We start from the raw sequence: 44,184 nt of genomic DNA, 5'->3' as shown, positions 1-44,184 counted from the left end.
AACAGCGGGCCAGAACTTGGCCCACTGTGCTACCCCGTCCCCTATGCTGACTTTTCAAACACGCTCTGAGGGTCTAAGGAAAAAGGGGCTTAGACTCTCCGACCCTTGGACCCTTAGACCTCCAGACATCTCCTCAGCAAAAGGCCTTCGATTCCCCTGCGCTCATCTATTTACCAAGTGTCCCCGCCCCCGGCAGGTGGCCAAGCGCCGATGCTTTGGCGCACGCTGATCATCTGGCCAAAGTGGTGGGCCGTGTGCAGCGCGAAGTCAGCCAGCAGTTCGCCCACAGTCTCATCGTGGTTGACCGGGCTGGACAGGTCGGGCCGCGCCGCATGGGCGTCAATGCGGGACAGCAGGTCGTAGAACTCGGTCTTGGTGGCGGACCACTCGCTCGCTGGAACCTCGCGCCAGGTGTCTGCCGCATGTTCGGGGTAGGGAACGCTCTGGCCGCTTTCGAGAATGTCCAGCATCCAGCGGTTCCACCAGTTGACGTGGGCCAGCAGCGACGCCACCGAGTGTGGCAGGCGCTCAGGCTGCTGCGTGGCCTGCTCCGCACTCAGGTCGGAAATAATCTCTTCCACACTAAGAAAAGCCTGCCCTCCCCGGAACAGCTTGGGCAGCAGGCGGGCGAAGGCCAGGGTAGAGGCCTGGGCGCGGGGGTCAGCGGTAGCGTCGGCTCCGGTCATGAGGTCCAGTGTACTGCGGGTATAAGGCCCGGCCTGATGCAGCAAAACCGCCCACCAGCAGGGGTGGGCGGCACAGGGAAGATAGGACAGACGGCGGCTTTATTTGCCTTTGAGGGCGTCGCTGATCTGGTCCTTGGCTTCCTCGAAGGAAGAGCGGGCCTGGGTGTTGTTTACCTCAGCGCTCACGCGGTCTGCACCCTCATGCAGTTTGTCGCTGGCATTGTCCAGCAGGCTGCCTTCCTTGCTGGCAACGTTGTGCCCAGCGGCGCTGGCGCGGTCCACACCCTCGTTGATTTTGGCAGCTGCGGCGTCGGCCAGGTTTTCCAGAATGTTCTTGTCACTCATGTTAAGACCTCCTGTCTTGAGATAGGTCCAGTCTGCACGCAGCCGATACCCGGCACCTAAGAAATCGCCCAAATGTCCTTATGAGTTGACCAACTTGGGGAGTTGACCCAGAGGACTCGTGGTTGGTCCGCAGCTGCGCGGCGACAGGACCCGTCACCGCTACGCCTGTATGTGGCATGGCCCGCCACGCTGAAACTGCTCTTACCGCCGTGGTGACAGACTTCTGGCTGAGACACACGCTAAACTGAGCATCATGGAAAGCAAAATTCAGGTTCCGGCGCAGGGCGAAAAAATCACCATGCAGGGTGATGTCCTCAACGTTCCCAACCACCCTATCGTTCCCTTTATTGAGGGTGACGGCACTGGCCGCGACATCTGGCGCGCCAGCGTGCGCGTGATTGACGCCGCAGTGGAAAAAGCCTACGGCAGCGACAAGAAGATTGAGTGGATGGAAGTCTACGCCGGTGAAAAAGCCAACGAAGTCTACGGCGAAGCCATCTGGCTGCCCGAAGAAACCGTGCAGGCATTCAAAGACTACCTGGTGGGCATCAAAGGCCCGCTGACCACTCCTGTTGGCGGCGGCATCCGCTCGATCAACGTGGCGCTGCGTCAGGAGCTGGACCTGTACGCCTGCGTGCGTCCGGTGCAGTACTTCAGTGGCGTACCCAGCCCTGTGAGAAAGCCCGAAGACGTGAACATGGTGATCTTCCGCGAGAACACCGAAGATATCTACGCCGGGATCGAGTTCAAGGACGGCACGCCCGAGCGTGACCAGCTGCGCGACTTCCTGATCAACACCCTGGGCGTGCAAAATATCCGCTTCCCCGACACCACCGGCCTGGGCGTCAAGACCGTGTCCCGCGAAGGCACCGAACGCCTGGTACGTGCCGCCATCCAGTACGCCATTGACAATGGCCGCAAGAGCGTGGCGCTGGTTCACAAGGGCAACATCATGAAGTTCACCGAGGGCTCCTTCCGCGACTGGGGCTACGAGCTGGCCAAAAAGGAATTCGGCGGCAAGGAACTGGACGGCGGCCCCTGGTTGGAACTGCCGAACGGTATCGTGATCAAGGACGTGATCGCCGACAACTTCCTCCAGCAAATCCTGCTGCGCCCTACCGACTACGACGTGGTCGCCACCCTGAACCTGAACGGCGACTACCTGTCCGACGCCCTGGCCGCGCAGGTGGGCGGTATCGGCATCGCGCCTGGGGCCAACATCAACTACTTGACCGGCCACGCCGTCTTTGAAGCGACCCACGGCACCGCGCCCAAGTACGCTGACAAGGACGTCATCAACCCCTCCAGCGTGATTCTGAGCGCCGAGATGATGCTGCGTCACATGGGCTGGAACGAAGCCGCTGACCTGATTATCAAGGCGCTGGACAAGACCATCCAGGACAAGACCGTCACCTACGACTTTGCCCGCGACATGCCAGAAGCGACCCAGGTAAAGACCAGCGAGTTTGCCGACAACATCATCAAGAACATGGACGCCGTGAAGTAAGCTTCACCCGCCAGAAGAAGTCTCTGAAGGAGTCAAAGGGCCTATGCGCTTTTTGACTCCTTCTTTTGGGTCCTCAGCTCCCTCATGCCCCCCCGGCCCCTACGCAACGCCTGTGCAGCGGTATCCTGATGTATGCCCCATGCCAACTTTACGGAAACGGTGCAGGCCGCTTTTCAGGAACGCTTCGGCGCTGGCTTTAGCCTGGCGGAAGCCGTGCGTGAGCAACATGGCCGCGACGAAAGCCGCGAAACGCCCGTGTTGCCCGACGCGGTTCTGTTTGCACAGAGCGAGCAAGATGTAATCGACGCTCTACAGATGGCCGCCGAGTACCGCTTGCCAGTGGTGCCGTGGGCCGCTGGCAGCAGCATCGAAGGGCAGCTGATTCCGGTACAGGGCGGCCTTTCGCTGGACGTGTCGGGGCTGAATCAAGTCCTTGAGGTGCTGCCGGGCAGCTTTCAGGCCACCGTGCAGGCGGGCGTCACCTACGCGGAGCTGAACCGGCAACTGCGGCGCGAGGGGCTGTTTTTCCCGGTGGACCCCGGTGCCGAAGCCAGTCTGGGCGGTATGGCGAGCACCAACGCTTCAGGCACCGCCGCCGTGCGCTACGGCACCACCCGCGACAACGTGCTGGCACTGCGGGCCGTACTGCCGGGCGGCGAGGTGGTGAACCTGGGCAGCAAAGCCCGCAAGACAGCCGCTGGCTACGACCTGCGGGGGCTGTTCATCGGAGCGGAAGGCACGCTGGGCGTGATGACCGAGCTGACTGTGCGGCTGTACCCCTTGCCCGCCCACGTCGCGGTGCTGCGGGCCAGCTTTGACAGCATCGAGCAGGGCGCAGCCTGCGCGGCGCTGCTGATGGGCGCCGCCCTGCAACCTGAGCGCCTGGAACTGATTGACGCGGGCGAAGTGGCCGCCGTGAACAACTATCTGGGCCGTGACTATGCAGTAGCCCCAACGCTCTGGATGGAGTTCGCAGCGGCCACAGAAGAAGCGCTCAGCGGCACCCTCGCCCTGGCCCGCGAACTGTGCGCCGAAAGCGGCGGCGGCAACCTGACCGAAGCCCACACCGAAGCCGAGCGGGCAGCGCTGTGGGAGGCGCGGCACAAAGCCTACTACGCCATCACCGCGCAGCATCCCGGCCACGCCTTTCTGACCACCGACATCTGTGTCCCCCTAGAGCGCCTGCCGGACATGGTGGCCTACACCGCCTCGCTGTGCCGCGCGGCGAGTGTGGAGGGCAGCTTGGTGGGGCATGTGGGCGACGGCAACTTTCACATGACTTTCCACGCCGACCCAGACGATGCAGCCCGCTGGCAGACCATCCACGGCATTTATGACCAGATGATTGCGCGGGCGCTGGAATACGGCGGCACCTGCACGGGCGAGCATGGCGTGGGTCTGCACAAAAAAGGCCACCTCGCCCGCCAGCACGGCGACAGCCTGGAGCTGATGCGCCGGGTCAAGGCGGCCTTTGACCCCCTGGGCATCATGAATCCGGGCAAAATCTTCTGACGGACTGAAGCAGGGCTGGGGCGTGGGTCAGGCCGGGGGCCTACGGTCTACCCAGCGCGACAGCGGACCATCAAAGCGGGCCAGCACTGGACCGAGGATGGCGGTCATCAGCACGTAGGCGGCGGTCAGTGGTCCCAGCACGGGCGTCAGCGCTGCGCCCAGGCCAGCAATCAGGATAGAAAACTCGCCGCGTGGAATCAGGGTCACGCCAGCGCGGATGCGGCCCCGGGTCTGCACCCCAGCCTGCGCCGCGCCGTGCCAGCCCACGATGAACTTGGTGACCGACGTGACCAGGGTCAGCAACAGCGCGGGCACCAGCACGTCTGGCAGTGAGGCCACATCCATCTCCAGGCCAAAGAACACGAAAAAGACTGCCGCGAACAGGTCACGGAGCGGCTCCACCAGCACCCGCACGCGCTCGGCCACTTCGCCGCTCAGGGCAATGCCCACCAGAAACGCCCCGATGGCCGCCGACACGTTGATGATGTCGGCCAGACCCGCCACCGCCAGCACCAGCCCGAAGGTGGACAGCAGCAGCACTTCGGCGCTCAGCGCGTTCATCAGGCGGCTCAGTACCTCCCCGTAGCGCAGCGCCATGAAGAAAGACAGCCCGAAAGCCCCCAGCGCTACCAATAGGTTGCCGCCCATTTGCCAGGCGGTGCCGCCAATCAGCAGCGCGGCCATCACCGGCAGATAAAACGCCATCGCCACGTCTTCGAGCACACAGACGGCCAGGACGACTGGCGTTTCGCGGTTGCCGAAGCGGCCCAGGTCGGCCAACACCTTTGAGACGATGCCGGAGCTGGTCAGGTAGGTCACGCCGCCCAGCAGCACGCAGGCCAGCGGTGCAAACCCCAGCAGCAGGCCTGCCAGGACGCCCGGCGTAAAATTCAGCGCCAGGTCCAGCAGGCCAATGCGGCGGTTGGCGCGGAGATTGTCTTCCAGCTCACGGCTGGTGTACTCCAACCCCAGCATAAACAGCAGCAAAATGGCTCCGATTTCGGCCCCCACGCTCACGAAGCTGGCCGCGTCGCCTTCGAGGTGCATCACTTGCCCCATCAGGATTCCGGCGATCAGGTACAGCGGAATAGGCGTCAGCCCGATGCGTCCAGCAAAGCGCCCCATGAGAGCAAGCGCCAGAATGACCGTGCCAATCTGCAAGAACAGCTGGCCCAGGGAGATGGTGACGCCCTCCATCAGAGCGCGGGCTTGCCGTTGAGGAAGTTGCCCGCCCGCAGCACGCCAGACGGAGTCCCAACCACCACCAGCACGTCACCTTGCAGGAGTGTCTCCTCGGGACCAGGGGCGGGAATGGCCTTTTCCTGCCTCACAATCGCCACGATGCTGGCTCCGGTGTGGGTCCGCAGCATCGTCGCGCCCAGTGGCCGGCCCTGGAACGGGGAGCCGTCTTCCAGCGTGATCCAGTCCAGGGCCAGCCCTTTGACCTCTTTGGTGAGCGTGGTGACTTGGCGGGTGACGGTGCTGCCGCCCAGCATGTCGGCCACCGCCTTGGCTTCCTCAGAAGTCAGGACGATGGCCTGACCACAGGCGTCTGGGTCTTCGCGGCTGGCAACAAACACTTCGCGCTTGCCGTCCCGGTGCGTGATCACACCGACGCGCTTGCCATATTCGGCATCAAAATCAAAGCGGCGACCTACACCGGGCAGAGCAGTTTCTTCGATACGGGGCATGGTTCCAGCGTACCCCTCCCGCCGAGGTTTGACCGAGCCTTGGACCTAAATCGCTACGGGACCGGCCAGGGGATGAGGCGCTCGCCCACCCTGGAATGGCTGCGTTAGGCTCAGAGGAGATGCCTTCTCCATTTCTTCTGTTCCCGGACGGGCCAGGTCGCCTGTCCCCAGTCGAGACAGACACCCTGCCACCCACCGCCCTGAACGGCACCTGGTTTGTGACCCGTACCAGCCTGCCGCTGTGGCGGGCGCTGGACAACCCGTCCATCACGTACGCACCGCTGCCGGGCGGCCAGGTGAGCGATACGGTGCGGGCCACCCGGCGCGGACGCGAGCGGCTCATCTGCGGGCTGGATACACCGCTCTCCACACCGGGCGCGTTCGAGTGGCGCGGCGTGACCCCGCTGACCCGCCTGGCCCCCAGCCGCTGGGAAGTGCTGGCCTGTGACCCCGCTGGCGCGCGCTGGCTGGTCACGTTGTTCGCCGCCACCCCATTCACGCCGGCTGGCCTGGACTTCTGCACGCGTGAGCCCTGGCTGCTGCCAGACGACGAACTGGCCCTGCACCGGGCGCTGGCCGGAGTGGAGCGGGCTGCGCCGTATCTGCCCCGGCTGTTTGCGCCCAGGCATGACGCAGCGCGCTGAAAGCCACTTGCTCCCACGCCGTGCTGGAGGGGGCTGGGCCGGGGCCGGATCAATCCTCAAATTGCAGATAAATCGCTTTGAGGTACTCGGCCTCGGCAAAGGTGGCGTGGTGGTCGGGTGCGTGCTGCGTGCGGGCCACTTCGCGCCAGGGCCTGCCGCTGCGGTTGGCTGCGCTGCGTACCGCATCCCAGAATTCATCCGCGCTGACGTGGGCCGAGCAGCTGGCGCTCAGCAGCAGGCCACCGCGCTCCAGTCGCCGGATGCCGTCACGCGCCAACTTGCCATAAGCGCGGATGGCTCCCTCACGCTCGGCCTCACGGCGGGCCAGCGAGGGCGGGTCCAGAATCACCAGCCCGAACTGCTCGTTGCCCTGTGTCAGCCACTCGAAGACGTCAGCCTGCACCGTACGGTGAGGCGTAGTCAGCTGAGGATTCAGGGCAAAGTTGCGCTCGCTGCTGTCCAGCGCGTGCTGGCTGATGTCCAGACTGACCACCTCGCTGGCCCCACCCTGCGCCGCGTAGAGGCTAAACCCCCCGCTGAAGCTAAAGGCATTCAGCACCCTTTTGCCCGCCGAGAGGTCACGCACCCGGCGGCGATTTTCACGCTGATCAAGAAAAAAGCCGGTCTTCTGGCCGCGCACCACATCTGCTTCAAACCGCAGGCCCGACTCACGGAAAATGACTGGCCCGGCAGGTGGCTCCCCAGCCAGCGTCTGCCCATCGCGGAGGCCCACCTCCTCTGCCAGCGCCCCGATATTGCGGCTGAGACGCAGCACGACGCGCAGGCCCGGAAAAGCCCCGCTCAGCAGGTCCAGCACCAGCGGCAGGTGCGGGAACCAGGCCACCGAGTACAGCTTGAGCACCAGCGTGTCTGCGTAGCGGTCCACCACCAGCGCCGGAAAACCGTCCGACTCGCCGCCAATGACCCGGTAGCCGTCGGTATCGGAGCCGAACAGAGCGGCGCGGCGCACCCACGCGGCGTCGAAGCGGGCCTGCCACCAGGCGCGGTCCACCTTGGCCGGGCTGCCCGCGTGCAGCACCCGCAGCCGCAGCGGTGAGTGCGGGTCAAACAGGCCCACTGCCAAGAAGCGGTCACGCTTGTCGTACACCACCGCCAACTCTCCCGCCTCGCCGGGGCGGTTCTGGCCGCGTACGCTCGACTCATACACCCAGGGATGCCCGGCGCGCAGGTGCTTCTCGGCGGCGGGCGAGACGGTCAGTTTCAGGCGGGGGGCAGCGGGAGGCGCAGGCATGGACACAGCTACAGGCTAGAGCACCTGTCTAGCTTTTTGCTGGCAGCCACCCAGCCGGGGCCTACCCACACTCGCTGTGTCTACTCGCCCAGCACACGGCGCAGATACGGGCTGCCAAAGCGCCGCTGCGGGTCAAGCGCGTCGCGGGCCGCGCGGAAATCGGCCCAACCGGGGTACAGGGCCGCCAGTTCGGTTTCGCCCAAGCCGTGCAGCCGTCCCCAGGCGGGCAGCCCACCATAGGCCCGCAATACGCCTTCGGCTCCCCTGAAATGGGGGGCAGTCACTTCCGGGGGCAAAGCCAGCGGAGCACCCAGCGTGATGACGGCCATGCCCTCGCCTGCTGGCGTGCCCAGCAGCAGGTCATCGGCGGCCACAAAACGCACACCCACAGGCAGCTGAAGCGGCGTGCCCTGGGTGCCTGCGCGGGTCAGCACCGCCCGCAGGTCGCGCAGGGCCGGGGTCAGGGCGGCCAGCGGCACGGCGTATTCCAGTTCCCGCAGTGGGTCACCGCCCGTGAGCAGGGCGTGCTGCGGAGCCAGCACCACCTCAGCCTGGGCGCGGCTTTCCAGCAGCTGACGCATCGGCGCTGGCAGCGGCGAGAACAGCGCCCCCGCGTCGGCCAGGGCCTGCGCTGGGCCGCCCAGCAGACTGGCTCCCGTACCCGCGCCCGAACTGGGGGCAGCGGCACCGCTCGCCTCCGCCACCGGCCAGGCACGGCGCAGCAGCACCGCCTCATGGTCCTCGCGGGCTGGACGCCAGGTGAGTGACACATGGGGCGCGGCCTGGGCATACTCCGGCCCCAGGGCCATCAGCTCGCCCCAGCCGACCGAGCGGGTGCTGAGGCGCAGACGGTAGGCGGGCTGGGTCCGCAGCGTGGCGCGGGTGACCGCGCCCAGTGCCCCCAGCGAAAGGGCCGCCGCGCTGAAGTGCATGTCCTCTGGGCGCAGCTGCCGCACTTGCCCCTGCCCGTCCACCAGTTCCAACGCGGTCACGGCGGCCCCCAGGCGGCGGCTGGTCAGGCCGGTGGCGTGGGTGCCCGTTGCCAGCGCACCGCCCACGGTCTGCTCCGCATGGCCGCCCAGTCCGGGCACGCTCAACCCGCGCGAGTCCAGCGCCGCGGCCAGCTCGCCCAGTGGCGTCCCGGCCCACACCGTCACGGTGCCGTCCGCTTCACTCAGTTCTGCCACACCGCGCAGGCCCGCCAGACTCAGCATCATTTCTTGCCCCGCCGCCAGCGGACTGAGGGCCGTGCCGCTGCCCACCGGGCGAACCTGCAAGCCTGCCTGCGCAGCGTGGGCCACAGCTGCCGCCACCTCCTGCGGCGTGCGGGGCGCAGCCCAAACCTGCGGGTTGGCCTGGGCAGTGCGGGCGCGGTTGTGCCAAGCGGGTGGAGCGGCAGCAAAAAGGTCAGTCACGTCAGCTCACACCATACCGCCGCAGCGGCGCAGCGCTGTGAGGCCCAGGGGAACCAAACCGTTAAAATGACGCATGAACCGCGAACAAGCCTACGCGCTGATGGTGCAGCACACCCCCAGCGAATCCTTGCAGCGCCACATGCTGAATGTGGAAGCCGCCATGCGCTGGTATGCACGCCACTGGAACGAAGATGAAGACCTATACGCCGTGGCCGGACTGCTGCACGACTTCGACTATGAAGCGCACCCGGACGAGCATCCCACCTGGGGCGTCACCTACCTGCGCGGGCAAACCGACACGCCTGAAGCCGTTCTGGACGCCATCATGGGCCACGCAGCCTACACCGGCACGCCGCGCGAAAGCCGGCTTTCCAAGACCCTCTTTGCGGTGGACGAACTGACCGGGCTGATTCAGGCCGCCGCGCTGGTCCGCCCCGATAAGGACATCCAGCAACTGGAACTCAAGAGCGTCAAAAAGCGCTTCAAGACGCCTGCTTTTGCCGCTGGGGTGAACCGTGAGGAAGTGACGCAGGGCGCAGAAGAACTCGGAGTGCCGCTGGACGACCACATGGCCAATGTGCTGACCGCCATGCAGGAGCTGGCCGCGCAGGAGGCGGGGCAGTGAGGCGCCTGTTGGCCCTGCTGGCGGCCCTCTCTATGACCCTGGCCTCGGCCCAGGGCCAGGAGTCAGCCCAGGAAGTCACCGAACCCGCCGGAGCCGCGCAGCACATCCCCCTCCCCCGCTGGATGCTGGCGACCCCCTGGCAGTGGCAGCGTCCTGGCCGGGTGGGTGAGCCAGTAGACGTACAACTGCGCTTCAGCACCCCCCCGGAAGTGACGGTGACGTTCCCCTGCACCCTCAGCGAGCCACCCAGCGTCAAGGTCATCCCCTTACGCGAAGGCGGCGAAGACGAACCGCTGTGGCTTACACTCAAGCCCGTGTGGAACGCCCCCACGTGCAAAGGAGGCGTGCTGGTGATGCCGGGCGGCACACAGGGCCAGTACCGCGCCGAGCTGTACGGCCTCCCGGCGGGCGACTACCGACTGGACGGCTTCTGGTTCGGCAGCCGGGTGGGCGACACGCTGGGCACGCCAGGGCAAGTGCTACGGCTGGAGTAGCGCTGCCGGACAAGCTGGCTGGAGTACGCTACTCCCGCCCCTTCGCCTTTACGCCTTTGGTGGCAGGCTGCTTGCGGACCCACTTCACGAATTTCTGTACCTGCTCGTCGGCCTGGAGCGCTTCTAGCGTGTTCAGGCTTGTCGCCAGCTCATTGATAGAAAACGTGCTGTGCAGATACTGCTGGCAAGCCGGGCACAGCCCCACGGTGGGCAGGTCCTGCGGTTTGATGCCCTTACGCTTGCCGGCCAGGATAGGAATCAGGTGGTGCTGCACCAGTTCGGGCACTTCGCGCTCACAGAGGGCGCAGGTCAGCGGCTGAGTCTGAGTGGAAGTATCGGGCCAGGTGGACTGAGAATTGCGGCGAGCCATGCAGGAAGGGTAGTGCATGGAGCCGGGGGCCGCTAAAAAGCAGCTCCTTTCACGCAGCTCTGACGCTTGAAGTAGTGGTAGGACAACCAGGAACCTGCGTAGGTCCAGCCGGCCTGCTCCAGCTCCTTACGACCACCAGAAGACGGCAGCCCCACAGTTCGGCAGTATTCCCAGTGGGCACGGGCACTTACCGTTTCAGGTCTACGGAAATTCAGGACCAGTGGTCCGAAGCTGACCAACTCCCAGCCTTCGCGGCCCATTTGCTCCAGCACCGAGATTTCATTAAAAGCCGTAGCCAGTCGGTCCTGGTATTCCCAGGCCGCGCCCGTCAGCGCGACGCGCTCTTCAGTAGTCACCATAAATAATTCCTCTAGTGGAAGTTCAAAAAGCCAGGAGAGCCGGAACGCCAGCAACAGGCTTGGGTCATTCCGGCCCGTTTCCAAGTTGTTGACGGTCTGCCGCGAGATGCCCAGCTGCTCAGCCAGTGTCGTCTGTGACCAGCCGCGTGCGGCACGCAGTTCCTTGATTCTATTTCGGATGGTAGACCCTCCTTTCGACCTTCCCAAGGGTAAACCAGATTCCCGGCTTTTGTCAAATACTTTTTACATAACGTATATTTTTGTCACTTCAGGGTCCGATACGAAAAAGGCGCTTCCAGGTGATGGAAGCGCCCTCTGGCTGTGAGTTCAGGGCCGTTGCCAATGGCTGTATTGGCCTTAGTCTGCGGCCTGCTCGCCCGCTTCAGCGGCAAACACTTCAATCACCCCGGCTGCACCCATGCCACCGCCGATGCACATGGTAATCAGGGCCTTGCCGCCGCCGCGCCGGCGCAGCTCGTAAATGGCGCTGGTGGTCAGCTTGGCTCCCGAGCAGCCGAGCGGGTGTCCCAGCGCAATCGCGCCGCCGTTCACGTTCAACTTGCTTTCGTCAATGCCCAGTTCGCGGACCACAGCCAGAGACTGAGCCGCAAACGCTTCGTTCAGCTCGATCAGGTCAATGTCGTCCAGACTCAGGCCAGTCTGCTTCAGCACCTTGGGCACTGCCGCCACCGGGCCAATGCCCATGATCTCGGGGTCCACGCCCGCCACTGCAAAGCCCAGGAACTTGGCCAGAGGCTTCACGCCCAGCTCCTCGGCCTTTTCGCCACTCATCAGCAGGACGGCAGCGGCGCCGTCGGAAAAGGGGCTGGAGTTGGCCGGGGTCACGCTGCCGCCCACCTTGAAGGCCGACTTCAGCTTGCCCATCGCTTCCAAGCTGGCGTCGTCACGAATCAGCTCGTCGGTGTCAAATTGCACCGTTTCGGACTTGAGCTTGGTGCCTTTCAGGGTATCCACCTGCACCGGCACCGGCACGATTTCTTCCTTGAACCGGCCCGCATCCCGCGCGGCGGCGGCTTTCTGGTGGCTGGCCAGGGCAAATTTGTCCTGGTCTTCGCGGCTCACACCGTACTTCTCGGCCACGTTCTCGGCGGTCATGCCCATGCCGATATACGCGCCGGGGCGAGTGTCCACCAGGTCGGGGTTGGGGCTGGGGTTGTGGCCGCTCATGGGCACCATGCTCATGCTTTCCACGCCGCCGGCCAACATCACGTCGGCCTGCCCAGTCTGAATGGCCGCCGCCGCCATGGCGATGGTTTGCAGGCCGCTGGAGCAAAAGCGGTTCACGGTCACGCCGCCCACGCTGTCGGGCATTCCGGCCCGCAGCGCGGCCAGGCGGGCCACATTCAGGCCCTGCTCGGCTTCGGGAATGGCGCAGCCCAGGTACACGTCTTCTACTTCGCTGGCTTCAATTCCTGCGCGGCTGACGGCTTCCCCCAGCACCAGCGCGGCCAGGTCGTCGGGTCGGGTGTTGCGGAGGGTGCCTTTCACGCCACGTCCTACGGGGGTACGAACGGCAGATACGATATATGCGTCTTTCATGTTGGTTCTCCTTTGGAGGTCTAAGGGTCGGAAGGTCTAGAGGTCTAAAAGTCTAAGGGTTTAAGAGAAGTCGCTTGTATCGCGTAAGCCAACCATACCCATAAAATCTTTAGTTGACATTCCAGAAGGCATTGCAGGAAGGCAAATATCACTTCCACCAATCACAATATCCTCAGAAGATATGAGAGTATATATTGATTCAGGTGGCGCAAATACCAGCAAGACGCCTTCGCCCTCCTCAATTTCAGGCATATCTTGTGATGTTCCTTCAAATCTCACTGTGAACTCGCCAGATTTATCAAGAATATACTCATTAGCCCAAGGTTCAATAATGAGCCGAATGGGTTTTTCAATAGTAATGAAAACATCTTGATGAACAACGGCGACTTTCATATTTATTCTCTCACCCGCGCAATAAATGCTTCCAGCGCGGCTTCATACCGCTCTGGGTCAATATTCCAGCAGCGAATGTGGCGGGCACCCTCGACCACGTGGAATTCCACCAGGTCGGGGCGGGCCTCGGCCAGGGCTTTGGCTTGCCAGAAAGGCACGGTTTTGTCGCTGGGGCTATGGAACAGCAGCATCGGCACGCTGAAGCGCGGGGCAGCGGCCAGCTGGTCCACCGTGCCAAAATTCTGCCCGCTGCGGCGCGTGACCAATTTCTCCACCACGCGGCCCACCGGCTTGGCGATGAACTGCGGCAGCCCTCCCCGGCGGGCCTGACGGCGGATGATGTCCCGCCACTCCAGCGCTGGAGAATCGAGCACCACACCGCGCACGGGCAGCGGCAATGGCTCGAAGCCAGGCCGCAGGGCACTCAGGGCAATGTTGCCGCCCATCGAGTAACCCATCAGCACCGCTTGGCGGTAGCCCGCATCTCGCGCCCATTCCAGGGCAGAAAGCACGTCCTCAGCTTCCACTTCGCCCAGGGTCATGTGGCCTTTGCCCACACGCGGCGCACCAAAAGCGTTGCGGAAAGTGACATACAGCTGCGCGGCCCCGGTCCGCTCAATGGACCTCAGAACACGCAGCCCCTGCGAACGCTGCCCACCATGTCCGTGAATCTGAATCACGATCAGGTCGCGCTCGCCGCTGACACTGGGGACGTGCCAGGCGGGCATGTCACCTACGTCGGTGCGCACCACCACATTCTCATAGGCCGCTTCCAGCTGGGCCGGGGTGCCGTTATACACAAAGCTGGATACCCAGGCGATCCAGCCAGGCTGAATCACGCCGCGCTCCTCAAGCACCCCGCGCTCCACATAAGGACTGCGCCGTTCCACATGCCCCAAGACGGCATGCCCCTTGACGGGATTCAACGGCACCACGCCCAGCACGTCGCGGCTCAGCGCTTCGGGCACGGGCGGCAGCAGCAGCTTGTCACCGCTGCGGCCCACCACCAGAAAGTTGCCCTTGACCCAGCGCGACTTGGAACGCAGCAGCACTTCTGCGCCCACCAGCGCTCCGGCGGCGATGGCGGCGACATAAGCGGCGGCAGCCACCGCCAGGGTGCGGGGCAGATGTTTGGGAGTGAAGTGCTGTCGAATATTCATTGGATGAGTGTAAAAGGCTCAGTTGCGTAGTGGCTTGCCGGTCTTGAGCATGTGGGCAATGCGCTGCTGGGTGCCCTTCTTGCCTGCCAGGGTCAGGAAAGCTTCGCGCTCCAGGTCCAGCAGGTGCTGCTCGGACACCTTCTGACCACGGGTGCGGCCCACACCACCGCTCAGCACGCGGGCCAAAGCTTCGCTGACCACCATGTCGTAGTCGGTGATGTAGCCCGCCTGACGCATACCGTACACCGCGCTCTTGACCGCGGCCACGGCGTCTTCGCCCATCACGGGGATGTCCTGACGCATCTGCGGCTGCACATAACCGGGGGCCAGAGCCAGAACATGGCGCTTGGCTTCCTCAATGCGGAGATTGGGGTTCATGACCACCGTGTCGCTGTCCCGCAGCAGGCCCAGGTCCTTGGCTTCCAGGGCGCTGGTGCTCACCTTGGCGGTGCCGATCAGTTCAAAAGCACGCTGCACGGCGGGCAGCAGGGGCTGGCCCGGTTGCAGCCGGTCGGTAAAGCGCAGCAGCATTTCCTTGGTACCGCCGCCGCCGGGAATCAGACCCACGCCCACTTCCACCAGGCCCATGTACAGCTCAGCGCTGGCGGTGACGTGGTCGCCGTGCAGGGTGAATTCGCAGCCACCGCCCAGCGCCAGGTTGTGCGGGGCCACCACGCAGGGGTGCGGGCTAAAGCGCAGGCTGGTAGTGGTCTTCTGGAATTCCTTGATGGTGGCGTCCATCTCGTCCCAGTCGTCGTCCTGCGCCATGCTCAGGATGGCGGGCAGGTTGGCCCCGGCGCTAAAGTTCTCGCCCTGGTTGGCCACGACCAGGCCCGCGTAGCCCAGCGCCTGCACCTGCTTGTGGGCTTCCTGAATCATCCGCAGTTGGTCTTCGCCCAGCGCGTTCATCTTGGCGTGCCACTCTACCAGCAGCACCCCGTCACCGATGTCCACGATGCTGGCACCGGCTTTTTTCTTGACCACCTTGGTCGCGTCTTTTTTCAGGTCGGTCAGAATCAGGTACGGAGCCTCGTAGGGGGCCTTCTCACCGGCAGGAGTGGTGATTTCGCCTTCGCCGTAGAAGCGCTCGGCCCCGCTGTCCTTCATCTGTTGCAGCAGCGGAGGCAGGCTCAGGCCCGCCGCTTCGATGTTGCCAATCACGCGCTGCACGCCCAGGAGCTCCATCGTTTCAAAGGGGCCGACCTCCCAGCCAAAGCCCCACTTCATCGCGTTGTCAATGTCGGCCAGGCTGCCCGACACGTAGCCCGCCATCTTCGCGGCGTACCAGAACGAGTCGTTCAGGCTGGCGCGCACAAAGTCGCCCTCGGGGCCTTCGGCGGTGTACAGGCCTTCCAGGCGCTCGGCCAGCGGCTTGCCCTTCAGGGCTTCAGCCAGTTTGCTCTTGGCCTTGCCTTCGCCGGTGTACTCGCCGGTAGTGATGTCCAGCGCAGTGATAACGGTCTTGCCGTTTTCATCCTTGCCCTTCTTGAAAAAGCCCGAACCGGACTTGTCGCCCAGAGTGCCCCGGCCCACCATGTCGTGGAAAAAGTCCGGCAGCGTAAAGTCCTCGTCGTCGCCGCTGTACTTTTGCAGGTCGGCAGCCACGTGGCTGATGATGTCCAGGCCCGAGAGGTCGGCAGTGCGGAAAGTGGCCGACTTGGCGCGCCCGGCGACTGGCCCGGTGATGGCGTCTACCTGCGCGGGGCTCAGGCCTGCGTCCTGCATATGCCGCATGGCCCGGACAATGCCGTACACACCGATGCGGTTGGCCACAAAGCCCGGCACGTCGTTGGCCACCACGATGCCTTTGCCCAGCACGCTGCGGCCAAATTCGCTCAGTGCAGCGGTCACTTCGGAGCGGGTCTTGTCCGTGGGAATCAGCTCCAGCAGGTGCAGGTAGCGCGGCGGGTTGAAGAAGTGCGCTCCAATAAAGCGGCTCTGGAAGTCCTCGCCGCGTCCTTCGATTTGCATCTTCATCGGAATGCCGCTGGAGTTGCTGGAAATGATGGCCGTCTTTTTGGCCGCCTGCTCCACTTTGGCCCACAGCTCCTGCTTGACCTCCAGCTTTTCCAGCACCGCTTCAATCACCCAGTCGCAGTCCGCGATGTCCTTCAGGTGGTCTTCGAGGTTGCCGGGGGTAATCAGCGCGGCGCGGCTGCGCGACATAAAAGCGGCAGGGCGGGCCCCCAACGCCTTTTCAATCCCGGCGTTGGCGAGGAAGTTGCGGTCATCTTTGTCCGGCAGCACGATGTCCAGCAGGCGCACGGGAATCCCGGCGTTGGCGAGGTGAGCGGCGATGGCGGCTCCCATCACGCCCGCCCCAATCACGGCAACTTTGCGAATAGGTAAATAAGGATTGGCCTGCATGGAACCTCCTGGCGACAACAGCGCCTGAATGAAACGATGAATTTTGTACTCGGTCTAAAGACTAGTGGATGAGTGGGATAAATGTCCATGTCCAGGCTACCTTCTGCAGCACCCGCAGCAGGCGAACTCACCTTATGGCTCTGCTCAGGGCAATGGCTCTGCTCAGGGCGGCGCAGGAGCAGTGCGGTCAGCCGTGCAGTCAGTGGCTCACTTCGGCCAGCCAGCTCCGCACCGCGTCCAGCAGTTCTGCTTCGGCCTGGGCGCGGCTGACGGTGGGCGTACCGTCGCCCCGCTGCGGACCGTAGCGCCCAAAAAAGGCGTGGACTGCGCCGCCGAGCTGCACTGGCGTGTGCGCGGGCAGCCGCGCCTGGGCATCCTGCCATTTTTGGCGGTTCAGCACACCGTCGTGCTCTGCCAGCACGTCCAGCACCGGCAGGTCCAGAGCGCTCAGGTCACTGCCCCCAGGCGGATAGGCCGCCAGCAGCAGCAAGCCGCCCACGGTTTCTGGGTGGCGGGCGGCGTACTGCGCAGCCATTGCCCCGCCCAGCGAATGTCCAGCCAGAATCACCCGCTTGCCGCTGCCCAGGGCTTCTATCAGCGGCCCTGCCCGCTCAGCACCCGTCACCGCCAGATTGAGCGGGAACACCGGTATGGCCGTCTCTATACCGTCCGCCGCCAGTGCCCGGCCCAGCCACTCGTACGCCTGCGGAGATACCAGCCCACCGGGATAAAGGACCAGCAGGGTGTGCGCTTCCATAGCCGCAGGGCGAATATGCAAAAACGGCACCGGCACCTGTTCCAGCGTGACCTGGGCAGCCAGGCTCTGCGGCGACGTGACTGCGTCCTGTCCTGGGACCGGCGCAGCGGGCCGCAGCACAGGCCAGAGCGACCCCAGCAGGACGCCTGCGGCCAGCAGCAGGGCAGTGCGCACGGGAGAAAAAGAGAAAGGGCGGGACATGCGCCGAGTGTAGCGGGAGGCCGCCATACTGGGGCCATGCGTTCGCTGCTGAGCCTTTTGCCACTGGCCCTGCTGCTCACAGGCTGCCTGTTCACCGTGCCGCCCCGTGACCAGGCCCAGTGGACCACCACCACGCATGACGTGACGGTGCACTGGCGTCTGGTCGCGCCGGGGTCGCTGGGCGGCCTGACCACCAGCTTGGGCCACCGACCAGACGACCTCACCACGCCGCGCTTCGCAGGCACGGCGCTGACGTTGCCGCCTGCTTTTTCGTGTGTGGTGGACCTGGACCCCACGCTGTCGCGCACCGCTCTGGTGCGGGTGGTGGCCCACGAATTCGGGCACTGCGCGGCGGGCCGCCACCTCAAGGTCAGCCCGAACACTGAGGGGCTGGACGCCTACCACTCCCAGCTGTTTGAGCGGTACGCCGAGCACTATGCCCAGCTGTACCTGCGCGAGTGCGGCGATTCCCTGCGCCCGCTGGGCTGGTACGACGCGGGCGCGCCCACCTGCCAGGAAGCTCCCGACCCACGCCGCATCCGGCTGTAAGGCTGGCCCGGCCCTGGGTGGCATACTGGCTTTCCATGACTGCTGACTCCGGCACCCTCTTCCTGATTCGCCACGGCCAGACTGCTCTGAATGCCCAGGGCCGCTTTCAAGGTCAGACCGACACCCCGCTGAATGACACAGGCCGCGCCCAGGTCCAGGTCACCGCGCAGCGCCTCCATGCCGAGGGCGTTCAGGCCCCCCTGATTCTGAGCAGTGACCTGCCCCGCGCCCTGCAAACGGCGCAGCTTGTGCAGGACGTGGTGGGCGGCACCCTAGAACAGTCGCCCGCCCTGCGCGAAATCGCTTTCGGGGACTGGGATGGGCAGAGCATCACCGAGATCGAAGCGCAGTTCCCGGACGACTATCTGCGCTTCCGGGGCGGCGACCCCAGCTTTGCATGTCCCGGCGGTGAGTGCGGCACTGACGTGGCTGAGCGGGCTTACAGCTTCGTACAGGGTCACTTGCCCGGCCCCGGTCAGACGGTGGCGGTGGTGGCCCATCAGCTCACCATCTTTGCGCTGCTGACCCGCTTGCTGGAGGAGGATTACCAGACGGTCTGGCCCACCCACCGCTTTAATCATGCCAACGCCGCTTTTTCGCGCCTGACCTACCGGGACGGCGCAGTCGTCGGTGCCGAGCTAGGCATTAAAGACCATCTGGCGGCCCTGCCCGGCTAAGGCCTTCGGAAGGCAGCTGGGTTCCGCTCAGCTGCCTTCTGTACCGCGCCCTAAGCGCTCCAGCACCCCACGCACATCTGCCGGTTGCCAGCCTTCAGGCTTGAGCAACTTGCCGTCGCTACGTAGGGGCCCGCCCACCTTGCCCAGATTGGCCTGGTGAACCGCCGTGAAGGTGGCGTCGGGGTCTATGCCCAACTGCACCAGCGTGCCGTAGGTGACATACAGCAAGTCGGTCAGTTCGTGGGCCAGGCGGTGCAGCTCAGCGGGCGCGTCTGGCTGCACTGTACCGGAAGCCAAGCGAGCTTGCAGCAGATCCAATTCCTCTTGGACCTCGGCCCATTCCTCACTCAGCAGCATGCGGCGAATCTGCAGCAACTCCGCCGAAGGCAGCGCTGGGCGGCCAGGAGCAGGCTCCCCAATCGCCTGGTGAAACTGACGCAGGGCCTGGGTGTAGTTCACCGGCTGGGCACCGGCTGGCTGGGCACTGGTTGGCTGGGCAGCGAAATCTGCCGGGTGCGGGGGAAGGGCAGGGTCAGGGTCACGCATCTTCCTGAATCTAACGCGCTGGGAAGCTCACGCAGTGAACGCGGCTGGGGCAAGTCCAAAACAAAATGAGGCACAGAATAAAAAAAGAGCCTTCCCAACTGGGAAGGTCTCCGGGTGCAGCGAGTGGCAGGAATCGAACCTGCCATCGGCCGTGGCTCGCTCGTACGTCCGTTTTGTGGCCTGCAGTGCAGGCGAGGTGGACGTCTCCCTCAGAGCTGACCCGCGCAAATCTTCCGGAATATGAATTCAGCTGCGGGGTCAGGCAGACGGGGCCAGCCTTGTGTGGCCCCTGGGTTCTTGCATAACCTAGCGCAGTATCGCACCCTCTCCTGACAGGAGTATGAACTCAGAGATCATAAAAGGTTGACCAAGCGGCGCACTGAACCCGCCCTCCCGCCATCACTCTGGCTGGTGCGCTGCCGCAACAGCGAACCTATAAAATTGCAGCCGCGTGGCATACGCGTTTTCGGGCGCTAGGCTGGCTGATATGAACATCAATATTCTCGGTATCCCCATGGACCTGGGGGCAGGCCGCCGTGGCGTGGATATGGGGCCTTCGGCCCTGCGGAACGCCCGCCTGGCCCAACGCCTGGGCGAGTTAGGACACAGCGTGCGCGACCTGGGCGATGTGCCGGTGGCCCTCCCTGAAAGTGTGGACAAGTTCTCAGGCAGTGGCCTGGATTTCCTCAGCCCGATTCTGGACGCCAGCCGCGCGACGGTAGAGCGCCTGCGTGCCCTACCTGCCGACATTTTCCCCATCACCATCGGCGGCGACCACTCTATCGCCATGGGCACTGTGGCCGGCAATGCCCTGCGCGGCAATGACCGGGGACACCGTATGGGCCTGATTTGGGTGGATGCCCACACCGATTTCAATACCCCCGACAGTAGCCCCAGCGGCAACATTCACGGCATGCCCGTCGCTCAGTTGTGTGGCCTGGGCAACCCGGAATTGGCCTCACTGGCGGGCGACTGGCGGCTGCGCACTGAAGACATCGTGATGATCGGTATTCGTAGCGTAGACGCCAAAGAAGCGGCCCTGGTGCGCGAGCACGGCATCAGGATTTACACCATGAAGGACGTGGACCAGCTCGGTATCACCCGGATTTTTGAAGAAACCACGGAGTACCTATCGGACGTGGAACGCCTGCATGTCTCCTACGATGCCGACGCACTGGACCCCAGCGTGACTCCCGGCACCGGCACCACGGTTCCCGGCGGCCTGAGCTACCGCGAGGGCCACCTACTGATGGAACTGCTGTGCGAAACCGGTAGGGTCACCAGCATGGACATCGTAGAAGTGAATCCCACCCTGGACACCGGCAACAAAACCGCCGAGGTGATGGTCGAAATGTCCGCCAGCCTGATGGGCCTGCGGATTATGTAAGAAAAAATCAGAAAGCGGAAGGCATGGACACACTGTTCCAGTCTTCCGCTTTCTGTAATCTCCGCGCGCCCTACAATGAACCTATGACGCGTAAAGGCACCCCTGACACCGTACAGCTGGCCGTAATTCAGATGCATATGACCGACCAGCTGGAAGACAACCTGACCCGCGCCGAGGAACATGTGCGGGCCGCCGCTGCCGCCGGTGCCCAGGTGATTTTGCTGCCCGAACTGTTCGAGAACCTGTATTTCTGTCAGGCCGAGCGCGAGGAGTATTTCGAGCTGGCGCACCCACTGGACGACCATCCCTTTATCCCCCGCTTCCAGGACCTGGCCCGCGAACTGGGCGTGGTGCTGCCGGTCAGCTACTTTGAGGCGTCGGGGCAGGCGTACTACAACTCGCTGGTGTGCATTGACGCGGACGGCGAAGTGCTGGGCAATTACCGCAAGACCCACATCCCCGACGGCCCCGGCTACGAGGAGAAATATTACTTCAACCCTGGCGATACGGGCTTCCGGGTGTGGGACACCCGCTTCGGACGCGTAGGCGTGGGCATCTGCTGGGACCAGTGGTATCCCGAAACCGCCCGCGCCATGATGCTGCTGGGGGCCGATTTCCTGCTGTATCCCACCGCCATCGGTTCCGAACCGGCAGAAGTGGAGAGCCCCAACAGCTACCAGATGTGGCAGCGGGCCATGCAGGGCCACGCGGTCAGCAACGCAGTCTATGTGGGCTCGTGCAACCGCACTGGCCGCGAGGTGGTTGAAGGAAGCGAGCAAACCTACTACGGCCACTCATTCGTGGCTGACTACACCGGGGCCATCGTCGCGGAACTGGGCGAAGAAGAAGAAGGCTTTTTGCTCCACACCCTGGACCTGGCCGAGTCGCGGCGGTTCCGCGCAGGCATGGGCTTTTTTCGGGACCGCCGCCCAGAGCTGTACACACCACTGATGACCACCGACGGCCACACCCGCCGGGGCTGATTTGACCTCAAGACCATCGGAAAGCAGCTTCCCAGAACCGCACAAGGAACCTGCTTCCGGTGATGGTCAGCGCACTCTGACCCCACAAAGCTGACAAAAAGCGACACAATAGAGACATGACTCACCTTGATGCACCGCTGCAACAAGCCGCTAGCCGTCTTAGCACTTGGCTGGGTGTGTGGCGCATCCTGTACCTGGTGTTTGGTGGTCTGGGACTGCTGGCGCTCCTTGCCGCGCTGCTGTACGGATTATCCGCAGGCGACACTCTGCAAGAGGCAGGCTCGGTCATATGGCTGCTCGCTCTCCCCGCTGCATTCATCGCGCTGAGCCTGTGGGTGTACTGGAGCCTGCTCAGCTGGGGCAAGGAATGGGTGGACCGCTCCGCACAGCTGGCCCTACACGGTGGCGACGCAGGGCGCTTGCGGCAGTTGGACAGCACGCTGGGAAAATGGATTATGGGGATTGTCTGGGCAACGCTGGCTTTTTACGTGCTGGGGACACTCGCCGCTTGGGTTATCATTCAGATCACCGAGACTCCACTGGCTGGTGAAGCACTGGCCGGCCTTATATTCGCCCTACTGCTCCTGGTAGGTGTTCTGCTGGTGGGAGTTTATTTTCCTTACACGGCCCTGCGCCGTTTCCTGGCACAGGCCACCGCTCGGCTAAGTGGGCAGGGTCTGTACCTTAAGCCCGCCGCTGACCGCCTGAATACCTGGTGCATAGTGCTCATCGTCCTGCAAGTGATCTACCTGCCCCTGAGCTTACTGGGCGGCCTGATGGATGCTGATCCTGCGGGCATGGTAGGTACTCTCATCGCGCTGCCCATCATTTTTGGCCTGAGCCTGATGTATATCTTGCCGCTCCTGGCTGCTGGACGCTACGCCAAGGCACTGGCAAGCACGCTGGACAGCAGCCCCGCAGGGCAGACAGGCCCAGCGCAGAGCAACGCCCGTGTCAGTGATTACAGCCAAATGGGTCGCCTGGCCGATCAGAGCGAGGTGCCACCGGGCCGACCCTGAGGCCACCCCGTCATGACAGATCGGCGGGCATCCCGAAGAAAGGATGCCCGCCAAAGTCTGCCCGTAAGTCAGTGCAGTTCGGCGATGGCCTCAATCTCGACCAGGGCATCTTTGGGTAGCCGGGCCACCTGCACCAGCGAGCGGGCCGGAAAAGGTGGCTGGAAGTACCCCGAATACACCTCATTGATATCGGCAAAGTCGTCCATGTTCGCCACAAAAATGGTGGTTTTGACCACCCGGTCATAGTCGGTCCCCGCAGCCCGCAACACCGCGCCCAGGTTGTCCATCGCCTGCTTGGCCTGGGCGCGGGCATCGCCGCCCGCCCACTCGCCGCTGGGCAGCAGCGCCAGCTGACCGCTGGTAATCACCAGATTGCCAAAGCTGACGCCCTGGCTATAAGCACCGATGGCAGGCGCTGCCTGATCCGTCTTCACTTGTTCTTTCATGTCCCCAATCTAACCGAAGCGGGGCCGGAACTGACCCCTTCAGGTATTCAGGGGCCCCCGTCCGCTCCACGAGTCCTGGCCTGGCTGCCCCAGCGTGATTCGCGCTTCAGGACGCAGCACCGGCTCCTGCTTGGCTTGCCAGTAGCGCATATACAGCAGCAGCAGGCCCAGCAGGCTCAGGCCCAGCAAGGCAGTGTAAAGTCGGTACATGGGCAGCAACGCCATCATCAGCAGCAGCATATAGACCGTGCCGAGCAGCATATAACTGAGCGGTGAGCCCTGCTGCACTTGCCTGAGCAATTGATCGGCATACACGGGCCCTTCCTGGCGACGTGGCAGCGGACGGGACGGCGGTCCCCCAGGATCCAGAATGTCCACGATCACCGCTGAGATGTTGTCTGGCCCTCCGGCCTGATTCGCCAGATCAATCAGGGTCTGGGCCGTCTGCTCTGGCGTGCGCGGCAGCCCCAGGACGGTCAGCAACTTGTGGTCCCCAACGGGGCCGTACAGCCCATCGGTACACAGCAGCAGACGGTCACCAGCTTCCAGGGGCACACTCAGCAGTTCAAGCCGGACCCGTTCCTCACCGCCCAGCGCGTTGCTCACCACATTGCGCCAGTGGTGGGTGCAGGCCTGTTCGGGGGTCAGTGCGCCTGCCCGCAGCTGATCAGCCACCCAGGAGTGGTCATCGGTCAGCCGAAACAGGGATTCGCCGCGCAGCAGGTACGCCCGCGAGTCTCCGACATGGGCCAGGTAGAGAGCGCCCTGAGACACCACAGCGGCCAGCAGGGTGGTCCCCATGCCGCTCAGCTCGCCTGTGGCCCGCTGGTACACCGCCTGATTGGCACTTTCAGCGGCATAAATCATCCGCTGCTGCAGCCGCCCGCGCTGATGCTGAACCACACCGGCAAACGCCTTCAGGGCCAAGTGGGCCGCCAGCTCACCAGCGGCGTGACCGCCCATGCCGTCCGCCACCGCAAACAACTGAGCACCGGGCAGCTTGGCCTCCAGCACGGCATCCTGATTCACTGAACCCCGGCGCTGCAACCCAGGATCGGTCAAGCAGGCCGCTCTCAGCTCGGCCCCGCCACCTCTGCGGGCACCGAGCTGCGGTCTAAACAACGGTTTCCCACCACCTGCAAGCCGGGCAGGTGGAAGGACCGCTGAAAGAGAGAAGGCCGGGCACCATAAAAAGACTCCGTGACAGAAAGGGGTATAGGCAAGCTGGCGGCGAACTTCAGATTCTGATTCGGCCCTGCCGCTGCGGCGTGGACCAAGAGGGGCGGGCTATTCCAGAGAAAAGCGGACCATCTACATGTCCGCCCCTCTCCAACAGCTTCATTAGGCGCTGAGGGTGTTGATGATCGAGAACATCGGCGTGAACATCCCCAGCACAATAAACAGCACGATACCGCCGAGGGCCACAATCATGATCGGCTCAATGGCTGCGGTCAAGCTGTCTACGGCTTCTTCGACTTCGCGGTCATAGAAATCAGCCACCTTTTCCAGCATGTCGTCCAGCGCGCCAGTTTCCTCACCAATCGCCACCATGCTGGTGACCATCGGGGGAAACACCGGGCTGGCCGCCAGACTTCCGCTAAGCGGCTCACCCACCGTCACCACGTTTTTGCCGTTCTCAATAGATTCCTCAATGATGGCGTTGTCGGCGGTGCCCTTGGTGATGTCCAGCGATTCGATGATGTTCACCCCGCTGCTGAGCAACAACCCCAGAGTGCGGCTAAACGAAGCAATCGCACCTTTGCGTGCCAGTGGCCCCAGCAGCGGCATCTTGAGCTTGATCTGGTCAATCACGCGCCGGCCCTGCGGCGTGGAGTAATACCAGCGGTAGGCCACGTACATGAGGACGGCGAGCAACACCAGAACCCAGGTATAGCTTTGCAGGAAATCCGACATCGCCATCAACATGCGGGTGATGATGGGCAGTTCCGCATTCATAGAAGTCAGGATGTCCCCGAAGGTGGGCACCACAAAACGGATCAGACCCCAGGTGATCAGCAGCGCGAACACCAGCACAATGGTCGGATAGGTCAGCGCCTTCTTGACCTTGCCGCGCAGGGCCAGGTCCTTTTCCTGGAACTCGGCAATGCGGTCCAGAATCAGCTCCAGCGTTCCTGAGGTTTCACCGGCCCGCACCAGGTTCAGGTACAGGCGGTTGAATGCTTTGGGATGCTTGGCCATCGCCTCGCTCATCGGCAGGCCACCTTCGACATCCACGCGCACCCTGCGGACAATCTCCTGAAAGCTCTTGTGCTCAATCTGCTTTTGCATGATGAACAGCGACTGGACCAGGGGCACACCAGCATTGATCAGCGTCGCCATCTGGCGGCTGAATAGGGCCACCGTCTTGAGGTCCGGGGGCCGGTTGCTCAGGCCAGGAATCTTAATATCAGCATTCAGGCCCGTAGCGGGCTCCTTGATATCGAGAATAATCAACTTGCGAGACCGCAGCGCCTCACGGACCTGGGCCATACTGTCCGCTTCCATCTGTGACGTCAAAATCTTGCCCGAACCGTCACGCACTCTGTACTGATAAACCGCCATGTGAAAATTATAAGCTTTCTTTAGAATCCTCAAGAAGCATATGAATGAAGGGGCAAGCCCACGCTCGGACGCTTTCAGACAGAATCTTGTTATGAAAGTTCTCTCATCTGCCCCGCAGTGCCATGACCGTTCCAAGACATTGGCGCTACTGACAGCTTTCCCCACCGAAACCGTCTGGGGGCTGGGGGCACCGCCCAGTGAAGAAGGCTGGCAGGCACTCATTCAGGCCAAAGGCCGCGACCCACAGCAGGCATTTCAGGTGTCGTGCGCATCGCCGGAGCTGGCACTGTCCTGGGCTCTGCACCCGGAAGTGCTGCGCCCGCTGACCACCTTCTGGCCAGGACCGCTCACCCTGGTGGTACAGGCGCAGGCCGGGCTGCCGGAATACCTTGCCCCTGGTGGGTGGGTGGGCCTGCGGGTGCCAGCTCATCCGGCAGCTCAGGCGCTGCTACGTGAAAGTGGTGGCCGTCTGCTGACCAGCAGCCTGAATCTCAGCGGCCAACCCGTCGCCCGCAGTGAAGCCGAAGCCCGCACCCTAGGATTGGCAGGAAGGTTTATCGCAGAGGGCAGCCAGCCTCCCAGCGGAGAAGCCAGTACCGTACTGCGCGTCAGCGAAGCGGGATGGGGCGTCCTGCGCGCCGGGGCGTTGCCGCTGGATGCCGTGCGGGCACAGTTACGCGGCACCGCGTTGAATGAGCTGCCACTGGACTGATATGGGCTGCAACTGATACGGATTGCGGCCAAACCGGTCAGGAGCTCAGCGGTGGAACCAAGGCCAGGAACGCTTTTAGCAGCATGTTCGGAATGTTGCGGCATTGAGCGCTGTACGTAGGAGCTGGACCTGCCCAGCCCGGAAGGGCTGCGCGGGCTGAAGCGCTGCGGAGCGCTATGATATTTGGCCGTATGTCCGCTCAGTCTGGCCCCGTGTCCGAACCTACCCCGCTGCAACTGATTTGTGCAGCGCTGCTGGCAGCTGGTCGGCCTCTGCGACTGGGCGAGCTGGCCGGACTCACCGGGCTCAGCGAGGACGCCACGCTGCGCATGGTGCAGGAGTTGCAGGGCCGTCTGCCCGAACTGGGCCTGGCTGCCGAGCTGGTGGCCGGGGGCTGGCGGCTGTACGTGCCGCCAGAGCTGGGGCCGCGCCTGGCTCCGGTCCTGGCCCCACCAGCCCTCCCACCGCTTAGCCAGGCGGCCCTGGAAGTGTTGGCCGTGATCGCTTACCGGCAGCCCGTGACCCGCGCCGAAATCGAAGCCATGCGCGGCGGCAGCGCTTCTCCGCTGGTCACCTTGCAGGAGCGCGAGCTGGTCAAAGCGGTGGGCCGCAGCGACGCGGTGGGGCAGCCCATCCTGTACGGCACCACCCAAAAGTTCTTGGTGGAATTTGGCCTGGCCGCGCTTGAAGAACTGCCCCCACTCGAAGGCAACGACTTCTCGGAACTGCTGCGCGGCTGAGCACGGTAGGCCGCAAAAAAGCCGGGCAGTGGCGGGTACACTGGGGCCTATGCCCAGTTTGCCTTCACCCGCCACCACGCTTGCGCAGGCCGTTCGCAGCGGCACCCTGGCCCCGGACGCCGCCGCTCAGGAGGCGCTGCGCCGGATGCGGGACGCCAGCCCACTCCATGCCGTGCTGAGTGAAGTGGATCCCAGCGAGCAACTTCAGGCGCTGAAGCGGCGGCTCAACACTGACGAACTTCTTCCATTGGCGGGGGTGCCTGTCATTATTAAGGATAACCTCAACCTGCGTGGCACCCGGACCACCTGCGCCAGCCACATGCTGGCCGAATACCGCTCGCCCTACACGGCCACCGCAGTGCAGCGGCTGATGGACGCTGGAGCCGTAGTGGTGGGCAAAGCCAACATGGACGAGTTCGCGATGGGGTCCAGCACCGAGAACAGTGCTTTTGGCCCCACCCTCAATCCCTGGGGCACCGGGCGCGTGCCGGGCGGCAGCTCCGGCGGCAGCGCGGTGGCCATCGCCGCCCGACTGGCTCCGCTCACCGTGGGCAGCGACACCGGCGGCTCGGTGCGGCAGCCCGCTGCACTGTGCGGCGTCTACGGCCTCAAGCCGACCTACGGGCGCATTTCCCGCTCTGGTCTGGTGGCCTATGCCAGCAGCCTGGACACAGTGGCCCCCTTTGCCCTGAGCGCCGCTGACCTGGCCCTGGTCATGGGCGTGATGGCAGGCCATGACCCCCACGACGCCACCAGCTTGAGTGACTCGGCAGAGTTCGGCAGCGCCCTGAACCTGCGTGGCCTGCGGGTGGGCCTGGTCACCGAGGGCCGGCGTGGACTGACCCCTGGCGTGGACGCAGCGCTGAGCCGCATGCAGGCAGCCCTGACTGGGGCCGGCGCAGAGATAGAAGAAGTCAGCCTGCCACACCTCGACCACGCAGTCGCTACCTATTACGTGGTCGCTATGGCCGAGGCCAGCTCCAACCTGTCGCGCTTTGACGGCATGCACTATGCCCGCCGCGCCGAGGGGGCGGGCGGCGCAGACGAAACCATGCGGCGCACCCGCGAGGAATTCTTTGGGGCCGAAGTCCAAAAGCGCATCATGCTGGGCACGTTTATCCTCAGCAGTGGGTACTCGGACCGCTATTACACCAAGGCCCTACAGGTACGCCGCCTGATCGCACAGGAGTTCGTAGACGCCTTTGGCCGCTTTGACGTGCTGCTGATGCCCACCAGTCCTTTTCCCGCTTTCCGCCTGGGCGAACGCAGCGGCGACCCCCTCGCCATGTACGCTGCCGACGTGAACACTGTCGCCGTAAATCTGGCTGGCGTACCCGCGCTGAACGTGCCCGCCGGTTTCGAGACGGTGGACGGTGAGCAGCTCCCAGTGGGCCTGCAATTCGTGGCCCGCGCTGGAGACGACGCCCGGCTGGTGGCTCTGGCCGCCGCGCTGGAAGACCTGGGAGCCGTGCAGGTAGAGGTGCCTGCGGGCTACGAAGAATTCAGCCTGTAAGCGGCGGCGGGCTGTGCTCTAGACTGACTGCATGTCCACAACTCAGCCCGCCGCCCTGCGGCCCCGCTCGGTACTGTTTGCGCCGGGTGGCCGCGCCGATCTGATGGCCAAGCTGCCCCGCTCTGACCCCGACGCCGTCGTCATTGACCTTGAAGACGCCGTACCGGCCACCCCCCAGGCCAAAGCCGACGCCCGGCCCATTGCCCGCGCGGGCAGCGAGGCCCTGTGCGCGGAGCATCCACAGCTGGCGGTGTTCGTGCGGGTCAACGCGGTCCACTCGCCTTTTTTTGGGGAAGACCTAGCCGCACTGCACGCTGGACTGGCCGGAGTCGTGGTGCCCAAGCTGGAAGCCGCGGTAGATGTCGAAATGGCCCGCGACGCCCTGCGCGAACGCGGGCTTGACCTGCCGATTCTGGCCGGGCTGGAAACCGGGGCGGGCGTCTGGAACGCGCACGCCATCTTGCGGCAGGACTGCGTGCGCTGGGCGTATTTCGGTGCAGAGGACTACATCACCGACCTGGGCGGGGTCCGCACTCCCGGCAATCAGGAGGTGCTGTACGCCCGCTCGCAGGTGGCGCTGGCCGCCCGGCTGACCGGCACCCACGCGCTGGACATCGTGGTTACGGCGCTGAACGACGATGCCCGCTTCCGCGAGGACGCCGCGCAGGGCCGCAGCCTGGGCTACGGCGGCAAGCTGTGCATCCACCCAGCGCAGGTGCCGCTCAGCAACGAACTGTTTGGCGTGAGTGAAGCGCAGCTGGCCCGCGCCCGCGCCCTGCTGGACGCCGCCGCCGAGGCTGCACAGGCTGGGCACGGGGCATTTTCGTTTGAGGGGCAGATGGTGGATGAGCCAATGCTGGCCACCGCCCGCGCTGCACTGGCCCAGGCTGGAAAGGAGAACGCGCAATGACCGAACTGAACGCCGACCTGCTGCGCCCCCAGGGCCGCTACTTCGAGGAGTTGCCGCCCGGCACGGTGATTCGCCACCGGATCACCCGCACGCTGACCGAGAGCGACAACATTTTCTTTACGACGCTGACCATGAACCCGCAGCCGCTGCACCTGGATTTTGAGTACGCCGCGCAGAGCGAGTTTGGGCAGCCACTGGTCAATTCGATGATGACCCTCAGCCTGCTGGTGGGCCTGAGCGTACACGAACTGACGCTGGGCACCCTGATCGCCAACCTGGGCCTGGATGGCGTGCGGTTCCCGGCCCCCGTCTTTCACGGCGACACCATCCGCGCCGAGTCGGAAGTGCTTGAAGCCCGGCCCAGCCGCAGCCGCCCTGGTCAGGGCATCGTCACCGTGCGGCACCGCGCCCTCAACCAGCGCGGTGAAGTGGTGGCCGAGTGCACCCGCACCATGCTGATGCAGGGCGGCCCGGCGCAGCCCTGAGCGCTACGGGAGACCGTGGCCCAGTCGGTACACTGCCCCTTATGGCGGGATTGCAAGGAAACATGGATGCGGCGGGGGCACAGGTCTGGCAGGCTCTCTCCCCCGCTGACCGGCAGTTTCTGAGCGACCTACATGCCGACACCGCTGGACAGGGGGAGCTGGCACTGGTAGGCGGTGCTGTGCGCGACGCGCTGCTGGATGTGCCCGCCGACTCGCCCGACCTGGATATCGTGCTGGACACCACCGGCGGTCTGAGCGTGGCTGAGCTGGCACGCCGCTACAGCGCCCGCACCGGCCTGCCTTACACCTTCCATCCCCAGTTCGACAACGCTACCCTCTCCCTCCCCGGCGGACGCAGCGCCGATCTGATCCGGGCGCGATCCGAAACCTATCCGGTCCCCGGACAGCGGCCCGTCGCCCAGGCGGGTACGCTCACAGACGACCTCTGGCGGCGCGATTTTGCCCTCAATGCGCTGGCCCTGAAGCTGAGTGAGCCGGAGTTGCTGGACCCTACCGGCGGCCTGCCCGACCTGCACGCCCGCACCCTGCGCCCGCTGCACGCCCACTCGCTGCACGAAGATGCCAGCCGCCTGATCCGCGCCGCACGTCTGGCCGCGCGGCTGGACTTGCGACCTCATCCAGACTTGTTGCGCCAAGTGCCCGACGCTCTGGCCCTGGCCCACGCCACCCCGCGCCTGTGGGCCGAGCTGGGCTTGCTGCTTCACGAGCCTGACCCCGCCCAGGCCGCTGCCAGGTTGCGGGAATGGGGTGCCGGGGCCGTCCTACCCAACGGCCTGGAAGACCTCTGGCGGTCCCTGCACGCGGCAGGTGCCGGGCCAGTGGGCTACGCCGCCGCCCTGCTGCACGGTGCAGAACAACCCGGGCTTTGGCAGGAACGCCTGGGCCTCAGCAGCGCCCCCACCCGGCTGCTGGAACGCGCCCGCTCGCACACCACTTTTGCGCCCGGCAGCCCTGAACAGACACTCCGCCGCGTGCTTTTTCCGCAGCGCCCAGACTACGAGCCGCTGCAAGGCCGCGACCTGTTGGCCGCTGGCTGGGCACCGGGACCGGGGCTGGGGCAGGCGCTGGGGCATTTGCAAGCGCTGCGCGGTTCAGGAGAAGTGAGCAGCCGGGACGAAGAATGGGCCGCCCTGCACGCGTGGCAGGAGCGGCCCACAGGCAACGGGCAACACTAAACAGCAAACACCAGTCCCAGTGCCCACTCACGCACCATACGCAGGAACTGGCCGAGCTGGCCCTGGAACAGCAGAATAAAAGCCATGACGGCCACAAAGCTGAGCGGACTGCGCTCGAATTCCATCAGGGCGCGGCCCAGGGGGGGCACCAGCCCCGAGAGAATCCGGCTGCCATCCAGCATAGGAATCGGCAACAGGTTGAACACCGCCAGGCCCACATTCAGCGAAAAGAACACCAGCAGCACCTGCCCCAGTGTGGTCAGCTCCTGCAAATTCGCCCCGAAGACCAGCTCCGGCGGCAGGAAACGCAGCACCACCCCCGCCAGCACCGCCAGCAAGATATTGCTGAGAGGCCCCGCCGCCGCCACCCAGAAGTTCTGCCAGCGGCCCAGGCGGCTCATGTTGACCATCACCGGCTTGGCGAAACCGAAACCCGCCAGCAGCAGCAGCAGCGTGCCAAAGGGGTCCAGGTGTGCCAGAGGATTCAGCGTGACCCGGCCCTGTGAGCGCGGCGTGGGGTCCCCGAAACGGTCCGCCGTCCAGGCATGCGCGAACTCGTGGAAGGCCAGCGCCATCATCAGGGCCAGCGCCGTGATGACAAAAGCCACCGGGTCGGTCTGAAGTAGCCCAAGCAGGCCCATGACTCAGCGCCCCCCGCCGTAGTTGGGCGCTTCTTTGGTAATCGTCACGCCGTGAGGGTGGCTTTCGACCAGGCTGGCCCCCGAAATCCGTACGAACTGTGCGTCGCGGCGCAGAGCGTCCAGGTCAGCCGCGCCGCAGTAGCCCATGCTGGACTTCAGGCCGCCCGCAAACTGGTACAGCACCTCGCCCGCCGTGCCCCGGTAGGCCACGATGCCCTCAATGCCTTCTGGCACGAACTTGCGGGTGCCACTCTGGAAGTAGCGGTCACTGCTGCCCTCGCCCATTGCGCCCAAGCTGCCCATGCCACGGTACGACTTGTAGCGCCGACCGTCGCGCAGCACCATTTCGCCGGGGGCTTCGTCGGTGCCGGCCAGGGCCGAGCCCATCATCACCACGTTAGCCCCGGCGGCCAGCGCCTTGGGGACATCGCCGGTCTGCTTGATGCCGCCGTCAGCAATGACTGGAATGCCCGCTTCCATCGCCGCCGCGCTGGCCTCAAAGATGGCCGTGATCTGGGGCACGCCCACCCCCGTCACCACGCGGGTGGTGCAGATAGAGCCGGGGCCAATACCCACCTTGACCGCATCAGCCCCGGCCAGAATCAGGTCACGGGCACCGCTACGGGTGGCAATATTGCCAGCGATTACATCCACCTCAAATTGATTCTTGACCTGCTCCAGCGCCCGCAAAATGCCCTGCGAGTGCCCGTGGGCACTGTCCAGCACCAGTACGTCGGCCCCAGCCGCCACCAGCGCCGCTGCCCGGTCCATCAGGTCAGCGCTGACGCCGATGGCTGCCGCTACTCGCAAGCGGCCCAGCTCATCCTTGGCCGCACTCGGGTACTTCATGCGCTTGGTCAGGTCCTTGATGGTAATCAGGCCGCGCAGGGTGCCATCGCTGTCGGTCACCAGCAGCTTTTCGATGCGGTGGCCTTTGAAAATCTCGCGGGCCTGCTCCAGCGTGGTGCCCACCGGCACGGTGACCAGGTCCTCTTTGGTCATCACATCCTGGATAGGGGTGCTCAGGTCGTCCACAAAGCGCATGTCACGGTTGGTGATGATGCCTTGGAGGTGACCTTCAGCGTCCGTGATCGGCACCCCGCTGATCTTGTATTCGCCCATCAGCCGGTCTGCGTCAGCGACGGTGGCGGTGGCGGGCAGGGTGATGGGGTCGGTGATCATGCCGCTTTCGCTGCGCTTGACCTTGCGCACCATTTCGGCCTGCGTATCTATAGGCATGTTCTTGTGGATCACGCCGATGCCACCTTCGCGGGCCAGGGCCACGGCCATCGCAGTTTCGGTCACGGTGTCCATTGCCGCCGAGATAAAAGGAATATTCAGCCGAATGCGGCGGGTGAGCTGCGTCTGAATATTGACGTCGCTGGGCAACACCTGTGAGTGCCGGGGGGTCAGCAACACATCATCGAAGGTGATGCCCTCCTGTCCGAATTTGTACTGGAAGCGGGCCTCTTGGTCGGCGGGGTCATAAGCGGGCGGCGTAGGCTCCTGGGTCATGCAAGTCAGTGTACCCGCTGCCCCGCCGGGTCATGGTGCTCTGATTCCAGGCGGGTGGCCGCGTCCCTGGGCCCTCAGGCCAACCGGTACACCACCGCTTCGTAGGGGCGCAGGATCAGGTCTTCGCCCTGCTGGGGCGCTGTGCCCGGCAGGTTGCCCAGCAACAAGGTGCCCCCAGGTGACACGGTCAGCGGCACGGTGACAGGCTCAGCCGAAAAGTTGCAGACCACCAGGGCGCTTTTGCCTTCCAGATGTCTGCGGTAGGCAAACAGTTGCGGGTGATTCAGCAGCAGTGGCTCTATCTCCCCGTAGGCAAACAGCGGCTGGTGGTGCAGGGCGATCAGGGCACGGTAATGCTGCAGCACCGAATCCGGGTCAGCCAGTTGCTCCTGTACGCTCAGGCCGCTGGCCCCCGCGTGCGGGTCAGCCAGCCAGGGCTCAGCGGTGCTGAAGCCACCTTCCGGGGTCCAGCGCATCGGCGTGCGGGCCTGGTCTCGGGACCGCGCCGCCAGCACGTCCAGCGCCTGCGCGTCACTCAGCCCGCGCTCCCGCATCAGCGTATAGGCATTGTGACTTTCCACGTCGCGGTAATCGTGGATGGACCCGAAGCGGGCATTGGGCAGCCCCAGTTCTTCCCCCTGAAAGATATACGGCGTGCCCCGCAGCAACAACCCTGCCGTCGCGAGCATTTTGGCGGCGGCAGTACGGTGCTGGGGGTCATCGCTCCCGAAGCGCGAAACGGGCCGGGGCTGATCATGGTTGCCCCAAAAGGTCGCCATCCAGCCGCCCGCGTCGCTCATGGCCTGCTGCCAGCCGAACAGGATGCGCTTGAGCTCCAGAAAGTCGGGAGGCATTAGCGTCCACTTGTCGCCGCCAGCGTAGTCCACCTTGAGGTGATGAAAGTTGAACACCATGTTCAGCTCGCCGCGCTGCGGCTGGGTATAGAGGATGCAGTGCTCCACCGTGGTAGACGACATCTCCCCCACCGTGACGGCCTGCGCCAACCCGGTTTCGCGGCTCAGCTCGCGGAGGTAGTCATGCACCCGTGGCCCGTCGGTATAAAAGCGGCGGCCATCGCCCTGGAGGTCGTCTTCCAGCACCTCCGGCTTGGAAATCAGGTTCACCACGTCAAAGCGGAATCCGGCCACGCCCCTCTCCAGCCAGAAGCGCACCACGTCATGTAGCTCGCGGCGCACAGCAGGGTTGTCCCAGTTCAGGTCAGCCTGCGTCACATCGAACAGGTGCAGATACCACTTGCCCACTTCAGGCGACCAGGCCCAGGCCGGGCCACCGAATTTGCTCTGCCAGTTGGTGGGCGGCTGCTCTGGCGTGCCCGCACGAAAGATGTAGCGGTCCTGATAGGCCTGCTCCCCGGCCAGCGCCCGCTTGAACCACTCGTGCTCGGTGGAGGTGTGATTAAAGACCATATCCAGCATCACGCCCATGCCGCGCTCGCGTGCTCCTGCAATCAGGGCTTCGACATCGGCCATTGTCCCAAAACGGGGGTCTACTGCCCGGTAGTCGGCCACATCGTAGCCGCCGTCGCGCTGTGGCGACACGAAAAAAGGCGTAAGCCACAGGTAATCCACCCCCAGCGCCGCCAGGTAATCCAGCCGGGCCACCACGCCGGGCAGGTCGCCCAGGCCGTCGCCGCCTGAGTCCTGAAAGCTCTTGGGGTAAATCTGGTAGATCACGCTCTGGCGGAAATCACGTAGGGGTTGCATGGGCATCTCCTTAAAAACGTGGGGCCGACTCGGAGTGTCCGGGCCGACCCACAGGGACGAAAGGTGTTGACGGCTGGCCTCAGCCGCGCGGCGTGGGCATCTGAAGCGTGTCTGCCTCCACCGAATCCACCGCGCCCATCTTATCCAGGCCGCGCTGCTTGCCCACCACCCAGGTGATGATGAACGGCACCACAACCGCAATCAGCATGGCGACAGCAAAATTGAGCATGGACGGCACCTTGATAGACAGGATGCCGGGCAGGCCGCCCACACCGATAGAGTTGGCGACCACGCCAGTGGCGATGGAGTACACCGCAGCCAGGGCCGAGCCTGCCATAGCGGCAAAAAACGGAAACACATACTTGAGGTTCACCCCGAACATGGCCGGTTCGGTCACGCCCAGGTAGCACGAAAGCGCTGCGGGCACACTGATTTCCTTGGCCTGGGTGTCGCGCTTTTGCAGGAAGATCATCGCCAGCACCGCCGAGCCCTGCGCGATGTTGGACAGCGCAATCATGGGCCACAGGTTGGTGCCGCCGGTATCGGCAATCAGCTGCAGGTCAATGGCGTTGGTCATGTGGTGCAGCCCCGTAATGACCAGCGGCGCATACAGGAAGCCGAACAAGGCCGCAAACAGCACATTAAAGCTGGAGGCCAGCCCCGCCGAGACGATGCCCGAAATCCAGCCGCCGATGGTCCAGCCGATAGGCCCCAGCACCGCGTGCGCGATGATGACCGACAGCAGCAGCGCAAAGAACGGCACCACGATCATGGACACCACTTGCGGGGTGATGCGGCGAAAGAACCGCTCCAGGTAGACCAGGGTAAAGCCCGCCAGAATTGCCGGAATCACCTGGGCCTGGTAGCCGATCATGGGCAGCTGAGCAAAGCCGAAGTCCCAGAAAGGCACGTCACCGGGGGCCGTGGTGGGCACCGAGTAGGCGTTGAGCAGCTGCGGAGACACCAGCGTCAAGCCCAGCACGATGCCCAGAATCTGGGTGGTGCCCATCTTGCGGGTGATGGACCAGGTGATGCCCACCGGCAGGAAGTGGAAAATGGCCTCGCCAATCAGCCACAGGAAGGAATTAAGCCCGCTCCAGAACTGGCTCAGCTCGGTCAGGGTCTGTTCGCCGTTGCCGAACACGCGCATTTCCCCAATCACGTTGCGGAAGCCCAGAATCAAACCGCCCACGATAATCGCGGGAATAATCGGCGCAAAAATCTCGGCGATGTTGGTCATCGCGCGCTGCAAGGGGTTCTGGTTCTGCTTGGCGGCTTCTTTGGCGGCCTCGCCCGACACACCCTGCACGCCAGCCAGACGCGTGAATTCGTTATAGAAGTCCGACACACCGTTGCCGACCACCACCTGAAACTGTCCGGCCTGGGTAAAAGTACCCTTGACCGAAGGCAGGCGCTCAATGGCGGCCACATCAGCTTTGGCCGGGTCTACCAGCACAAAGCGCATCCGGGTCATGCAGTGGGTGACGGCACTGATGTTGCTCTGGCCACCAACAAGCTGAAGCAAAGCTTGAGCGTCCTGGGCGTAATTCTGGGTCATGGTTCTCCTTCAGGGATAGACAAAGTGGGCTTTATGGGAAAGCCGAAAGACGAGCAGAAGAAAATAGGATATATAGGCCAATTCTTGCCTTTGGCCGAAAAGCAGGGTGTTATTTCTGGCCGCGACACCGTGACAGCATGGAAAAATCGGTAGGAAAAAGTGGAGATCAGTATATCCCTGCCGCCGAGGGAAGCCAGGACTTGCTGGCAGCGGTGGAAGGTGGTAGATTTTCTTTTGCCCTTTTTGCCGTTTGGCAGCAGTGGGAAATTATCCGGGGTTATAGCTCAGTTGGGAGAGCGCGTCGTTCGCAATGACGAGGTCAGGGGTTCGACTCCCCTTAACTCCACCAAGTTGATTCCATCAAAAATCAGGGCCAGCTCCGACAGAAGCACCCGCCTCCAACCAGTGAAGGCGGGTGCTTTTGCAAGTGCAGCACCGCAGCGCTGAGGCGGAGGGCGGGACTCAGATGGAGGTGAGGTGGGTACTCGCGCCTCAATCTATGGACTCCATATTTCGTCATTCCGCCCCACGGGGCGTATTGCCCTCACTCCGCTCACGGAAATGACCGCACCGCTTTGTCAAAAGGGACGTGGTAGCGGATTGGCGTACAGGTCCACCCAGTCCAGCGGCCAAAACTGGGTCTGCCCTGCCCACTCCACTTGCAGGCCCTGGGCGGAAGTGATGATCCGCGCCCCAGTTTGCCGCCCCAAATCACCAATGCTGGCGTAAGGCACACCACCTACCAGCACGGCGGGCACGGACCAGCGCTGTTCCCCTTGAACGAGTTCGGCCTGCGCTGGCTGCTCAGGCTGCCCCGTCAGAGGACGCAGCTCCAACCCGTATGCGGCGGCGAGTGCAGGCAGCGGCAAATGCACCCGTCCACCAATCAGACGTGGCTGACCGATTCCAGTGCCGGAGGGGGCAGGAAGGTCAGGCCGTCCGGCAAGCTCTGGCAACACCGGAGCAGGCACAGGGTCTGCGGGAGCAGGTGTAGGCGGCATGGCCTGGACTGCTTCCAGAGATGCAGCCGTCTGCCGACGCCGGATGAGCAGCGCCGTCTGCTCGGTTTCAGTCAGGGTCCTTCCCCAGCCCTGGGGAGTGTTGCGAAAAGACGACCACGGCCCCGCCGCCTGCGGCCAGCCGCCAGCATAAGCACGCAGTTGGCCGTCAACGACCAGCAGCCAGGTGCCATCATCGGCCACCGTCACTGGGGTGTCCATACGCTCGCCCAAGTCCTGACGGCTCACGGCCTGTCCGGCAGCGGACACCCGGTGCAGCACTCCGCTCAGGTCACCCACCAGCAGATCGCCGTTCCACAGCTCGGTGGCCGCCACCGTAATCGCCGCACCCGCCGGGTAGCTCCAGGCCGGAGTGCCGTCCAGACGGTACGCATTCAGCTCGCCGCCGAAGCTGCCGACCACCACCTGCTCCCGCGCCGTAACGATAGGACTGGCATTCACAAAACCAGTCAGGGCTTGCTTCCAGCGCAGTTGGCCCTGGGGTGTAAGCGAGTAGAGGTGACGGTCTGCCGAGCCAAAGTACAGGTTGCCAGCCGCGTCCAGGGCCGGAGAGCTGAACACCGAGCGCCCCGCCTGAAAGGTCCACAGCGCATTCCCCGCCTGGTCAAAAGCAAACACCTTGCCCGTCTGTGAGCCCAGGTAGATCTGCCCACCCTGGCCTACAGCGGGACTGGAATAGCTTGGCGCGCCCAGCGGCTGACGCCACAGCACCTCACCGCTGGCCCCGATTCGGTAAAGGCTGCCGCCAGCCGTCGCCACCACCGCTGAGCCGTCTGGCAGCAGCGCCGGACTGGCAAAAATGTCGCCGTCCAGCCGCGTATTCCACAGGGGCTGCCCAGCAGCACTGAGGGCATACAGCCGGTCATCATAAGCGGCCACCAGCAGCGAACCGTCTGGGCGCACCAGCGGAAAAGCCCGGCCAATATCACCCAGCGGCGCTTGCCACTGCACTTGCCCCGCTGCACCGATACGGTAGACCTGCCGCTCAGCCCCAAGCACGACTGCGCCGCCTTCCACACTGGCCGCCCCAGACAGCGCACCAATGCTCGCCGCCCAACTAGGCTCCTGCTGGCTCAGCGCCGACTGAGCGCTGGCCACAGACCACAGTCCAGACAGCAAAGCTATTGCAATCCTCATTACATTTTCTCGTAGATGTCTCATATTTTCGGTATTCCTTAAGCGAGTCTTCACGTCACATGGACAGACCCTGAAGCGGTGGCGGAGCAGATGAACGCTTTTTAGCCTAGCTGGTCTAAGATGAGGTCAGTTATGAAAAAGACTCTGATGCTGACTGCCCTGGTGATGGGTGCCGCAGGCGCTCAGGCCCAGCAGGCCACCACCGCCACCGCCGCTGATCTGTACAGCCAGGCTCAGGAGTACGCTGTGCAGGCTGACGTGGCCTACCCCCAGGCGTTCTATGACCGCACCCTGTGGAAGGCCAGCGTGGATAGCGCCTATGGTGCGGCCCGCATGGAACCCGGCAACCGCGACTACCAGGCTTATCTGGCCCAGCTGTACACCAAGACCCAGTGGTGGATCAACGCCTACAACACCTGGAGCGCCATGGACAACCTGAACGCCACCGAGCGTCAGTGGGCCAGCCTCAGCGCCGCCAAACTGGCTTACCTGGCGTTGCAGCGTGGTGACCGCGCTGCGGCCAGCGCCTATGTCAGCCAGGGCATGGCCTGGGCCGACAGCGACTCGCTGCGCGCCATCCGTAGCCGCCTCTAAACTTCCTGCTCTCCACTGCCCCCCAGCCCCGGGGGGCTTTTTTTGGTCCGCTGGGAGGGCGCGAGAGGTCAGCAAGCGAGGATGTATGACACCCTCTACACTGCGGAACATGCGAGTCCTTGTCCTGTCCGATACGCACGGCCTGCTGCGCCCCGAAGTGCTGGCGCTGCTGCCACAAGCCGAGCTGGTCCTGCATGCAGGCGATGTGGGGAAGCCCGAAGTGCTCTCGGCGCTCAGAGAAGCGGCGAACTGCCCCGTCCATGCTGTGCGCGGCAACGTGGATACAGCTCCTCCACTCAGCCAGCTCCCCGCGACCGAACTGGTTGAAGTGGGCGGGCGCTTCCTTTATATGCTGCACCGCCTGGACGACCTGGACCTTTCACCGCAGGCGGCGGGCATCGACGCCGTGATCTTCGGTCATACCCACCGGCCTGAGCAGCGCCATGACAGCGGGGTGCTGTATTTGAATCCTGGCTCCGTGGGACCACGGCGCTTCAGCCTGCCGGTGGCCTGTGCCTGGCTGGACCTGCCCAGCCTCAGCGTGACTGCTGTGGAGCTGGCCTAAGCAGTCCTGGACCGGCGTGGCCTGGACAGGCTTACGGTCAGCGCTCAGGGCAACCGATATACTCCCCCACATGACGCTTCACCCTGCCGCCCACGCTTCCAGCCCGCTCACCGAACATCTGGTTACGGCGCTGCGTCAGTTGGGGCTGCACGCAGACTGGCTGGAGGAGGGAGCCCTGGTTGAAGTCGGTGACCACCGCATCGTGCTGGACGTGGCACGGGGCGGCGAAGGCGAGGTGCTGGTACGGGCCAACATGCCGCTGGACATTTTCGTAGAAGAAGATTCGCTGCCCGACTCGCTGATGGGCCTGAACCTGATGAATCAGACCCTGGATTTCGGAATGCTGGTGCTGGACCCCGTCGAGGAGGAATCCGGAGACGAGGACATGCCCGCCACCTTTGCCATTGTGGGGCGCACGGTGGTGTGGCTGAGCAGCACCGGACCAGATGAAGCTCAGCGGCTGGCCACCCACCTGCACCGTTTTGAAGCAGAAATATTCAACAGCCTGGAAAGCGCAGTCAACAGCGCGGGAGCCATGACGGCTTAAAGTCTAGCCAGCCTGAGACCATGCCCCAGGTATGGCTCCAAGAAAAGCAGCCAGGGCCAAATGCTCTGGCTGCTTTTCTTGGCAGGTCAGCAGGAAAGGAATCCCGCTTGACCAACTTTACTGACAGTCCCGCTTTACTGACGGTCCTGCATAGGCACGTAGTGGGCGTCCGACTCGCCGGTATAGACCGAGCTGGGGCGCAGCAAACGGTTGTCGGCAGTGTACTCAATCACCGAAGCGCACCAGCCACTGATGCGGGCCAGCGCAAAAATCGGGGTGAAGTACTCTTTCTGAATGCCCAGGTCGGTGTACACCGTACCGGAGTAAAAGTCCACGTTGGGGTAGATGCCCCGGTCACCGAGCCGCTCCACCACAGTTTTTTCGATCTGTTCCAGGATCTGGTAGTAGGTGCTCTTGCCCTCTTTGTCGGCCACCAGTGCGGCGTAGTCGCGCAGCACGCGGGAGCGGGGATCAAAGTTCTTGTAGACGCGGTGCCCCACGCCCATGATCTTTTCCTTGTTGTCCAGTTTCTGGTTGATGTAGTCGGCGGCCTTTTCGGGGCTTCCTACTTCATCCAGCATCACCATCACTTGCTCGTTGGCCCCGCCGTGCAGCGGCCCCTTGAGCGCACCGATGGCGCTGGTCATGGCCGAGTACATGTCGCTGAGGGTGCTGGAAGTGGCAATGGCAGTAAAGGTGCTGGCGTTCATGCCGTGGTCCACGTGCAGAATCAGGGCAATATCGAACAGACGGGCCTGCTCGGTGGTCGGCTCAGTGCCGTTGAGCATGTACAGGAAGTTGCCAGCGTGGGTCAGGTCAGCGCGGGGAGCCACAATGTCCTTGCCACTTTGGGCACGCTGAATCGCGGCGATAATGGTGGACATCTGGGCAATCAGGCGTACCGAGATGGCGCGGCGGGCTTCCGGGGTGATGTCTTCGGACTGGGCGTCCAGCAGGCCGAGGTACGACACCGCCGTACGCAGTGCTTGCATGGGTACGGCACCCTGCGGCATGCCGCGAATCATATCTTGCAGCTGAGCAGGGATTTCGCGGTTGGCCTTGAGCTCAGCGTCGAACTCGGCCAGCTCCTGAGCGTTCGGCAGGCGTCCGAGCAGCAATGCCAGGCTTAACTCCTCGAAGGTGCTGCTTTCGGCCCATTCCTGAATGGGAATCCCCAGGTGGGTCAGGATGCCTTCCTGACCGTTGATGAACGTCAGCTTGCTCTCCGTGAAGCGAACTCCTTCGAGCCCCTTGGCAATGTCTTGATTCTGGGTCATAGTGCGCTCACCATAGCACCTCTGCCCTCACCGCCCCCACAGCGCAGACCACAAAAACGGCCCAGAATGAGTGCAAATGGGGCTCAAATGCATGCTCAGCACCCCCGGTTCCTGCGGCAGTGACAACAGGCCCGCACTGCCAGCTCAGCGCAGCATGCCGCCGATGGGGCAGCTACACTGGCCTGCGTGATCACTCTGGCGCTAGACACCTCCACGCCCTATCTCACCCTGGCCCTGCACTGGCCAGGCGGCGAGCTAGAAAGCGCAGAGCGTATTGAACGGGCCCACGCCGAGCGCCTGCCGAGTGGAGTGGAAGCCCTATTCCAAGACGCGGGGCTGGAGCTACGGGCAGACCGGATCGTGATCGGTATGGGGCCCGGGTCATATACCGGCGTGCGGATTGGAGCCAGCTACGCCCTGGCGCTGGCGCGGGTGTGGTCGGCAGAGCTGACGGGTGTCTCAACGCTCTGCGCCCTGCTGTCGGAGCAGCCAGGAACACAGGCTCCCGCGCTGGACGCCCGCAAGGACAATGTTTACGGCGCACTGTACCGGGTAGAAGCAAGCGGCGTCGCCGAACTCCAGGCTCCCGCGAAATACGCACAGGCCGACTTTGTGGCTTTGGCCCAGCAACAGGGGGCCGAGCTGCGGCAAGAGACCACTCCAAGCGGCCTAAGCCTGATCCGCGCCGCCCAGACGCTGGGAAGAGCACAGCCGCAACTGCATCTCAGCTATCTGTAGTCAAGCTATCTGCAGGCACGCCATCGGCAGGCAGTCTCTGGGAAGCTGCAACCTTGCGTGTCCAGCGGTCAGCATCACGGCCCTCAACTTTGGCCATCATCCGCTCAAAGCCGCGCTCCAAGCTCAGGCCACGTTCGTTTGCCAGGCACAGCATCACGAACAGCAAGTCGGCCAACTCCATCTCTAGGTCGCCCACGTCCTCACCGGGCTTGGGCGTCTTGCCGTTCTGGTGGGCAATCACGCGGGCAATTTCGCCCACTTCCTCGGTGAGGCGAGCCTGCATCAGCAGCGGCGGGAAGTAGCCTTCTTCAAATTGCGAGATAAAAGCGTCCACCCGGCGGCGGGCCTCCTCAAAAGTGAGTGGGCTGCTGCCGGGAGTCATCGGAAGTTCGGTCATGGGCTCAGGGTAGCTTGCCGGGGGCCACTGCCCCTGCGGAGCAGACCTCAGCGGGTGATGTAAAAGTAGGTCTCCTGCACGTCGCGGTCCGCCTGCACCAGCGAGGCGTCGCTGTAGCCCACGGCGTTCCAGCGGTTCTGGTCATAGACACCACTGACCGCCAAGTCACCGGCAGGACGCGCCCGGGTAAAGATGGCCCGGACCACTTGAAGACCGTTCGGCGCTTGCACGTTGTAGGTGACGCGGTCATCTGCACGCGGGAAGATGGTGGTTCCGCGCTCCACATAGGCGTCACGCACCAGCACCTGAGCGCTGCCGTCCGGCTGACGGGCCACCAAGGTCAGGTAGCCAGGTTCACGCACAGCAACGCGCAGGCGAACCTCCTCACCCTGGCGGTAGCTGGCTCCTTCTCCACGGTCAGGCGTGATGCCGACCAGCAGATTACGCTGAGACGCATTCAGGCCCAGGTTGGGGCGCTCGGTTTGGACGGTACAGGAGCTGAGGCCGGTTCCCAGCCCAAGGGCCAGCATCAGCAGCAAAAAAGGCCTAGACATGCTTTCAGCATAGCGGCTACGTGGAGCGGGCTACACTTACCCCCATTCAGGGGCACATGCTCAGCAGCCACCGCACGCACAGCACCGGCCCACCACAGGCAACATTGAGAACATGGCCCATGCTCTAGAGCATTTGACAAAAAGACGTTATGTCTTTTTGGCGAGCAGAGCGAGTACAAAACAAAGAGCAGGACGGAGAATGGAGCTATGTGGAGTGGGGTTCTCCGCATAGCGTAATTCGGAGAACTGCTCTAGATTGGCCCCATGCCTGTCTCTGCTTGGTGTCCTGCACCCCGCTGTGCTGCTTTGGGCACACTGCTTACTGGCCTGCTGGTTACTGGCCTGCTGGTCGCCTGCGGACCAACAGCAACTTCTACCGAGCAGGCCCCAGCACCACTTCAGCGCGTGGGGACCTCAGCGGTCCAGAGCGCCAATGCCGCTACCGACAGCACAGCCGGTCCACTCCCTGCCTACACCTCCGAGCAGTTCCTGCGTGACCTGCGGGCCGGCAAAATCACGTCGGTGGCCCTCAACAGCTCTGGCAGCGCAACTGTCTTTGTGAGTGACCGGCCTGGCCCTGAAGCCGTGGCCCTGCCCCCCGATGGCGACACACTCACCCTGCTGCGCGAGGCCGATATTCCGCTCACAGTCAGTTCTCCGCGCTCCCCCCTTGCCTGGATAGGCCAGGTGCTGCCCATCGCCATCACCCTGCTCATCTTGTTGGTCATGTGGCGAACCATCCGGGCGCAGCAAAGCGGCGCAGCGGCCAGTGCTTTTGGGAAGAGCAAGGTGGCGGTGATTTCCCCTGAAAAGGTCGGGGTGACGTTTGCGGACGTGGCAGGCTGCGAAGAAGCC

46 protein-coding genes, 1 tRNA gene and 1 pseudogene (1 of these 48 only partly in view) are annotated in these 44,184 nt (G+C 63.9%); 22 read left to right on the top strand and 26 right to left on the bottom strand.

Translation table 11 applies throughout. The features are described from left to right. Positions 1–170: 170 nt before the first annotated feature. Positions 171–686: a DinB family protein gene (locus IE158_RS04555; RefSeq protein ID WP_189642480.1), complete on the bottom strand. Its 516-nt coding sequence runs from the start codon at positions 684–686 to the stop codon at positions 171–173. 99 nt (positions 687–785) lie between these two features. Continuing rightward, positions 786–1,031: a hypothetical protein gene (locus IE158_RS04550; protein ID WP_189642479.1), complete on the bottom strand. Its 246-nt coding sequence runs from the start codon at positions 1,029–1,031 to the stop codon at positions 786–788. A gap of 253 nt (positions 1,032–1,284) precedes the next feature. Here IE158_RS04550 and icd point away from each other — a divergent pair, with 253 nt between their 5' ends. Further along, a complete protein-coding gene (gene icd, locus IE158_RS04545) occupies positions 1,285–2,538 on the top strand; it encodes an NADP-dependent isocitrate dehydrogenase (RefSeq protein WP_189642478.1) in 1,254 nt (417 codons plus the stop codon). Between the two features lie 132 nt (positions 2,539–2,670). Continuing rightward, a complete protein-coding gene (locus IE158_RS04540) occupies positions 2,671–4,050 on the top strand; it encodes an FAD-binding oxidoreductase (protein ID WP_189642477.1) in 1,380 nt (459 codons plus the stop codon). 27 nt (positions 4,051–4,077) lie between these two features. Here IE158_RS04540 and IE158_RS04535 read toward each other — a convergent pair whose 3' ends face one another. Beyond that, a complete protein-coding gene (locus tag IE158_RS04535; protein WP_189642476.1) occupies positions 4,078–5,247 on the bottom strand; it encodes a cation:proton antiporter in 1,170 nt (389 codons plus the stop codon). Next, on the bottom strand, positions 5,247–5,741 hold the full coding sequence (locus tag IE158_RS04530) for a cation:proton antiporter regulatory subunit (RefSeq protein WP_189642475.1): 495 nt from the start codon (positions 5,739–5,741) through the stop codon (positions 5,247–5,249). The genes IE158_RS04535 and IE158_RS04530 overlap by 1 nt, the downstream gene beginning before the upstream one ends. A gap of 119 nt (positions 5,742–5,860) precedes the next feature. Here IE158_RS04530 and IE158_RS04525 point away from each other — a divergent pair, with 119 nt between their 5' ends. After that, entirely contained in the window at positions 5,861–6,385 is a 525-nt protein-coding gene (locus IE158_RS04525) for a hypothetical protein (protein WP_189642474.1), read from the top strand. A gap of 49 nt (positions 6,386–6,434) precedes the next feature. On the opposite strand, the gene IE158_RS04520 is transcribed toward IE158_RS04525, so the two are convergent. Together IE158_RS04520 and IE158_RS04515 are read right to left on the bottom strand one after the other, a co-directional pair. Next, positions 6,435–7,637, bottom strand: coding sequence for a 23S rRNA (cytosine(2499)-C(5))-methyltransferase (locus IE158_RS04520; RefSeq protein WP_189642473.1), 1,203 nt, complete (start codon positions 7,635–7,637; stop codon positions 6,435–6,437). Positions 7,638–7,717: 80 nt separating this feature from the next. Next, positions 7,718–9,052, bottom strand: a complete 1,335-nt coding sequence (locus IE158_RS04515) for an FAD-binding protein (RefSeq protein ID WP_189642472.1) — start codon at positions 9,050–9,052, stop codon at positions 7,718–7,720. 73 nt (positions 9,053–9,125) lie between these two features. On the opposite strand from IE158_RS04515, the gene IE158_RS04510 reads away from it, so the two are divergent. Together IE158_RS04510 and IE158_RS04505 are read left to right on the top strand one after the other, a co-directional pair. Then, on the top strand, positions 9,126–9,677 hold the full coding sequence (locus tag IE158_RS04510; protein WP_189642471.1) for an HD domain-containing protein: 552 nt from the start codon (positions 9,126–9,128) through the stop codon (positions 9,675–9,677). Next, entirely contained in the window at positions 9,674–10,171 is a 498-nt protein-coding gene (locus IE158_RS04505) for a hypothetical protein (protein ID WP_189642470.1), read from the top strand. Before IE158_RS04510 ends, IE158_RS04505 begins: the two co-directional genes overlap by 4 nt. 28 nt (positions 10,172–10,199) lie before the next feature. On the opposite strand, the gene IE158_RS04500 is transcribed toward IE158_RS04505, so the two are convergent. The 8 genes and pseudogenes from IE158_RS04500 to IE158_RS04470 all read right to left on the bottom strand — a co-directional run bounded on the left by IE158_RS04500 (position 10,200) and on the right by IE158_RS04470 (position 17,338). Beyond that, positions 10,200–10,541: an HNH endonuclease gene (locus IE158_RS04500; RefSeq protein ID WP_189642469.1), complete on the bottom strand. Its 342-nt coding sequence runs from the start codon at positions 10,539–10,541 to the stop codon at positions 10,200–10,202. A gap of 32 nt (positions 10,542–10,573) precedes the next feature. Beyond that, positions 10,574–10,900 (bottom strand): DUF2812 domain-containing protein, encoded by a 327-nt coding sequence (locus tag IE158_RS13520; RefSeq protein ID WP_229838893.1) that lies wholly within the window; start codon positions 10,898–10,900, stop codon positions 10,574–10,576. A 15-nt stretch (positions 10,901–10,915) separates the two neighbouring features. Then, positions 10,916–11,107: pseudogene (locus IE158_RS13515) on the bottom strand (helix-turn-helix transcriptional regulator); the annotation flags it as partial. 150 nt (positions 11,108–11,257) lie between these two features. After that, positions 11,258–12,460 (bottom strand): thiolase family protein, encoded by a 1,203-nt coding sequence (locus tag IE158_RS04490; RefSeq protein WP_189642467.1) that lies wholly within the window; start codon positions 12,458–12,460, stop codon positions 11,258–11,260. 60 nt (positions 12,461–12,520) lie between these two features. After that, on the bottom strand, positions 12,521–12,853 hold the full coding sequence (locus tag IE158_RS04485) for a hypothetical protein (protein ID WP_189642466.1): 333 nt from the start codon (positions 12,851–12,853) through the stop codon (positions 12,521–12,523). A 2-nt stretch (positions 12,854–12,855) separates the two neighbouring features. Further along, on the bottom strand, positions 12,856–14,013 hold the full coding sequence (locus IE158_RS04480) for an alpha/beta hydrolase (protein ID WP_189642465.1): 1,158 nt from the start codon (positions 14,011–14,013) through the stop codon (positions 12,856–12,858). Between the two features lie 18 nt (positions 14,014–14,031). Then, positions 14,032–16,380 (bottom strand): 3-hydroxyacyl-CoA dehydrogenase/enoyl-CoA hydratase family protein, encoded by a 2,349-nt coding sequence (locus IE158_RS04475; RefSeq protein WP_189642464.1) that lies wholly within the window; start codon positions 16,378–16,380, stop codon positions 14,032–14,034. A 199-nt stretch (positions 16,381–16,579) separates the two neighbouring features. Then, positions 16,580–17,338 (bottom strand): alpha/beta fold hydrolase, encoded by a 759-nt coding sequence (locus tag IE158_RS04470; protein ID WP_189642463.1) that lies wholly within the window; start codon positions 17,336–17,338, stop codon positions 16,580–16,582. Positions 17,339–17,374: 36 nt separating this feature from the next. On the opposite strand from IE158_RS04470, the gene IE158_RS04465 reads away from it, so the two are divergent. Together IE158_RS04465 and IE158_RS04460 are read left to right on the top strand one after the other, a co-directional pair. Continuing rightward, a complete protein-coding gene (locus IE158_RS04465; RefSeq protein WP_189642462.1) occupies positions 17,375–17,887 on the top strand; it encodes a hypothetical protein in 513 nt (170 codons plus the stop codon). 35 nt (positions 17,888–17,922) lie between these two features. Beyond that, positions 17,923–18,564, top strand: coding sequence for a histidine phosphatase family protein (locus tag IE158_RS04460; RefSeq protein ID WP_189642461.1), 642 nt, complete (start codon positions 17,923–17,925; stop codon positions 18,562–18,564). 27 nt (positions 18,565–18,591) lie between these two features. Here IE158_RS04460 and IE158_RS04455 read toward each other — a convergent pair whose 3' ends face one another. Beyond that, on the bottom strand, positions 18,592–19,110 hold the full coding sequence (locus tag IE158_RS04455) for a pyrophosphohydrolase domain-containing protein (RefSeq protein WP_189642460.1): 519 nt from the start codon (positions 19,108–19,110) through the stop codon (positions 18,592–18,594). 487 nt (positions 19,111–19,597) lie between these two features. On the opposite strand from IE158_RS04455, the gene rocF reads away from it, so the two are divergent. The 3 genes from rocF to IE158_RS04440 all read left to right on the top strand — a co-directional run bounded on the left by rocF (position 19,598) and on the right by IE158_RS04440 (position 22,499). Next, positions 19,598–20,497: an arginase gene (rocF, locus tag IE158_RS04450; RefSeq protein ID WP_189642459.1), complete on the top strand. Its 900-nt coding sequence runs from the start codon at positions 19,598–19,600 to the stop codon at positions 20,495–20,497. A gap of 83 nt (positions 20,498–20,580) precedes the next feature. Beyond that, the gene (aguB, locus tag IE158_RS04445) at positions 20,581–21,480 is read left to right on the top strand and encodes an N-carbamoylputrescine amidase (protein WP_189642458.1); all 900 of its coding nucleotides are present in this window, start codon (positions 20,581–20,583) and stop codon (positions 21,478–21,480) included. Positions 21,481–21,596: 116 nt separating this feature from the next. Then, positions 21,597–22,499 (top strand): hypothetical protein, encoded by a 903-nt coding sequence (locus IE158_RS04440; protein WP_189642457.1) that lies wholly within the window; start codon positions 21,597–21,599, stop codon positions 22,497–22,499. Positions 22,500–22,567: 68 nt separating this feature from the next. Here the strand turns inward: IE158_RS04440 and IE158_RS04435 are convergent, their stop codons facing one another. The 3 genes from IE158_RS04435 to pilC all read right to left on the bottom strand — a co-directional run bounded on the left by IE158_RS04435 (position 22,568) and on the right by pilC (position 25,507). After that, positions 22,568–22,945 (bottom strand): RidA family protein, encoded by a 378-nt coding sequence (locus tag IE158_RS04435; protein WP_189642456.1) that lies wholly within the window; start codon positions 22,943–22,945, stop codon positions 22,568–22,570. A gap of 39 nt (positions 22,946–22,984) precedes the next feature. After that, positions 22,985–24,007, bottom strand: coding sequence for a PP2C family protein-serine/threonine phosphatase (locus tag IE158_RS04430; RefSeq protein ID WP_189642455.1), 1,023 nt, complete (start codon positions 24,005–24,007; stop codon positions 22,985–22,987). A gap of 279 nt (positions 24,008–24,286) precedes the next feature. Continuing rightward, on the bottom strand, positions 24,287–25,507 hold the full coding sequence (pilC, locus tag IE158_RS04425) for a type IV pilus assembly protein PilC (protein WP_189642454.1): 1,221 nt from the start codon (positions 25,505–25,507) through the stop codon (positions 24,287–24,289). A 91-nt stretch (positions 25,508–25,598) separates the two neighbouring features. On the opposite strand from pilC, the gene IE158_RS04420 reads away from it, so the two are divergent. The 6 genes from IE158_RS04420 to IE158_RS04395 all read left to right on the top strand — a co-directional run bounded on the left by IE158_RS04420 (position 25,599) and on the right by IE158_RS04395 (position 31,063). Next, the gene (locus tag IE158_RS04420; RefSeq protein ID WP_189642453.1) at positions 25,599–26,219 is read left to right on the top strand and encodes an L-threonylcarbamoyladenylate synthase; all 621 of its coding nucleotides are present in this window, start codon (positions 25,599–25,601) and stop codon (positions 26,217–26,219) included. A gap of 191 nt (positions 26,220–26,410) precedes the next feature. Continuing rightward, the gene (scpB, locus tag IE158_RS04415) at positions 26,411–26,959 is read left to right on the top strand and encodes an SMC-Scp complex subunit ScpB (RefSeq protein ID WP_189642452.1); all 549 of its coding nucleotides are present in this window, start codon (positions 26,411–26,413) and stop codon (positions 26,957–26,959) included. Positions 26,960–27,008: 49 nt separating this feature from the next. Continuing rightward, on the top strand, positions 27,009–28,472 hold the full coding sequence (gene gatA, locus IE158_RS04410) for an Asp-tRNA(Asn)/Glu-tRNA(Gln) amidotransferase subunit GatA (protein ID WP_189642451.1): 1,464 nt from the start codon (positions 27,009–27,011) through the stop codon (positions 28,470–28,472). Positions 28,473–28,503: 31 nt separating this feature from the next. Beyond that, on the top strand, positions 28,504–29,382 hold the full coding sequence (locus IE158_RS04405; RefSeq protein WP_189642450.1) for an HpcH/HpaI aldolase/citrate lyase family protein: 879 nt from the start codon (positions 28,504–28,506) through the stop codon (positions 29,380–29,382). A gap of 5 nt (positions 29,383–29,387) precedes the next feature. Then, positions 29,388–29,867, top strand: coding sequence for a MaoC family dehydratase (locus IE158_RS04400; RefSeq protein ID WP_189642487.1), 480 nt, complete (start codon positions 29,388–29,390; stop codon positions 29,865–29,867). A 41-nt stretch (positions 29,868–29,908) separates the two neighbouring features. Continuing rightward, positions 29,909–31,063: a tRNA nucleotidyltransferase/poly(A) polymerase family protein gene (locus IE158_RS04395; RefSeq protein ID WP_229838891.1), complete on the top strand. Its 1,155-nt coding sequence runs from the start codon at positions 29,909–29,911 to the stop codon at positions 31,061–31,063. Here IE158_RS04395 and IE158_RS04390 read toward each other — a convergent pair. The 4 genes from IE158_RS04390 to treP form a co-directional block, all read right to left on the bottom strand. Continuing rightward, complete coding sequence (locus IE158_RS04390) at positions 31,060–31,704, bottom strand: site-2 protease family protein (RefSeq protein WP_189642449.1); 645 nt, start codon at positions 31,702–31,704, stop codon at positions 31,060–31,062. The genes IE158_RS04395 and IE158_RS04390 overlap by 4 nt on opposite strands. A 3-nt stretch (positions 31,705–31,707) precedes the next feature. After that, complete coding sequence (guaB, locus tag IE158_RS04385) at positions 31,708–33,219, bottom strand: IMP dehydrogenase (protein ID WP_189642448.1); 1,512 nt, start codon at positions 33,217–33,219, stop codon at positions 31,708–31,710. 74 nt (positions 33,220–33,293) lie between these two features. Then, positions 33,294–34,943, bottom strand: coding sequence for an alpha,alpha-phosphotrehalase (locus IE158_RS04380; RefSeq protein ID WP_189642447.1), 1,650 nt, complete (start codon positions 34,941–34,943; stop codon positions 33,294–33,296). A gap of 79 nt (positions 34,944–35,022) precedes the next feature. Then, complete coding sequence (gene treP / locus IE158_RS04375; protein ID WP_189642446.1) at positions 35,023–36,501, bottom strand: PTS system trehalose-specific EIIBC component; 1,479 nt, start codon at positions 36,499–36,501, stop codon at positions 35,023–35,025. Between the two features lie 273 nt (positions 36,502–36,774). Between treP and IE158_RS04370 the strand changes: the two genes are divergently transcribed. After that, a tRNA-Ala gene (locus tag IE158_RS04370) sits at positions 36,775–36,850 on the top strand. A 229-nt stretch (positions 36,851–37,079) separates the two neighbouring features. Here the strand turns inward: IE158_RS04370 and IE158_RS04365 are convergent. Beyond that, positions 37,080–38,618, bottom strand: coding sequence for an outer membrane protein assembly factor BamB family protein (locus IE158_RS04365; RefSeq protein WP_189642445.1), 1,539 nt, complete (start codon positions 38,616–38,618; stop codon positions 37,080–37,082). Positions 38,619–38,789: 171 nt separating this feature from the next. On the opposite strand from IE158_RS04365, the gene IE158_RS04360 reads away from it, so the two are divergent. The 3 genes from IE158_RS04360 (at position 38,790) to IE158_RS04350 (ending at position 40,363) form a co-directional block, all read left to right on the top strand. Next, entirely contained in the window at positions 38,790–39,251 is a 462-nt protein-coding gene (locus IE158_RS04360; protein WP_189642444.1) for a hypothetical protein, read from the top strand. A 109-nt stretch (positions 39,252–39,360) separates the two neighbouring features. After that, entirely contained in the window at positions 39,361–39,816 is a 456-nt protein-coding gene (locus tag IE158_RS04355; RefSeq protein WP_189642443.1) for a metallophosphoesterase family protein, read from the top strand. Between the two features lie 70 nt (positions 39,817–39,886). Continuing rightward, the gene (locus IE158_RS04350) at positions 39,887–40,363 is read left to right on the top strand and encodes a hypothetical protein (protein ID WP_189642442.1); all 477 of its coding nucleotides are present in this window, start codon (positions 39,887–39,889) and stop codon (positions 40,361–40,363) included. Positions 40,364–40,497: 134 nt separating this feature from the next. Here IE158_RS04350 and IE158_RS04345 read toward each other — a convergent pair whose 3' ends face one another. After that, positions 40,498–41,640 (bottom strand): citrate/2-methylcitrate synthase, encoded by a 1,143-nt coding sequence (locus tag IE158_RS04345; RefSeq protein WP_189642441.1) that lies wholly within the window; start codon positions 41,638–41,640, stop codon positions 40,498–40,500. 186 nt (positions 41,641–41,826) lie between these two features. Between IE158_RS04345 and tsaB the strand changes: the two genes are divergently transcribed. Continuing rightward, positions 41,827–42,378 (top strand): tRNA (adenosine(37)-N6)-threonylcarbamoyltransferase complex dimerization subunit type 1 TsaB, encoded by a 552-nt coding sequence (tsaB, locus tag IE158_RS04340; RefSeq protein WP_189642440.1) that lies wholly within the window; start codon positions 41,827–41,829, stop codon positions 42,376–42,378. Here the strand turns inward: tsaB and IE158_RS04335 are convergent. Together IE158_RS04335 and IE158_RS04330 are read right to left on the bottom strand one after the other, a co-directional pair. Then, positions 42,365–42,775, bottom strand: a complete 411-nt coding sequence (locus IE158_RS04335; protein WP_229838890.1) for a nucleotide pyrophosphohydrolase — start codon at positions 42,773–42,775, stop codon at positions 42,365–42,367. The genes tsaB and IE158_RS04335 overlap by 14 nt on opposite strands. Before the next feature lie 47 nt (positions 42,776–42,822). Continuing rightward, positions 42,823–43,329, bottom strand: a complete 507-nt coding sequence (locus IE158_RS04330; protein ID WP_189642439.1) for a DUF4384 domain-containing protein — start codon at positions 43,327–43,329, stop codon at positions 42,823–42,825. Between the two features lie 264 nt (positions 43,330–43,593). Between IE158_RS04330 and ftsH the strand changes: the two genes are divergently transcribed. After that, positions 43,594–44,184, top strand: partial view of an ATP-dependent zinc metalloprotease FtsH gene (gene ftsH / locus IE158_RS04325; RefSeq protein ID WP_229838889.1) — the 5' end (the start) only. It continues 1,362 nt past the right edge of the window; the window shows 591 of its 1,953 coding nt (coding positions 1–591); the start codon lies at positions 43,594–43,596; the stop codon falls past the right edge of the window.

Origin of the sequence: Deinococcus piscis (assembly GCF_014653275.1) — a bacterium.
Taxonomy (GTDB): Bacteria; Deinococcota; Deinococci; order Deinococcales; family Deinococcaceae; genus Deinococcus; species Deinococcus piscis.
This window is presented reverse-complemented; position numbering and strand designations above follow the sequence as displayed.

What these genes read in the sequence shown, in the direction of transcription:
- IE158_RS04555 (WP_189642480.1), bottom strand. Translation starts at nt 686, where the DNA reads ATGACCGGAGCCGACGCTACCGCTGACCCCCGCGCCCAGGCCTCTACC.
- IE158_RS04550 (WP_189642479.1), bottom strand. Translation starts at nt 1,031, where the DNA reads ATGAGTGACAAGAACATTCTGGAAAACCTGGCCGACGCCGCAGCTGCC.
- icd (WP_189642478.1), top strand. Translation starts at nt 1,285, where the DNA reads ATGGAAAGCAAAATTCAGGTTCCGGCGCAGGGCGAAAAAATCACCATG.
- IE158_RS04540 (WP_189642477.1), top strand. Translation starts at nt 2,671, where the DNA reads ATGCCCCATGCCAACTTTACGGAAACGGTGCAGGCCGCTTTTCAGGAA.
- IE158_RS04535 (WP_189642476.1), bottom strand. Translation starts at nt 5,247, where the DNA reads ATGGAGGGCGTCACCATCTCCCTGGGCCAGCTGTTCTTGCAGATTGGC.
- IE158_RS04530 (WP_189642475.1), bottom strand. Translation starts at nt 5,741, where the DNA reads ATGCCCCGTATCGAAGAAACTGCTCTGCCCGGTGTAGGTCGCCGCTTT.
- IE158_RS04525 (WP_189642474.1), top strand. Translation starts at nt 5,861, where the DNA reads ATGCCTTCTCCATTTCTTCTGTTCCCGGACGGGCCAGGTCGCCTGTCC.
- IE158_RS04520 (WP_189642473.1), bottom strand. Translation starts at nt 7,637, where the DNA reads ATGCCTGCGCCTCCCGCTGCCCCCCGCCTGAAACTGACCGTCTCGCCC.
- IE158_RS04510 (WP_189642471.1), top strand. Translation starts at nt 9,126, where the DNA reads ATGAACCGCGAACAAGCCTACGCGCTGATGGTGCAGCACACCCCCAGC.
- IE158_RS04500 (WP_189642469.1), bottom strand. Translation starts at nt 10,541, where the DNA reads ATGGCTCGCCGCAATTCTCAGTCCACCTGGCCCGATACTTCCACTCAG.
- IE158_RS13520 (WP_229838893.1), bottom strand. Translation starts at nt 10,900, where the DNA reads ATGGTGACTACTGAAGAGCGCGTCGCGCTGACGGGCGCGGCCTGGGAA.
- IE158_RS04490 (WP_189642467.1), bottom strand. Translation starts at nt 12,460, where the DNA reads ATGAAAGACGCATATATCGTATCTGCCGTTCGTACCCCCGTAGGACGT.
- IE158_RS04485 (WP_189642466.1), bottom strand. Translation starts at nt 12,853, where the DNA reads ATGAAAGTCGCCGTTGTTCATCAAGATGTTTTCATTACTATTGAAAAA.
- IE158_RS04480 (WP_189642465.1), bottom strand. Translation starts at nt 14,013, where the DNA reads ATGAATATTCGACAGCACTTCACTCCCAAACATCTGCCCCGCACCCTG.
- IE158_RS04475 (WP_189642464.1), bottom strand. Translation starts at nt 16,380, where the DNA reads ATGCAGGCCAATCCTTATTTACCTATTCGCAAAGTTGCCGTGATTGGG.
- IE158_RS04470 (WP_189642463.1), bottom strand. Translation starts at nt 17,338, where the DNA reads ATGTCCCGCCCTTTCTCTTTTTCTCCCGTGCGCACTGCCCTGCTGCTG.
- IE158_RS04465 (WP_189642462.1), top strand. Translation starts at nt 17,375, where the DNA reads ATGCGTTCGCTGCTGAGCCTTTTGCCACTGGCCCTGCTGCTCACAGGC.
- IE158_RS04460 (WP_189642461.1), top strand. Translation starts at nt 17,923, where the DNA reads ATGACTGCTGACTCCGGCACCCTCTTCCTGATTCGCCACGGCCAGACT.
- IE158_RS04455 (WP_189642460.1), bottom strand. Translation starts at nt 19,110, where the DNA reads ATGCGTGACCCTGACCCTGCCCTTCCCCCGCACCCGGCAGATTTCGCT.
- rocF (WP_189642459.1), top strand. Translation starts at nt 19,598, where the DNA reads ATGAACATCAATATTCTCGGTATCCCCATGGACCTGGGGGCAGGCCGC.
- aguB (WP_189642458.1), top strand. Translation starts at nt 20,581, where the DNA reads ATGACGCGTAAAGGCACCCCTGACACCGTACAGCTGGCCGTAATTCAG.
- IE158_RS04440 (WP_189642457.1), top strand. Translation starts at nt 21,597, where the DNA reads ATGACTCACCTTGATGCACCGCTGCAACAAGCCGCTAGCCGTCTTAGC.
- IE158_RS04435 (WP_189642456.1), bottom strand. Translation starts at nt 22,945, where the DNA reads ATGAAAGAACAAGTGAAGACGGATCAGGCAGCGCCTGCCATCGGTGCT.
- pilC (WP_189642454.1), bottom strand. Translation starts at nt 25,507, where the DNA reads ATGGCGGTTTATCAGTACAGAGTGCGTGACGGTTCGGGCAAGATTTTG.
- IE158_RS04420 (WP_189642453.1), top strand. Translation starts at nt 25,599, where the DNA reads ATGAAAGTTCTCTCATCTGCCCCGCAGTGCCATGACCGTTCCAAGACA.
- scpB (WP_189642452.1), top strand. Translation starts at nt 26,411, where the DNA reads ATGTCCGCTCAGTCTGGCCCCGTGTCCGAACCTACCCCGCTGCAACTG.
- gatA (WP_189642451.1), top strand. Translation starts at nt 27,009, where the DNA reads ATGCCCAGTTTGCCTTCACCCGCCACCACGCTTGCGCAGGCCGTTCGC.
- IE158_RS04405 (WP_189642450.1), top strand. Translation starts at nt 28,504, where the DNA reads ATGTCCACAACTCAGCCCGCCGCCCTGCGGCCCCGCTCGGTACTGTTT.
- IE158_RS04395 (WP_229838891.1), top strand. Translation starts at nt 29,909, where the DNA reads ATGGCGGGATTGCAAGGAAACATGGATGCGGCGGGGGCACAGGTCTGG.
- IE158_RS04390 (WP_189642449.1), bottom strand. Translation starts at nt 31,704, where the DNA reads ATGGGCCTGCTTGGGCTACTTCAGACCGACCCGGTGGCTTTTGTCATC.
- guaB (WP_189642448.1), bottom strand. Translation starts at nt 33,219, where the DNA reads ATGACCCAGGAGCCTACGCCGCCCGCTTATGACCCCGCCGACCAAGAG.
- IE158_RS04380 (WP_189642447.1), bottom strand. Translation starts at nt 34,943, where the DNA reads ATGCAACCCCTACGTGATTTCCGCCAGAGCGTGATCTACCAGATTTAC.
- treP (WP_189642446.1), bottom strand. Translation starts at nt 36,501, where the DNA reads ATGACCCAGAATTACGCCCAGGACGCTCAAGCTTTGCTTCAGCTTGTT.
- IE158_RS04360 (WP_189642444.1), top strand. Translation starts at nt 38,790, where the DNA reads ATGAAAAAGACTCTGATGCTGACTGCCCTGGTGATGGGTGCCGCAGGC.
- IE158_RS04355 (WP_189642443.1), top strand. Translation starts at nt 39,361, where the DNA reads ATGCGAGTCCTTGTCCTGTCCGATACGCACGGCCTGCTGCGCCCCGAA.
- IE158_RS04350 (WP_189642442.1), top strand. Translation starts at nt 39,887, where the DNA reads ATGACGCTTCACCCTGCCGCCCACGCTTCCAGCCCGCTCACCGAACAT.
- IE158_RS04345 (WP_189642441.1), bottom strand. Translation starts at nt 41,640, where the DNA reads ATGACCCAGAATCAAGACATTGCCAAGGGGCTCGAAGGAGTTCGCTTC.
- IE158_RS04335 (WP_229838890.1), bottom strand. Translation starts at nt 42,775, where the DNA reads ATGACCGAACTTCCGATGACTCCCGGCAGCAGCCCACTCACTTTTGAG.
- IE158_RS04330 (WP_189642439.1), bottom strand. Translation starts at nt 43,329, where the DNA reads ATGTCTAGGCCTTTTTTGCTGCTGATGCTGGCCCTTGGGCTGGGAACC.